The following is a 56,348-nucleotide window of genomic DNA, read 5'->3' as shown; positions in this document are numbered from 1 at the left end:
TCGGGAACGATGCCCTTTCCGAGCGTGGCATAGAGCCCGTCCGGCGCGCGCTGCGCAACGAGTTCGGTCTGGCCGTCCTCGGTGCAATAGGCAAGAAGGGTGACGCCATCGCGCCGGAGGAGATCTCCTGCCGCCGTTGGCGAGGCAAGACCGATGTTCAGTTCCGCCAGCATCCCGGCCGTGTTCCGATGATAGGGTGCCGCGAGCACATGATGCGGCGTGAAGCGCAGGATGGCTGCGCCGAGGTTGGACGGCGCAGCGACAAGGCCCGATGGCTCGCCCACGAGTGGCAGAAGCGCCTCCCGGGTGACGCAGGCGCTCGTCTTGACACCCGTCATGACCGTATCGTCCGTCCCGGCCATGCTCGCGATCGCGGCGGCCGCCAAGGCCCAGACGCTCGGGACCGAGGCCAGCATCAGCCCGGCAAAGGCGAGCTCCGCGCGGGTGCTCCTTGGTTCCCGCTGTGCGCGATGGCGCAGATCGGACACGGCGAGCGCGAGCGGGAAGATCGACAGAAAATTGAGGAAGGTCGTGCCGCGGATCTGAAACAGGCTGATGGCCAGCGTCGGCAGGCAGAGCGCCAGGAAGATGACGTGTATCTCCCGTTTGTCGTTTCGCCAGATCCGGATCAGGCAGGTCAGGACTGCCAGGATACCGGCCGCAAAGCCGAAACCGAGGTAGGACGGCATGGTCTGCGACAGCTGGACGATCGACTGGGCTTCCTCCACCCGATCGAGCCAGAGGGTCTTCAGCAGGGGGTCGAGGGAGGCGAGGGGATTTGCCAGGCACTGCGGTGCCACCACCATGGTGACGATGACGACGGCCGCGGCCGAAACGGCCAGTGCGAGCGCGCGGACCCGGGGAGAACCCTTGCTGGCGGTCAGCGCCGACAGGTAAAGCGTGGTTCCGCCGGATGTCGCTATGGCGAAGAAGCCGAGGGAGAGGTTGTCGCAGGTCACCATCCCATAGAGATGCGGCGGCGTGGTCGCAAGAAAGGCCGCAGCGACGGTGACGGCGAGCGAGAGGCCAAAGGCCTTCGCGGCCCCTTCCATTCTGCTCCCGTGCCACGCCCACCTCAGGGCCACGATGGTTCCGGCGGTGGCGACCAGCGGCGTGGTTTCCACGCCGACGGCGATGGCGATCCCCGCTGCGATCCCGGCAAGGACGTGGCCACCCGTCCGGCCGAGAGGGTCCGTGAGACCGGCTACGAGCAGGGCGATCAGGGCGAGCTGCACATTGTGATGATCGATGTCCCCCGGCTGGAACCGCACATTGCTGATCAGCGAGAGGACGATGAGACCGAGGCCGATCAGCATCGTCTGCCGCCCGCCGATGTTGTTGCAGGCTCGGGCCACGCCGATGACCACGGGGACGATCAGCAGGATGGGCCAGACGAACAGAGCCGCGGCCTCGCTTCTCTCCGGCGGCAGGACGAGACCGAAGACGGCGATCAGGCCGGCGATCGGCAGATCCACGAGGCGTGACCAGTGCATGAGCGTGCCGCCTGCAAGGCCGAGGCGATATTGCATCATATCGAACCAGCCCTGTCCGGCGAGAAAGTCGCGCACCTCGACAAGGCGCATCGCGTCGTCGTTGTCGCCGCCGACATAGTCGGTGGCCCTGATGCCGGCGATGACGGATGCGACGACGACGACGATGATGGCAAGGAGGACGGCGACCCACGGCCTGTCTCCCGATGCCCGGAGCGTTGCCAGCCAACGCGTCGTCGCCGCTCGCGTCGTTGGTTGGGCACTGCGAAAGCTGGTCTGGGGAAGGATCACGGAATCGGTCTCGCAAGCAGCTCCGGAATATCCGGGGGAGCCGGCAGCCTAGGGCAGGAAGGTGAAAAAAGCCTTTGCCGGGCGACGCGGAGCGCGCGGCATGGCCGGCCCGCGCGGCGATCCCGGAGGCGTGGCGGGCCTCTTCAACCGGGCTTTAATGTTTCATCGGCATTGTCATGCGATCGCCACGGATGACATCGATGCAGACGCTTCCGACAGACCTCAGGATTGCCGTACTTCTTCCCTGCTACAATGAGGCGGCGACGATCATCTCCGTCGTCCATGCCTTCCGCACCGCGCTGCCTTCGGCGCGCATTCATGTCTACGACAACAATTCGACCGACGAGACGGCCTTGCGGGCAACCCTTGCCGGGGCCCTGGTCACGCGGGAAACGCGCCAGGGAAAGGGACACGTCGTCCGCCGGATGTTTGCCGATGTCGATGCGGATCTCTACGTGATGGCGGACGGCGACGGCACCTATGCGGCAGCCGACGCACCTGCGCTCATCGCGACACTGATCGCGGAGCGGGCCGACATGGTCGTCGGCACGAGACGGGGTGTGACAGCCGATGCGGGACGGCAGGGGCATGCGTTTGGCAACCGGCTGTTCAACCGGCTCTACCGGGCCCTGTTCGGCAACGACTTTACCGACATCTTCTCCGGCTACCGCGTGTTCTCACGCCGTTTTGCCAAGAGCTTTCCTGCCGTGTCCGGCGGATTCGAAATCGAGACCGAGATGTCGGTGCATGCGTCGCGGCTGAAGCTGCCGGTCTGCGAACTGCCGCTTGATTACGGCCGGCGGCCTGCCGGATCTCATTCCAAGCTCTCCACCTTCCGCGACGGCGGGCGGATCCTGTGGATGTTCGCCATGCTGATGAAGGAAACCCGGCCCTTTACCTTCTTCGGGGCGTTCAGCGGGGCCTTCATGGCTGCGAGCCTGATTTTCATGGCGCCGGTTTTGCTCGAATATTTCGAGACCGGACTCGTCCGGCGCATGCCGACCTGGGTGCTTTCGGTGGCGCTGATGATGATCTCGTTCATGATGTTCACCGCCGGGCTCATCCTCGATTCGCTTGCTCGCGCCAGAGCCGAGCAGTTGCGGCTCCACTACATGGCGCTGCCGTCGAGCCCCTTCCTGGCCGAACCCGGCACCGTTGCGGTCGAGCCGATGCCGCATGAAGCAAGCGTTGCGCGCAGCGCCGCCGCTTAGACCCTGGAGAGCGATCGATGAACCGCGAGACGACAAACCGCATCCGCTTCGTGCTGGAAGACCTGCTGCCGCCGGTCGTCCGGGATTCGCGGCTGTTCCGCGCGGCCGCCAAGCTGGTGTGGGGCGAGCATATCGTGCACCTCGCGGAGTTTCGTGCCCGCGCGCCGTTCCTGTCGGAAGCGGAGTATGAGGCGCTCTACCGCAAGCATCCGCGCGTGCATGCAGGGACGGACAATTCATCGGCCTGCATCCGCCGCATCGCCGGTGCGATCGAGGGCGATAGCGTCTGCGACGTCGGCTGCGGTACCGGCGCGCTGTTGAAACATATCCAGGCTTCCCGTCCCGATCTCACCCGCGTGACCGGCGTGGATTTCGTCGTCGACGATGCCGGGAGCCTTCCGGGTGTCGAATATATCGCGGCTCGCATCGAGGACCTGCCGTTTGCGGATGGCGCGTTCGACACGGTCGTCTGCACGCATGTCATCGAGCATGTCCTCGATTACCGGCAGGCCATCGCCGAGCTGCGCCGGATCGCGCGCCGTCGCCTGATCATCGTCGTGCCGCGCGAGCGGGAGTATCGCTACAGCTTCAACCCGCATTTCAACTTCTTCCCCTACACCCACTCCTTCCTTCGGGCCGTCCATCCGGTTCCCGCAATCCATGTTTGCGAGGACATCGGCCGCGACATCTTCTACTGCGAAACGGTGGAAAACGAGGGTGCGCGTGTGGGCAGCCTCGCGGCGGCCGCGGCATGAGCGGGGGAACCTACAGCCCGGCCCTGTGGCTGGGGCTGTCCGGGACGCCGCTGATGATCGCGATGGGTCAGGTGCTGTTCAAGCTGTCGAGCCGAACGACCGGCGACTTCGGCGTGGCCGGCATCCTGTCGCTTCTGCTCAATCCGCTGATGATCGCCGCCCTTGCCGTCTACGGTGTCGGCACGCTTGTCTGGATCTTCGTGCTGAAGAGCGTGCCGCTGACGATGGCCTACTCGTTCATGGCCCTGACGTTCTGCTTCGTGCCGCTGCTCGCCAGCATCTTCCTCGGGGAAACGCTGACGCTGAAAACAGCCATCGGCGCCATGCTGCTCATCGGCGGCATGATCGTCATCAACAGCTGACATCAAAGGTCGGCCGAAGGGCCGATCTCAATCGAAGAGGCTGGAAACGGACTCTTCCTGGCTCGTGCGATTGATGGCCTCACCGATGAGGCTGGCCGTCGAGATCACGCGGATATTGTGGGCCGACTGCACGGCGGTCGTCGGCTGGATGCTGTCGGTAATGACAAGCTCCTTGAGCTTGGACGAGGTGACACGGGCGACCGCGCCGCCCGAAAGCACGCCGTGGGTGATATAGGCGGTGACGCTCGTCGCGCCGTTCTTGAGAAGCGCCTCGGCCGCGTTGCAGAGCGTGCCGCCGCTGTCCACGATATCGTCGATCAGCAGGCAGTCCTTGCCCGTCACGTCGCCGATCACGTTCATGACCTCGGATTCGCCGGCCCGTTCGCGCCGCTTGTCGACGATGGCCAGCTGACAGTCGAGACGCTTGGCGAGCGCACGGGCGCGCACCACGCCCCCCACGTCGGGGGAGACGACCATGACGTTGCTGAGCGCATAGTGCTCTTTCACGTCGCGCGTCAGGATCGGAACCGAGTAGAGGTTGTCCGTCGGAATGTCGAAGAAGCCCTGGATCTGGCCGGCATGCAGGTCGAGCGTCAACACGCGGTCGGCACCGGCCTCTGTGATGAGATTGGCAACCAGCTTGGCGGAAATTGGCGTGCGTGGCCCGGGTTTGCGGTCCTGGCGGGCATAACCGAAGTAGGGAATGACGGCCGTGATGCGCCGGGCCGACGAGCGACGCATGGCGTCGATCATGATCAGCAGTTCCATCAGGTGGTCGTTCGTCGGGAAGGACGTGGACTGCACGAGGAAGACGTCCTCGCCGCGGACGTTTTCCTGCACCTCGACAAAGATTTCCTGGTCGGCAAAGCGCCGGACAGTCGCCCGTCCGAGCGGAAGATTGAGATAGTTGCAGATCGCTTCGGCCAGGAGCCGGTTCGAATTGCCTGCGAAAACCTTCATCGATGGTCCGCCTGTCGTGCTGTCCGGGATAGGCCCGAACCGGACGGTCCGTTTGCCGTAATCCGCAAGATTCCGTAAACCCGCATCCCAATGCGCAGCGGCGCCGGAGGGCGTGTGCCCGTCGATGCCGATGGGCGCTTCATAGCGGCCTTGTCCCTGAATGCAAGAGGAAGGCCGGAATCGAGGCGGTTTATCCGAAAAAGATTTCGCGGCGCGGCGGAAGACAGGGTTCGACGGCCTCAACCGGCCGAGGAGTCGCGCCATGTCAGGTACTGACCGACGCTCTTCGTGGCGATGTCGCGCATGGTCTGCGGCGGAACGCCCGACCAGAGATCGGCGCCATTGGTGTCGACGCTGTCCTGCCCCTGGATCCGGTGCAGGCGGTTTCCAGCCTGATCGAGCACGTCCCAGACATAGACGATGGTCGTCTTTCGTCCGTCCTTGAACGCAGAGAAATAGCCCTTGAGGATGTGCTGGCTGCCGGGGTCGGCCGCCGTCTTGATGACGAGACCGTGCGAGCGCGCTTCGGAACCGAGCTGCTCGGAGAGCGGACGAATGGCTTCCACGGGCGCACCCATGATGGGAAGAAAGCGGATGCTGCCGGCCGGGCCCGCCTTGGTGTCAGGCGCGATCGCAGCCTCTTCCTGCGGGGAGGTGCCGGCCTCCGCCGGGACATCGTCTTGCGCCGTTTCCACCTGTTCCGCCTGTTCGGCCTGCGGTTCTTCCGAGAGGCGGGCGTGCGGGGCTTCGGGCGTCTGCGCCCGCGCGGCGGCCTCGGTCTCGCTGACCTGATTGCCGCCTGCCGGAAAGCCGACGGCGCTGTCGGAACCGGAGATCTGCGGCGGCGGATTGCTGACAAGGGCCTGGGCCTGCGCCTCGAGGGAGCCGGCCGGATTGCGGTAGTCCTCATTGCCGCGCGCATAGGCCGTGCCGGTGATGTCGGGCTGAGCCTGCTCGCCGGGTTCGGAGAGGCTTGCGGATCGTTGAACGCGCATCTCCTGCACGGCCGTCGCAGCCGCAGGGGCGCTGCCGACGACCGGCTGTTGCGCGGACATGGTGTCGAGATCGGCCTGATTGACAGGTGACGACTGATAGCTGCCGTCGCCGACGTTTTCCGGCGGCGTCAGCGCGTCGATGCTGTTGCAGGCAGACAGCGCAAAAAGGAAAGGCAGGACGCGCAGGGATGTCCTGGCGCGGCTGCGCACGATGTTCGTCGTCGTTGCAAAGAGGATGCGCACGGTCGACCTCCATCCTGGAGAGATGCCGCGTCCGCCGCTTGTCTTCAGCAAGCCGCATGCCTTTCGACATGTCGGAACCGCTGCAGGATGGCACGCCGATACGCTGGCACATTGTGACGCCACCCGAGGGGCGGATCCCCTCGGTCGCGAACGTCAGGCATGCAGATTACGGCGATAATCCTAAGAAGCCGTATTGATCCGGCCTCTGCTTTTGGGTTGTCGAGCTCTCACCCCTACAACGGCGGGAGGCGTTACAGGTCGATGACGTCGAGACCGTAGCGCGAGAGCGCCCGCGGTGCGCCGTCGGTGGTCAGGTAGGTCTGCCCGAGCGTCATGGCGGTCCCGCTGTCGCTGTCCATGATAATCATGTGCACGAAGAGCGACATATTGGGCAGGATCTCCTGCGGATTGCCCGCATGGAACATCTGTTGCTCCATCCAGGAGGGCGAGAATCGTGCGCCGAGCGAGTAGCCGCAGGCATTCAGCCGATGCTTGGCAAGGCCGCGCTCGTCCATGATCTTGGCGTGCACGTCGAAGACGGTGCCGAAGGTGTTGCCCGGCCGAAGCACCATCTCGATGGACTGGATGGTCTCGCGGCAGGCACTGTAGAGCTCGCGGTGGCGATTGGTCGGCTCCCCCACGACGATCGTGCGCATCATCGCTGCGTGATAATGTGCGCTGACACCGGCCCATTCGAGCGTTAGCTGGTCCTGTGCGTCGAGTTTGCGACGGCCGGCCTTGTAGCGGCAGAGGAGGGCATCGGCACCGGAGCCGATGATGAATTCGTTGGCCGGATAGTCGCCGCCACCCGCAAAGACCGCACCCTGCATGGCGGCGAGAATCTTCGCCTCGTCACCACCGGGGCCGATGAGGGGCAGGGCGGCATCCAAGGCATCGTCGGCAAGGCTCGCGGCCTTTTCCACATGGGCGATTTCCGCGGGGCTCTTGATCAGCCGCAACCGCCCGACGAGCATGGAAGCATCGACGATCTGGCCGAAGCTTGCCATCTGATGATCGAGCAGTCTCGCGATGCGCCCCGTCATGCCATGGGTGTCATATTCGATGCCGATGCGGGCGCCGAGAAGATCGAGTTCGCTCAGAAGGTTCTTGAGATCCATCGTCGGGTCGGCATTGACCCTGTCGACCCAGACCTCGATGCGCTCGATGTTGGAGGTATGACGGGCCTGTCGAAGATCGGCGGAGCGGGTGAGCAGCACCATCGAACCGTCCGAGGTCACCACCAGCGTCTGGAAGAAGCAGTAGCCGAACGTATCGTAGCCGGTCAGCCAGTACATGCTTTCCTGGGCGAACAGCAGCAGCGCATCGAGCTTGTCTTCGCGCATCTTCGCCGTGAGGCTCGCGAGGCGTGCGGCATACTCGTCCTGGGTGAAGTGAAGGGCCATGTCATGCCTCCCTGATGCTGATGGCGGAGATCTGCCGGCCGTAATCCGGCTCGCCGCGATGGGTGGTGCGGCGGTAGGAAAAGAAGCGCGCCTCGTCCTCATAGGTGCAGAGGCCGAGCTTTTCCGCCCTCACGCCGGCGGCCGACAGGCGCGCGAGCGTAAAGGCAGGAAGGTCGAACATGGCGTGGTCTGCGCGCCCGGAGGGCGTGAAGAAGCGCTGATAGGCGGCGTCGTGCCCGCAGAAGCGTTCCACGAATTCGGGGCCGACCTCGTAATTATCAGGCCCGATGGAGGGGCCGAGGCAGGCTCGGATGTCCTCGCGCGCCGCGCCCAGCGCCACCATGGCGGCGACGGTGTTTTCCAGAACGCCCGTTAAGGCGCCTTTCCAGCCGGCATGGGCTGCACCGATGACGGCAGCTTGCGTGTCGGCGAAGAGGATCGGGCCGCAATCGGCCGAGAGAACGCCGAGCACGAGGCCGGGCGTTGCCGTGACCAGCGCGTCCGCCTCGGCGCGTGAGCCGTTATAGTCCGTCCCGATGGTCACGACGTCGGGCGAGTGAACCTGGTGGACGGTGGCAAGCCGCTCGACGGGCTGGCCGAACCAGGCCGCGACACGCGAACGATTTTCCGCCACATGCGCACGGTCGTCTTTCGACCCCAATCCGACATTGAGACCCGCATAGAGGCCCTGCGAGACGCCGCCCGCGCGGGTGAAGAATCCATGCGCGATTGCCGCCGGTTCGGAAGCGAGGAGGGGGCTCTGGATAGGGGATGGCAAGGCGTCGTCCGGCATTGGTCTTTCGCCCTTTTCGACTGTGGGTGTTTGCGTGGAAGCCGGGCGATGCCCGAACCGCTCGCCTCTGATTTGCGCGGGATGTTGGCCTTTTGCCGCCCGTCCTGTCAATCGCACCGGCAAAACACCCGGGCGCCTTGGGATCCAAAAGACGGCTTCGCTCGAGCCTCGAGATCGACCATCAGGTCGGTGCTTTCAGGCCTGGAACGGCACCAGCGCGACAGCGGGATGGCTGACGGCGAGCACCTTGAAAAGTTCGCCCATCTTGCCTTCGCCCGAGCCCGAAAGGCGCTCGGCGTCCTGCCGCACGCCCTCCTGGACGATGATGTCCTTGCCGCGTGCAAGCGCCTCGGCACGCTCGCGTATGCCCATGGCGACGAGAAAGTCGCCCTGATAGGTGAGCCCGTTGATGCGGAGACCCTCAGCAACGGCACGGCGGGCGAGCTGCTCGAAATCGACATGGCTGGTGATATCGGCCTCACCCGGATGGGCGAGCGGAGGATCGAACTGATGGTCGCGCACGGCCTGGAGCGTATCGCCATAATTGGTGGCCATATGCCCGTAGTCGATGATGAGGGCCGAGCCGTCGCTGCGCTTCAGCCGTGCCGAGATTGCGGCCATCACGGCGTCGCGGGCTGGGGCGACCTCGAAGATCGTGCCGAGGGGGATCCGGTCTCCGGGCGGAAGCAGATCGGGATCAATCGTGGCAACGCCGGCGGTGAAGCAGAGATTGTCGTTCGCATCGAGACCGACCATGCGTTCTCGAAAGCCCTGCTCGGTCTTGACGAACTGGCGAATGGGAATGGCGTCGAAGAGCTCGTTTGCGACGAGGAGCAGGAAGCCGTCGGGGATCTCCTCGAAGCTCTCGTGCCAAGCGATCTTGAACTTGTGGGCAACCAGGGTCTGGCTCTGGACCTTCTGCAGGCGTTCGCTGGTTTCGACCAGATGGACCTTGGCTTTCTCGTAGAGGTCCGGCGAAAGGCGCGAGAGAACGCGCAGGATGTCCGCCATCATCGTGCCGCGGCCCGGCCCGATTTCCGCGATGACGACGGCATCCGGCTGTCCGTGCCGGCGCCAGGCCTCGAAGAGGAACATCCCGATGAGCTCGCCGAACAGCTGGCTGATCTCGGGGGCGGTGATGAAGTCGCCGCCCTGTCCGAAAGGTTCACGCGTCCGGTAGTAGCCATGTTCGGGATCTGCAAGACAAAGCGCGAAGTAGTCGGTAACGCTGATCGGCCCTGTTGCCAGGATGATCGCCTTGATCTTGTCGCTGAGCGGCGTCGTCATAGGCGGCCTCTCTGCATTGCCCCGGCCCGGCGGGCGCGCAAGATGGCCCAGAGACCCAGGCCCACCATCGGCAGCGACAGGAGCATGCCCATCGTCAGCCAGCCCCCGGCGAGATAACCGATCTGCGCATCGGGCTCGCGGAAGAACTCCACGAAGATGCGGGCAAGGCCGTAACCGGTGATGAAGACGCCGGCGACGAGGCCCGGCGTCCGCAGGGCAAGGCGCTTGTAGATCAGGAGGGCGAGCACGGTGAGCAGGAGAATGCCCTCAAGCCCGGCCTCATAAAGCTGGCTTGGATGGCGAGCAAATGGACCGCCGGTCGGAAATACGATCGCCCAGGGCATCGAGGACAGGCGACCCCAGAGTTCGCCGTTGATGAAGTTGGCCAGACGCCCGAACAGCAGGCCGATCGGCACGACGGCCGCAACAACGTCGAACAGGCTCCAGATCGGAATGGACCGCTTGCGCGCGAAGATCAGCATGGCAAGGATCGTTCCGATGAGGCCGCCGTGGAACGACATGCCGCCGTTCCAGATCTCGAAGGCGCGCAGCGGATTGGCGACGACCGAAGGAAGGTCGTAAAACAGGATGTAGCCGATGCGTCCGCCGCCCACGATCCCGGCCGCGACCCAGAGCAGGAAATCGTCAAGATCGACCTCTGTGATCGGCGCCGTGCCGCCCCAAAGCGTCTCGTTGCGAACGATCCGGCGCGCGTAGAACCAGCCGAGCAGAATGCCCGCGACATAGGCCAGGCCGTACCAGTGGATCTGCAGCGGCCCGATGGCGATCAGGACAGGATCGATCTCCGGAAACGGCAGAATCGAAAGAAGGCTTGCGATGGGTTCCAAACGACGTGCTTCAGCCTCGGTTTACCCGGCCGGTCCTTGGCGACCCGACGTTGGATCAGGACCCGCGGCGGGTCGTTCACTGCGAAGCGACCTTGGTCGCATCCGCTGCCCCGAACCATGGCGGGCGGCATGCATGGGGTCAAGCGACGGCGGAGCGGCAAGCCTCATGATTCACTGGTTTTTCCTTGCAACCGGGTCCCGCCTCTCCTACCTCCATGTCATGGGCGCCGTGCGGCGCTTCAACCGCGATCCCGGAGGGACATGATGACGACGACAGGTGGAAGCCGCATCCTCGACGATCTTGCCAAGCTGATGACGGATGCAGCCGGTGCGGCACAGGGCGTGCGACGCGAGGCGGAGACAATGTTCCGGACGCAGGGCGAGCGCATCCTCAACACGATGGATGTGGTCAAGCGCGAAGAGTTCGACGTGGTGCGGGAGATGGCGCTCCGGGCCCGCGAAGAGAACGATGCACTGCTGGCGCGTGTTGCGCTGCTCGAGGCACGGCTCGCCGAAAAAGACTGATCGACCCGGCGCGTTTCCGGAACGAACACGGCAAAGCGGGGAGGACTTACCCGCTTTTTTCGTCTGCCCGGTCGCCCTGCTGCCGCAGGGGCCATTCTTCGGCCGGAAGAGGGGTCGACACGAGCCGAAATCGAGAAAAAAATCGGCCCTGTGGACATCCCTAAAAAACGCAGTCCGCTGAATCCTTTACTGACTCAGGCTGAATCAGTTTCCAAAGCTCTATCCACAGCTGCGATGCCTTTTTTGGGTGGTCGGGGCTGGTCTGCAGACTCCGGCGTTATACACTGATTTTACAAGATGATTCGAAACGGGTCACACGAGATACGGGCAGGGTCATCGGTTCGGCTTCGTCGTGCGTTCGTCGATCATTCCATGTTGTTTCCGGTGTTGTCGGGCCTGCGGGGCTTCGCGTGAAGACGCGACGGCGCATGCCGCGCTGGAACTTTGAAGGTGAAGCATGAGCCTCGTAGAACTGGAACTGCAGCGTCAATCCAATCCGGTCGACATGATCGAGTTCGTCGCGGCCAACAACGACTGGAGCTTCGAGCGCTCTGGCGAAGATGAAATCGCGATGACGGTCGAAGGCAAGTGGTCCGACTATCATGTCTCCTTCTCCTGGATGGAGGAGTTCGAAGCGCTCCATCTCGCCTGCGCCTTTGACATCAAGGTTCCCGAAAGCCGCGTCAACGAGGTCATCCGGCTTCTCTCCCATATCAATGGTCAGGTGCTGATGGGGCATTTCGATCTGTGGCGGCAGGAAGACGTTGTGATCTTCCGCCAGTCGCTGCTACTGTCCGGCGGCGCCGAGCCGACAAACCGGCAGGTCGAGGTTCTCCTGTCGAGTGCGCTTGACGCTTGCGAAAGCTATTTCCAGGCCTTCCAGTTCGTGGTCTGGTCTGGCGTCGATGCGGAGCGTGCGGTCGAGGCCGTGATGTTCGAAACGGTCGGAGAGGCCTGACGATGGCGGCGAGCGGTGTGGGCCCGATCGTCCTTGTCGGGGCCGGAAACATGGGCGGCGCTATGCTGTCCGGCTGGCTGAAAAGCGGCATTTCGGGTGCCGACGTTCTGGTGCTCGATCCGGGTCCCGCGCCCGCAATGGCCACCCTGATTGCCGAACATGGCGCGCGTCACGCGACCGCCGCGCCGGAGGGTGTCACGGCCTCCGTCCTGTTTCTGGCCGTCAAGCCGCAGGTGATGGAAGCGGTGCTTCCCGCGCTGTCCGGTCTTGTCGGGCCGCAGACGGTCGTCGTTTCGGTCGCCGCCGGCAAGACGCTCGGCTTCCTCCAGTCCCATCTCGGCACAGCCGCCATGGTGCGCGCCATGCCGAACACCCCGGCCATGATCGGTCGCGGCATTACCGGCGCCTTTGCCAATGGGCAGGTCGACAGCGAGCAGCGTGCCCGCGTCAACGATCTTCTGAAGGTTTCCGGCCCCGTCGAATGGGTCGACAGCGAAGCGGATATCGATGCTGTGACCGCACTTTCGGGCAGTGGGCCTGCCTATGTTTTCTATCTCGTCGAATGCATGGCGGAAGCCGGTCGCAAGGCCGGGCTTCGGGCGGACCTTGCCATGCGTCTCGCACGGGAAACCGTCGCGGGGGCTGGAGAATTGCTTCACCAGTCCCCCGATGACGCCTCCAGGCTTCGCCAGAACGTCACCTCGCCGGGAGGCACCACGGCCGCAGCCCTTGCCGTCCTGATGGCCGACGATGGCCTGCAGCCGCTTCTGACCGCTGCCGTCGCCGCGGCGCGGCAACGCGCCGAAGACCTGGCGAATTAAAAAAGACCTTGGCCTGGCTGGAAGGCCAGGCCAGCCAGATTGTCTCAAACGGGCAAACTCCGATGACCGATACCATCAGTTACGCTGACTTCGAACGGGTCGATATCCGCACAGGCACGATCGTCGAGGCATCGGCTTTTCCGCAGGCACGCAAACCTGCGATCAAGCTCGTCATCGATTTCGGTCCCGAGATCGGACGGAGGACATCCTCCGCACAGATCACCGTCCACTACGATCTCGAGACCCTCGTCGGTCGACAGGTTCTCGGCGTCGTGAACTTTCCGCCCCGGCAGATCGGCCCGTTCCGGTCCGAAGTCCTGACCTTGGGATTCGAGGACGCGGATGGCGCCATCGTTCTCGCTGCCGCGGACAAGCCGGTGCCGAATGGCCGAAAGCTTCTTTAGCGCGCGCCGCTGATGACAATGAGGCATCTCTCTGTAGGATAAGCGACGTCGTTCGAGCGGACGCGGCGCGTTGTGCCTTGCTGCTCATGGCTGCGAAAAACTCCGATTGTCGGCACGCGAAGGGTCGTCTCGACAGGCACGGCCAGTCTCCAATTCATAATCTTAGACAATTCTAATTTTGATATTTTCTATTTAGGTGTTCCTTAAATAGTTCGCGATAGCATTTCTGCACAACCGGTTACACCACGCTGTCCTCTTCCCATGGACGATCGTGCGACCGGCGCCCGGCAGGAATGAAGGTTTCCTGCTCCTGTTCATTTTGGGAGTTTTGGATGACAGAGCTTCGTCGTCAACCGCGCATGAAAACCTATAAGTTCGGCCGTGTCATCTTCAACGACGGGCGATCGACCGTTGACTGCATCTTGAGAAACATCTCGGATCACGGGGCGAAACTGTCGTTCAACGTGGTGCCGGCGATCCCGGATCGCTTTCGCCTCACTTTTTCGGACGGCACGACGCGGTCGTGCAGCGTGGCCTGGCGGAAGTCGCTCGACGTCGGCGTGTCGTTCATGTCTGTTGAGGACGCTCCGGTTACGGCGCCGCACGCTGGCGGAACCCCGTGAAACCGTGTCGTTCGGCGGGAGCCATGCGGCTCCGGTCGCCGCGCTTCCGCACGGATCCGGCCCCGGCCGGACGGCTGGTGCGCGACAGCTCGGGCGTCGCGGCTGTCGAGTTCGCGCTCGTCGCGCCCGTTTTCCTCCTGCTTATGGTGGGACTCGTCGACCTCGGCCTTGCCTATCATGCGAAACTGAAGGTCAACGCCGCAATTTCGGCTGCCTCCTATTATGCCTTCCAGACGGGGCAGGCACTCACCGCGGCGTCGGCTGGAGCCTACACGACGCATGTGGCAGACGTTGCGAGCAGCCTTCTGGCCGATCTTGGCAGCGATCTCGCGGTTCACGTGGTCGTCAATGACGACCCCACGGGCGCGAAGGCATCGACCACATTCTGCGTGGCGGGCTATCCCCCCATCTTTACCGCGGCCGGTGCGACGAGCAGCAGCTGTGGCGGCAATCTCACCTCCGGCAAGTTCGTCTCGATCGGCGTCAGCGGAACCATCACCCCGATCTTCCTGTCCGCAAATCTGTTCGGCGGTTTCCTTGCGATCGCCGACGCGTCGCTGGTTCGGGTCCAATGAGGCGCGGCTTCATCGCGCAGCGGGATGGCGCGACGGCCGTGGAATTTGCCCTGATCGCACCGGTGTTTTTCGCCATGATCTTCGGCACGATCGCTCTCGGCATCGCCATCTGGTTCACCGCGGTGCTCAATGACGTCGCGTCCGAGTCCGCGCGCTGCATCGCCGTGCACGCGTCCACCTGCAACACGCCCCCGGCCGGGTGCCCCTCCGACGCGGAAACATGCTTCGTCATCAGCCTTGCCGATGACAGGGGACTGGTCGGGTTGTCGCCGGGAGACGTTCTCATCGACCGGCAGTCCGCGGCGGGAGCCGCCGTGATGACGAACGTCTCCCTGACCTTCAGCTTTGATCTCCTCGGCTATGCCTTCACGCTTCACGGCCGTGCGGCCTATCCGAACAGTTGACGATCTCGAGGGGACGGACATGCACGTGGACGAGCGGCGAAGGGCGAGGGCCTTGAAGACCTTCCGGCGGAACGACGAGGGGTCGGTGGCGGTCCTCTCGGCGTTCACGATCATGGTGTTCCTGATGATCTGCGCCTTGGTGCTCGAGAGTTCCCAGCTCTATGTCGAGAAGCTGCGGGCGCAACGTGCCGCCGATATTGCAAACCTCGCCGCTGTCAACACCAAAACGCCGATCGTCGGCGGCGCGCCGAGCGCCATGGCGGAGGCAACCGCGCGACAGATGGCGGTCGTCAATGGATATCCGGCGGGCGAGGTTCGGACGGCGGTGACGACAGGTTCGAGCGGGACGCCCGAACTGACCAGTCGCATCGCGCACGAGAGTCCGCTCATCTTCGGGCAGGTTCTCACAGCAGACCCGTTCGTCCTGATCGGGGGATCGTCGTCCGCGCAAGTTTCGACAGCCGGGGGCGACTGCCTGAGGTCCACGTTCGGACCCGTCAAGATCTTCGACAGTGCCCGTGTGAAGGGAACCGATTGTCAGGTCGCGTCGGCAGGGGCGTTCGCCGTTTGTATGAACGCGGTTGCAGAGGTGCGCTCCGTCGAGGTCGCTCTCCCGAAAGCGTGGCAGGCGATGTACATCTGTCCGGGCGTAACGCTGACGCCACCGCTGGCGAGCTTCAGCTTCGACACGCCCAGCGTCGATCCGCTGGCGGAGGATGACCGCATCGTGGCGATCCGCAAGCGGCTTGCCGGCATGACGAGGTGGGCATACGGAACGCAGATCCCGGAACGACCGCTCCATCCGGAGACATCGGGCGGCAGCGACGAGGTCTATACACGTCAGACGGTGACGCTTCCGTCGTCGCGCGCCTATCGCAGATTGTCCATTTCCGATTCGGACGTGACGTTCCCCGGCACGGGTTCTGCTGACCCCGGCTGCCTGAAGCCTACGATCATCAGCGGCAACATGATCTTTTCGGGCGTCAATCGCGTGCATCTCGGATCGGGCTGCTACGCCATCGGCGGCGTCATGAGCAACGAGGACGGCGCCGACACGCGTTTCGATCTGCTGCCCGGCGCGGACGTCACCCTTGCGTCGAAGAGTTACCTCCAGAACAAGGCAGCGACCCTGCACTTTGCGGACATGAAGGTTTCGTTTGAGGGAGATGTCGTCAACGGGGACGAGGGAATCCTGACCTTCGGCAACGGACCCTTCCTGTTTGGCGGCGGCATCGTGAACGGGACCGGCAAGCTGACGTTCGGCAGCGGGCCCTTCTACGTCAACGGCGGTTCGATCATCAACGGTTCGGGGACGCTCTCCTTCGGCAACGGAAAGTTCTACCTCTGGGGCGGATCGATGGCGAACGCCGGCACGGGCACGCTGTCGTTCGGCGATGGCGGCTTCATCTTCTTCGGCGGCACGGTCACCAATGTCGCGGGGATGATGCGGTTCGGAGACGGACCTTTCGAGTTCTGGGGCGGATCTCTGGCGCTGGGCGAGCGCTCCCATACCGTCTTCGGAGCGGGCAATATGAACTTCTACGGAGGAACGGCCTATTTTCACGGCGCGAGCACACAGATCGGCGGAACGACCCGTCGCGACGGGAAGGTCGGCTCCAGTTCGCTGTTCTTCTATGGCGGTTCGTTCTCGATGCAGACGCAGAGCCTGACGGCCGTCGGGACGACATTCGCGTTTTACGGGGGCAGCGTCGGTCTGCGGGGGATCGGTGCCATGCACATGACGGCGCCGACGGCCGATGCTCCCACCTTCGGCTATAAGAACGTCTTGTTCTTTCTCGATGGCGGCACGCTCAACCTCTACCAGGGGGATGTCGACGATGTTCTTTCCGGCATCATTTACGTGCCTCGATCCTTCATCGAGATCTACGGCAGCCAGACCGTGACGATCCCGAGCGACGGCTGCCTTCAGCTGGCGGGTGCCGCTATCGACATTTTCCAGAAGGCGTCTCTCGACATGCGTCCCTGCGCGAGCAAGGGAGAATCCGGCGTCAGGGCGACGTTGACGCGCTAAAGCGCGTCGCGCTTCAAGGTCTTGTTTTGTTGCATGTCGTTTCCGAAATCGCTGCGCACGTTCGGGCGACCTGCATGAGCGTGGGTTTCATGCGGGAACGCGGGCGATGGCTCTGAGGCCTCCGAGCGGGCTGTCGGAGAGCGTCACGTTGCCGCCATGGCTTCGGGCGATGTCGCGGGCGATGGCGAGGCCGAGCCCCGTCCCCGTGCTGTCGAGATTGCGCGCTTCGTCCAGCCGGAAGAACGGCTTGAAGACATCCTCGCGGGATCGCTCCGGAATGCCCGGACCGTTGTCGTCGATGGTGATCGACAGCCATCGCTGCCCGTGTCTTGCCTCGATATGGATCGTGTCGGCGTAGCGGTAGGCGTTGGAAGCGAGATTGAGAATGAGGCGCGTGAAGGCGTTGGGACGCACGCGGACCTCGTCGTCGCCTTCGACCAGCGTGGTCAGCGTCTTGCCGTGCAGTTCGGCTTCGGCCGACAGGCGCGTCATGACATCCGTCAGCTTCAGCGTTCCGACATCCTCTTCCGCCTCGCCGCGCACGAAGGCGAGGTATCCCTCGAGCATGCTCTGCATGTCCTCGACGTCCTGGTTGAGCGGCTGGAGATCGGGATTGTCGCCGGCGATGGCCAGTTGCAGCTTGAAGCGCGTGAGAATGGTGCGCAGGTCGTGGCTGACGCCCGACAGCATCGTGGTTCGCTGCTCGATCTGCCGCTCGATCCGTTCGCGCATCTGGATGAAGGCAAGGCCGGCCCGGCGAACCTCCTCGGCGCCGCGGGGCGAGAAATCATCGATCTTCTGGCCCTTGCCGAAGCTCTCGGCTGCACGGGCGAGATGCAGGATGGGTCGGATCTGGCCGCGCAGGAACAGGATGGCGATGAGGAGAAGCACCAGCGATGCGCCGACCATCCAGACAATGAAGATATGCGTGTTGGAGGCATAGGCGGCATTGCGACGCATGGTGACGCGAAGAATCCGGGCACCATCGAGCTTGATCCGGACGTAGACCTCGTCCTCGCTGCTCGAGGTGTCGAGCCAGAAGGGCAGCTTGGTTTCCTGACGGATTTCGTCGGACAGAATGCGGTTGAGAATATCGAAATAGGGCTGGCGGACCGGCATCGGCAATTCGCCCCCGTTTTCCACCGATATGGTGAGACCGAGCTGGCGTCGGGCGATCGTCTCGATGGCCGGATAGGATGTGGGCGGCATCGTGTTGATCAGGTCGATGACCGCCGCAATATCCGAGGTCACGGCCGCAGACAGACGCTGGGTGACGAGCTGCCAGTGGCGTTCCATGAAGACGAAGGCGACCACGGACTGCAGCAGCACCATGGGAATGATGACGATCAGCAGCGAGCGGGCATAGAGCCCCATGGGCAGGTGCCGACGGAGCCAGCGCGCCAGCGAACTGCGCGGCTTCTCACCGCGCTCCGTCTTGGTCTGGCGGATGGCCTCGATCATCAGTGTCCTTTCGGTCGCCGGGAACGGCGGCATCTGTGCAGGCGCAGCCCAACGCTGCCTTTCGGCGGCCCGTCGGCGCGTGCTAAGTCCTTGTTTTGATGCATGTCGTTTCCCGAAACCGCTGGAAACTTTCAGGCGACATGCATCAGTCGATGGCGAGCTTGTAACCGATCCCGCGAACGGTCTGCAGCCAGACGGGGTTGGAGGGATCGTCCTCGATCTTCCGGCGCAGGCGGTTGATCTGGACGTCGATCGTGCGTTCTCCGACCTCGGTATCGTCGCTGACCAGCTCGTGGCGCGGTATGGTCTCTCCGGCGCGCTGGGAGAACAGCATCATGATCTCCTGTTCGCGATCCGTCAGGCGGATATGGTCGGCGCCGCGACGCAGCTCGCGGCGGACGACGGAGAAGGTGAAGGGCCCGAAAATGACCTGCTCTACCTTTGGCGCCTGCACCGGCATGTTGCGCCGCAGGATGTTGTTGATGCGCAGCACGAGCTCGCGCGGATCGAAGGGTTTTGGCAGGTAGTCGTCGGCACCCGCTTCCAGACCTTCGACCCGGGCATTCGTTTCGGCCAAAGCCGTGAGCATGATGATCGGCACGGATTTCAGGCGGCGCAAACTCTGGGTCAGCGAAATTCCGGTCTCGCCCGGCATCATGACATCGACGATGAGGAGGTCGTAATCGATGCCGGTCAGACGGCGGCGCGCCTCGTCCGCATCGGCTGCTGTCGTCACGCGGAACCCCTGTTCGACCAGATAGCGATTGAGGAGGTCGCGAATGCGCCGGTCGTCGTCGACGATCAGGAGATGCGGCGCATCGTCGGGGAGAGAGAAGGGTTTCGTCATCGTGGTCGATCCCTGATGTCGTTCCGGTCACCCCGGTTCAAGGAGAGGTGGCCGTTGTCGTGTCTCGAATGTCGTCCGGACCGGATCCGATCCGGTCTCGCTCCCGATGACGCTAGACCGGTCCGGTCTTCATGCCGGCGAGGAACTGGCGGACGGTGTCGCGTCCTTCGGGCCCGAGCTTTGCCAAAGCATCGGCGATGCGCTTCGACTGTGGCTGCGCCAAGGCCTTGGCCAGCGCTTTGCCGTCCTGCGTCGTGTAGAGCATGCGCTGGCGCCGATCTTCCGGGCCGGCAACCTGATGGATGTAGCCGCCGTCGATCAGCTGCTTGAGAACGCGGGCCAGGCTCTGCTTGGTGATTTTCAGGGTTTCCAGCAGGTCGGCCACGGTCATTCCGGGTTCACGGTCAACGAAGTGGAGAACCCGATGATGCGCCCGCCCGAAACCGCGCTTTTCCAGGATGACGTCGGGATCGGAGGTGAAGTCCCGATACGCGAAGAAGAAGAGCTCGATCAGTTCGTAATCGAGCCCGGCGCGCTCGGAAGAGGTCGGCTTCGCGCTGATATCGCCGGCCGAGGCTTTCGCCTGTGCAGGCGACACCTTGTCCGCGGGGAGATCTCGTTCAGCCAAGGGGGTCTGTTCTGCCAATGCCTATGTCCTGCGGATCTCGTGTCCCTGGGTTGCGTATCGTCCTGCCGTCCTGGGCCATCGCACGCATATACCTGCCTCTTTCTACCGTTTGCGGCAGCGCGCGACCAGCAGGAAAGCGCGTTTGTTGCGGGTTTGCAACAGCCCGTTTTGGCCGCGGCGAAATAGGCCCGCGTCAGGGGCTCCCGGCGGAACCTTTCCCGGAGAAACGCATTCCGGGCTCAGATACAAGGACCCGTACCATGCAGACCGACACACTCTCTCCCGTTTCCTCGACCGCCGAACAGCTCCGCCCGGTCGTGATCACCGTGGTGCTTGCGAAGGTTGCGGTCTTCGCCCTGTTGATGACGACGCTCAACTACCCTGTGCTTCCGAGCCTGAGCGCCGGCGACGCGCTGGAAATGGCCGCAGTCCGTTAATCACCCCCGCGCGACAAGGCGTCGGCACACGACGCTTTTCCCTCTCGTCCGTGCTTCGCCAGCGCGCGACGCTGTTCCGGCGGACGTCGGCGAAATCCCCGCCGCCGGATCGGCGGTTTCCCTCGGCGGGCGTTCCGCCTATACCGGCATCACGTCGCACGCTCCGTCGAGCGCTGCGTCAGATGTAGGTTTCGCCCGCTCCTGGCAGAGCGGTCGCAGATGAGGGTCCCCATGCTTCAGGCAGGCATCATTCCGGTCACGCATTTTCAGCAGAACTGCACCATCCTTTTCGACAGCGAAACCAAGGAAGGCGTTGTCGTCGATCCGGGCGGAGACGTCGATGTGATTCTGCAGACGGTGCGGGAGAACGGTATCGCGCTTCAGGCGATCTGGCTCACCCATGGGCATATCGACCATGCCGGTGGCGCCAAGGAGCTGAAAGAGGCGACCGGTCTTACGATTGTCGGCCCGCACGAAGACGATCGCCCGCTTCTCGAGAACCTCGAAGCGCAGGCCGAGCGCTTCGGCCTGACCATGAAGGTCGAAAACGTTCTGCCGGATCGCTGGCTGGTGGATGGGGACACAGTCTCGTTCGGCGGCCATGTCTTCGACGTCCTGCACTGCCCCGGTCACGCGCCCGGCCATGTCGTCTACGTCAACCAGACCCAGCGGTTTGCCCATGTCGGCGACGTTCTGTTTCACGGATCCATCGGCCGCACGGACCTGCCGGGCGGCAATCACGAGCAGCTGCTTCATTCCATCCGGACGAAAATCCTGCCGCTCGGCGACGATTTCGGATTTATCTGCGGTCACGGCCCGGGCGGGCAGATCGGCGAGGAACGCCGGACGAACCCGTATCTGCGCGGTCTCTGACTCAGAGACCCGATCCTCTTGCAAAGAAAAAGGCCACGCTTCGCGAGAAGCGTGGCCTTTTCCGTATGGCGACCGTGTCGGTCAGCCGGCGTTGCAGAAGTAGGAGCGGCCGTCATAGCCAATGAAGGTGCCCGTGCGCGAATCGAACGAACGGTAGCGGTTCGAGCAGTAGCGGTACCAGGACGGCGACCAGGGCTCGAGCGAACCGTAATTGTTGACGACGACCGGACGCGGGCGACGATAAACCGGTGCCGGTTCGTAGTATTCGTCCGCAGGCGGGTCGATGTAGACGCGCTCTTCACTGCGGTAACGCGGCTGGCTGGCAATGGCGCCACCGACGATCAGCCCTGTTGCGAGGCCAACGGCGCCAAGAGCGAGACCGTCATTGTCCCGATGGTGATGACGGCGATACCGCCAATCGTCCGCATGCGCCGGCGTCATGCTCGGCAGCACTGCAGACAAGGAGGCGATGGTAAGAACTGCAGCTTTGACCAAGGTCTTCATAGCGTTGATCCTGTCTCCCGGGGCGAAACGGCTCGCCCCTTACGATGAACCCACATTAGGTGAGTCAAACTGAATGCAGGGTGAACGGTACGTTTTCGTGGCGACAGCGGCCGAGATGCCGTCCTTTTTTGTCAGGCAGGGGTGACATACCGCAGGCGAAGGGGAGGTGGCGGTTCTACGATGCAGACCACGTCCGACCGTCGCCACGCCAGACCTGCAGATGTGCGAGGCGCACGTCGCCGATACCGCACCTTCGCTTTACGTGCTTGTTTTGATGCATGTCGTTTCCCGAAACCGCTGCACATTTACGGGCGACATGCATTCGGGGACGCTTCCTCTAAAAGCCCGGCGCCACCGTCCCGTCCGTCAACCGCGAAGGGCGTGTCATCGCCGGCGGACGCCCGGCATGCAGGCCGTGCGGAACAACAGGCCGACGCCACGACAGGCCGGGATAACACGCCGCTTGCCGCATACCGCGCACGTCGGCAAGCTGTCGCTCGACCGCACGCCACGCCTTGTCCCGGTAGTGCGGAGCAACGAAAACCCGGCGCGGACGCCAGGTTTCCGCTCTGTCGTCAGAGGGGTTGCTGTGGTCAGCCCGAGACGTTCAGGTTGACGGCCTTGGGGCCCTTGCCACGGCGGTCCGGCTCTGTGTCGTAGCTGACCTTCTGGTTTTCGGTCAGTCCGTTGAGACCGGATGCCTGGACAGCGGAGATGTGGACGAAGATGTCCGCGCCGCCATTATCGGGCTTGATGAAGCCAAAGCCCTTGTCGGTGTTGAAGAATTTTACAATGCCGGTTTCGGCCATGCGTCAGGTCCTTTTTCCTCTGCCCGGATGCGGCGAGCAGCATTACGACTGTGCCCAAAGGGGCGATTTGCAGGCATGTCTCGACTGTGAGGAAAGGTCCTGTCATTCATGTCCCGTGCCAGATCTACCGCCCCGACACGGACCACCCGGAGAATTCTTGCGTCTCCAGTGCGCACTTATTCTTAAGGTCTTCCCGTGTTCGCAGATTGCCCGAACACAGTAAACTTGATGCGTTTGTTTTCAATTGGCAAGCAAAAGTTTATTGAAAGAAGTCAGGCGGTTGCGTTTGTCTAATTTCAACGCACCTGCCGATAATCCTCGCTTTTACCTCTGAGATTGCAAGCTATTGAAACTATTTTAGTTTGAGAACGGCGTGGTGAAAATTTAGGCTGAAAACGACATTCGATGTCGTGATCGCGGGGGGTGCAGCATGACCATCCAGATCGTGCGCCAGGAGCGGGAAAAGCCGTAAGACTAGGCTAACCTACTGATGCGACAGTGTTCTCTCCGCCCGCTTGCGGCCGAGCTCAGGCACGATCTCAACCATCAACATGGCGGCAAAAATGATGAGTCCGCCGAGATAGCCGATGGGTGCGATGGTTTCGCCCAGAAGCAACACGCCGAAGAATGCTGCAAACAATGCTTCACTCGAAAGGAAGATCGCCGCCTGCGGCGCCGTGGTGTAGCGCTGTCCCACCACTTGCAGGGTAAAGGCGACCCCGCTCGAGAAGATGCCGGAATAGAGAAGCTCCGGTATCGTCGCCCTGATGGCATCGAACGACAGCGGTTCCAGCACCAGCGCCAACCCGCCGGCGAGAACCGCGCATGTCGCGAACTGCACCAGGGAGAGGGCGAAAGGCCGGCCGCTGGAGTGCGCGAAGACGGTGATGAGGATGACCTGGACCGCGCAGAAGAGCGCGGCGAGGAGGGTGAGGAGATCGCCGCGTGTCAGCTGCGACAGCGCGCCGCCCGAAAGCAGGAAAATGCCGAGAAACGACAGGCCGGCTGCCGGCCAGATGATCCAGTGCGGCCGCCGGCGCAGGAAGAGAACCGTGAGAATGGGAACGAGCACGACATAGAGGCCGGTGAGGAAACCGGAATTGGCAACGGTGGTCGTCATGATGCCAATTTGCTGCGCGAGGACGGCGAGGCACAGGGAAAGGCCGATGGCAACGAACCCGCGCAGGTCGCGGGCGGCCAGCGGAACGGGCGCCTTCTGACGCTCCCGCACCGCGAAGGGGGCGAGCACGAGGGCGGCAATCGAAAAGCGCAGGCACGTGAACCAGAGAGGGCCGATCGTTTCCATGGCGGTGGACTGCGCCACAAAGCCGGCGCCCCAGATGGCACCGGCGAGAAGAAGAATGAGATTGGCCTGAATGCGTGTCACCCGCTGCTCCTCCACGGCTTGGTAGCGTTTCGGCTAGCAGCCAGAGGGGGGCATGACAAGATCGTCAGTTGAGCGAGACTTACAGTGCCGCGACGAAAACCGCGTTGGGGCCGGCGACGATGCGGCTCTGCAGGAAGAGGCCTTTGCCGACCAGCATCATGCCGGCGAGCGCGACGATGACGATGGCGGCGACCACGATGGTCTCCAACGCGTTGAGCCCCGTGAAGAGGCCGAGGCGGTTCTGTTTGCGGTCGGGTTCGGACGCCATGGCGATCACGCTTCCCACGACAGGCCGCGCACCTGCCAGCGCCACAGGCCGAAACTGACCGCCGCCATCGCCGCGCCAGCGAGCAGCATGAGCCCGATCGCGATGTGTCGTTCCGCCGGCAAGATGCGGCCGGGGAGGGCGAAGGCGCCGAGGCTGGCGAGCTGACGAGCAGACAGGATCGCACCCGTCGACATCTGGTCCGGCGCGCCGAGCGGTGCATTGTCGAGCCACAGCATCGGGCTGTTGGCTGCCGAGCCCGTTGCCTCGATCAAGGCCGGCGGCTTGCCGAGCGGAAACAGGGCATCGTCCGTCTGTTCCAGCGCAAGCCCCGTCTGCTCGAGCGAGACGCCTGTCGGCCCGCCCATTTCGACCGCCTCACCGGCCGTCGCACTTCCGGCCATCGCACTGCCGGCCGAAACGAGGATGGCCGCGATCGTCAGGCCGAAACCCGCGCGACGCAGGAACGACAGGGGAGGTGGTGCGGATACGGGCATGTCGAACCTCGAGGGCAGGCGGCGGAAGGGCGTGAGCGGATAGAATGTAAAAAGCGCTCCGATATCGGCCTCATCTCGACCGAATTGCGGCATGCTCCGGCAAATGTCATGGCAAAAACAAGGCGTTTGGATAACGCGGAAATAACTGTTTTCATTAAGGAAAAATAAACCGGTGCCGCAGGCTCCGCGCAAGCTTTCGTGGTGGCGAAAACGCGCGCCGGCGCCGTGATTCGCAGGCCACTGCCGATCCATCGGCGTGCGAGATGGAATCCATCAAACCTCGTCATGCCAGCCGGTCTTGCGGCCTTTCCGCTTGAATTGACCGGCCATATTCGACATACAGCTAGCGCTCCGGGCCGTTTTCCTGCCGAGCATCCTTGTCGTAACCATCAGGACCGTCCCATCATGGCCTTTCTCGCCGACGCTCTTTCCCGTGTGAAGCCCTCCGCCACCATCGCCGTCTCGCAAAAGGCGCGCGAACTCAAGGCCAAGGGCCGGGACGTCATCGGGCTTGGTGCCGGTGAGCCGGATTTCGATACGCCCGACAACATCAAAAAGGCCGCCATCGACGCGATCAACCGTGGCGAGACGAAATACACGCCCGTCTCCGGCATTCCGGAACTGCGCGAAGCGATCGCCAAGAAGTTCAAGCGCGAAAACAATCTCGATTACACCGCGGCGCAGACGATCGTCGGCACGGGTGGCAAGCAGATCCTGTTCAATGCCTTCATGGCCACGATGAACCCGGGCGACGAGGTTGTCATTCCCGCGCCCTACTGGGTATCCTATCCGGAAATGGTTTCGATCTGCGGCGGGACGCCGGTCTTCGTCGAGGCGACGCAGGCCAACAATTTCAAGCTGACGGCGGACGATCTCGACAAGGCGATCACGGCGAAGACGAAGTGGTTCATCTTCAACTCGCCGTCGAACCCATCCGGTGCCGCCTATTCGCATGACGAGTTGAAGGCGCTGACGGACGTCCTCCTGAAGCACCCGCATGTCTGGGTCCTGACGGACGATATGTACGAGCATCTGACCTATGGCGACTTCAAGTTTGCGACACCTGTCGAAGTCGAGCCCAAGCTCTACGAGCGCACGCTGACGATGAACGGCGTGTCCAAGGCCTATGCAATGACGGGATGGCGCATCGGGTATGCTGCTGGTCCGTTGCCGCTCATCAAGGCCATGGACATGATCCAGGGCCAGCAGACGTCCGGCGCGTGCTCGATTGCCCAGTGGGCCGCCGTCGAGGCCCTCAACGGGACGCAGGACTTCATTCCGGAAAACAAGAAGATCTTCGAAGGTCGTCGCGATCTGGTCGTGTCGATGCTCAACCAGGCAACCGGCATCGAGTGCCCGTCGCCGGAGGGCGCGTTCTATGTCTACCCGTCGTGCAAGGGGCTGATCGGCAAGACGGCCCCGTCGGGCAAGGTGATCGAGACGGACGAGGACTTCGTGTCTGAGCTTCTCGAGTCCGAGGGCGTCGCGGTGGTCCACGGGTCGGCGTTCGGTCTCGGTCCCAACTTCCGCATCTCCTATGCGACGTCGGAAACGCTGCTCGAGGAAGCCTGCAAGCGCATCCAGCGCTTCTGCGCCGCCTGCAAGTAACGATAAAGAGGCGCATTTCTTGACGCTATCCGGTCATCACAGGATCTACATCTGCTTTTTCCTGTTTGCCGTGGCGTTGGGCGCGTTGCTTGCGCGCATGCCCGACCTGCAGGTTGCCCTGCAGGTCGACAAGTCCGAACTCGGCCTGACGCTCATCGGCATGGCGATCGGTGCGTTGATTTCGCTCACAGTATCCTCGCCGCTGATCGAGCGGCTCGGACCCAAGGTCACAGCCTATGTCACCGTGATCGGCACGGCGACATGCTACGCGCTCGTGCCGTGGATGCCGGGGGCTGCCGGTGTCTTTGCCGTTCTGCTCGTGGCAGGCATGCTGGCGGGCGCGCTGGAAATCAATCTCAACGTCGAACTCGGACGCATCGAGGCTGCCACCGGCCGCAGCGTGATGAACCGGGCGCATGGGTGCTGGAGCGCCGGCTTCTTCGTCACGGCCCTTGCGGCCTCGTTCATTCGCCAGTCCGGCATGACCATGGAAGCGCATCTCGGCGTCGTCCTGCTGCTGGTCATCGTCCTTGCCTGGGTCGCGATCCGTGGGCTCGAGGCCGCGCCGATCGATGCCGGGCATCTGCCGGAGGAAAAGGCGCCTGCTTTCGCCTTCCCGACCGTGGGGCTGCTGCCGCTCTGCCTCATCGGTATCGCCGCGTTCCTGGTCGAAGGTGCGGGCATCGACTGGTCGGCGATCTACATGCGGGACGTGTTCCAGTCCGAGCCTTTCGTCGGCGGGTTGGGCCTGACGCTTTTCACCTTCTTCATGGCCCTGGTGCGTCTGGTGGCCGACCCGATCGTCGAGCGTTTCGGCAGTCGCGCGGTCGCTGCCGCGCTCCTTGTGCTGTCGATCATCGGCATCCTCGCCGTCGGCCTGTCGCCGCATCCTGTCGTGGCGTTGGTCGGCTTTGCCCTGATGGGCGCCGGCTGCAGCGCCGTCTATCCGCTCGCCGTTTCCGCCGCTGCCCAGCGGCGTGACCGCGCACCGCATGTCAACGTCGCCTCGCTCGGGCAGGTGACCTTCATCATCTTCTTTTTTGCGCCGCCGCTCCTCGGCTTCGTCGCCGAGCATGCCGGAATCCGCGCCTCGTACTTCCTCTGCCTGCCGCTGGTCATAGGGGCGCTGTTCTGCGTGCCGACTCTGAAAGGCGTCGCCACGCGCGCTGCCTGAGACGGCGCATCCCACCGCTCGCCGCCGCAACGCAAAAGGCCTGCATCGCTGCAGGCCTTTCGTATTTTTCGACGATGGCGATAGGCGCGGCGCTTATTCCGCTGCCTGCTGCGTCAGCACCGGGTAATCCGTGTAGCCCTTGGCACCGCCGCCATACAGCGTGTCGCCATCCAGCGCGTTCAACGGGGCATCCTGTTTCAGGCGCTCGACGAGATCCGGGTTCGCGATGAACGGCTTGCCGAAGGCGACGAGATCGACACGGCCGCTTTCGACCGACTCGATTGCCAGCTTGCGGTCATAGCCATTGTTGGCCATCCAGGCCGCCTTGCCGCCAGCAGCTTCGTAGCGCGCACGGAGGGCTGCAAAATCGAACGGCGTGTCGCCCTGCTGGAAGTCGCGATCGCCGCCCGTTGCGCCCTCGATCACGTGGATATAGGCCAGCGCGTGCTTGGCGAGACCCTCGACGACATGGTCGAAGAGCGGCTGAGGCTCGGGATCGAAGGCATCATTTGCCGGCGTGACCGGGGACAGGCGGATGCCCGTGCGGCCGGCACCGATCTCGGCAACGATCGCGTCGGTGACTTCGAAGAGGAAGCGCGTGCGATTCTCGATCGAGCCGCCATATTGGTCGGTGCGTGTGTTGGTGCCGGAGCGCAGGAACTGGTCGACGAGGTAGCCGTTCGCAGCGTGGATCTCGACGCCATCGAAGCCTGCATCCATGGCTGCGCGGGCTGCCTTGCGGAAATCCTGGACAATGCCGGCGATTTCGGACGTTTCGAGCGCACGCGGCTCTGATGTCGGGACGAACTCCCCCGTGCCGTCGGGATGGCGGATATAGGTCTTCGACTGTGCCGTGATCGCCGATGCCGACACAGGCTTGCCTTCGCCCGGCTGCAGCGATGTGTGGGAGATACGGCCGACATGCCACAGCTGCACGACGATCTTGCCGCCGGCGGCGTGGACGGCGCTCGTCACCCTTTTCCAGCCTTCCAGCGCTTCAGCCGTGTAGAGGCCGGGCACGTCGGCATAGCCCTGGCCCTGATGGGTGATCGCCGTGGCTTCGGTGATGATGAGGCCGGCGGTGGCGCGCTGTTCATAATAGGTGACGTTCAGAGTGTTCGGAACTGCGCCCGGCGAGCGATTGCGCGTCAGCGGCGCCATGACAATGCGATTGGCAAGCGCGATATCGCCGGCGGTTGTGGGTTCGAAGAGAGACGTCATGGAATGTCCTTTCCAGTCGGGTCGGGGGAGGGCGAGGTTCAGAGAGCCGTGCCGATTGCGGCAAGGAACGCCTGAATGGTGTCTTCGTTACGCTTGTAGAAGATCCACTGGCCGACACGTCGAGTGGTCACCAGGTCTGCGCGCTGAAGAATGGCGAGATGCGCCGATATCGTGGATTGCGAAAGTCCGACCGTTTCGAACTGGCTGGCACAGACGCCCATCTCGACAGGATGGGCCTGCGACGAGAAGTGGGCGTCGGGATCCTTGAGCTTGGTCAGGATCTCGACCCGCTTGGGATGCGCCAGTGCCTTGAGAATTTCGTTCAGGTCCATGCTGTCCGTCGCAATGCTACGATCTTTAAATCGGCTCACATCGATACATGGATCGTCGATTGACGATTTACAAGACGGGCTGGGGGGAAAGATTAGCGGACCGCAAAAAAAAGGACCTGCGGCGAAACCGAGGTCCTTGAGATGTGAAGGTCATGAAACCTCCAGAGGGGAACAGCTGATGCGGTGATACTGGGAGGGATTAGACCACCGGTGCAACAGCTGAAACAGATATGGGAAAGCATTGTGACGAAATCAACGCTCGCCCAGCGATTTCGTTGAATTTTTGCGAAGCGCAGATGCAGCGCAGAGATGGTCGCGACCGGCTTGTCAGCCGCAGTCCAAAATCCGGGCAAAAAAAGAGGGCCGCAAGTAAACTTGGGCCCTTTAGAATTATGAAGGTTATTCAACCTCCAGAGGGGAACAGCTGCTGCGGTGGCACTGGGAGGAAAATCGCCACCAAGATGCATCAGCTGTGGTTGATATGATCGTTTCTTAGGCGGCCAGCAATCCATATAACTGCACGGCAGCCATGCGATACCTGCACCTCTGGCTAATTTTCAGGCAAAATTTGCTTTTCGCTCCAACGAGCTTCGAAGGTACTTTGAAGAAGATCAGCCTTAACAACAGATTGAGGAGCGGCTAGCCACTGGCTGAAATTTCGGCACGGCCTTGGTGCCGGTCTAGAAGTTCCAGTTTCGTGCCTTGGAGACGATGAAGTCCCGGAAGACCTTCAGCTTGGCTGCGTTTTTCAGCTCGTCGGGATAGCAGAAATAGGTATCGAACGAGGGTATGTCGGCGCCGATGGGCAGCTGGATGAGGCCGGGATCGCGGCCGACGATATAGTCGGGCATCATCGCGATACCGATCCCAAGCAGGCAGGCGCGCTTGATCGAGGTCTGGCTGTTGATCTGGAGATGCGAATTGCGCGGATTGTCGCTGTCGCGCCCGGCGATCGCAAGCCAGTTGACGTCGAGCAGATAGTTGGGGGCGGGCTCGCCGAAGGTGATGATGCGGTGGTTGTCGAGATCCTCGATCGACTGCGGCTCGCCGTGCTTGTTGATATAGGACGGCGCTGCGTAGAGGTGCATGTGCACCGTGAACAATTTGCGCTGGATGAGGTCCGATTGCTGCGGCTGGCGGAGCCGGATGGCGCAATCGGCATGGCGCATGTTCACGTCAAGCTCCTCGTTGTCGAGGATCAGCTGTACCGACATGTCGGGATAGAGCGCCAGAAACTCCTGCACCTTGTCGGTCAGCCAACCCTGGCCAAGGCCGACGGTGGTGGTGATGCGCAGCTTGCCGGAGGGCTTGTCGGTCGTCTCCGTAAGGAGAACCTTGACGCTTTCCAGCTTCATCAGCACTTCGTGCGCCGTGCGATAGAGGATTTCGCCCTGTTCCGTCAGGATCAGGCCGCGGGCATGACGATGGAAGAGCTTGATGCCGACGTCCTGCTCGAGCGACGACACCTGGCGGCTGATGGCGGATTGCGACAGATGAAGCTTCTCGGCCGCATGGGTGAAAGAACCTGCCTCCGCCGCAGCATGGAAGATGCGCAGTTTATCCCAGTCAAGCGGCATTCGGTCCCCCACTCAACGCCCTCGGGCGAAAGCCGTATTGCTTCCTCCGTCCGGCGCTTCTTCGTTCCCAGAGGGCACCATCATCGATGATGCCACTTTCTCTCGCAGCGTCTACTCGGCTGCAATTGCGACGGGCATATGACCCGCCAGAAACTTCTCGGCTTCCAGGGCGGCCATGCAGCCCATCCCGGCGGCGGTGATCGCCTGCCGATAGACATCGTCGGTCACGTCGCCGGCGGCGTAGACCCCTTCGACGTCCGTCGCCGTCGAGTCCGGCGCGGTCCAGAGATACCCATTCGGCTTCAGGCGCAGCTTGCCCTTGAAGAGCTCCGTTGCCGGCGCGTGACCGATGGCCACGAAGACGCCGTCGATCGGCATGTCCGAGATCTCGCCGGTGCGCGTGTTGCGCAGCGATACGCCGGTGACGGAGGCCGGCATCGGCGGCTTGGGCGGCGTTCCCGTATAGGCGGCGATCTCGTGATCCCAGACGATCTTGACATTGGCCTTGGCAAACAGGCGTTCCTGCAGGATACGCTCGGCCCGGAAGTGATCGCGGCGGTGGACGACCGTGACCGTCCTTGCGAGGTTCGACAGATAGAGCGCTTCCTCGACGGCCGAATTGCCGCCGCCGACGACGATGACATCTTTGTTGCGATAGAAGAACCCATCGCAGGTCGCGCAGGCCGACACGCCGAAGCCCTTGAAGGTCTCCTCCGTCTCGATGCCCAGCCACTTCGCCTTGGCGCCGGTGGCGATAACGAGCGTATCCGCCGTCCAGACCGTGCCGCTATCGGTCGTGAGGCGGAACGGGCGGACCGACACGTCTACCGAGGTCACGAGATCGTTGACGATCTCGGTCCCGACATGCACGGCCTGCTTCAACATCTGCTCCATGAGCCAGGGTCCCTGGATCGGATCGCCGAAGCCCGGATAGTTCTCGACATCCGTGGTGATCATCAACTGGCCGCCTTGCTCCATGCCGGCGATGAGAACCGGGTTGAGCATGGCGCGTGCCGCATAGATGGCAGCGGTATAGCCGGCCGGGCCGGAGCCGATGATGAGAAGCTTGGTGTGGCGGGCGGTCATGGCGTTTCCTTGGGCGCGACGGGAGCCTCGGTTTTCAGGCCCAGTGCGCAAAACGGGCGAGGTGGATAAGGGCAGGAGTGCTCAGTGTAGGGATGAGGGTCAAGCGGTTTCAAGTGCGCAGAACAGGATTACCACATTTGATTGACGGCGGAACGGCCTTTTGCGCGGCTTGGCGACCGTCCGCACGCCCGGTTCGCCGAGAAATGGCGACAATCATGCAGCCGAGCCGCATCTCTCTCCACTCCCATTTCCCACCATAGAATTAAACATTAGTAATTTAGGTGATTTTCTTTTAGCGTGACATCTTGGTCGACGTCGATGCTGCGGTGCGCACGCGACAGCGAGAAAAGCCCATGGTCGAGACATGATGCACAGCCGAATAGATCCCGCAAGAACGACGTCGCCCCTGGCGCTCTCCGTCTTCATCATCTGCAAGAATGAGGAGGCTTATCTCAGCAACTGCATCGAGAGCCTTGCCGGATGCGCCGAGATCGTCATCGTGGATTCCGGCTCGACCGACGGGACCGTGCCGCTCATCCGCCGCTATATCGCCGCAGGCTGGCCGATCCGGTTTTTCGAGGAAGCGTGGCGGGGCTATGCAGGGCAGAAACAGTTCGCGCTCGATCAATGCACGCAGGGCTGGTGCCTGAACGTGGATTCCGACGAGCGGCTGGATGGCCCGCTGCGAGATGCCTTGCCGCGACTGATGGCCGTCGGGGCCGACGTGGTCGGCTGGAAGATCGCGCGGCGTCCTTATCTCATCGGCTACGGATACACCCCCCTGCATGTCCGCGAGCGCAAGAATCTCAGGCTCGTGCGACGGGGCGCAGGGGCCTATGACCTGAGCCAGGCGGTCCACGAAGGCATCGTGACCCACGGGATCGTGCGCAAGGCATCGACGGGAAGCCTGCTGCACTACCGGCCGCTGCGGATGGACGAGCAGATCCTGAAGGAGAACCACTATTCCACGCTGAAAGCGGACCAGGCCTACAATACCGGCCGACGCCCGAACGCCTGGAGCCTCGTGTTCTCGTCGCCGATCTACTTTCTCCGGCTCTACTTCCTGACAGGTCTCTGGCGGTGCGGCACGTCCGGCTTCATCGAGGCGATGACCGGCGCGGTCTACGCCTTCCTCACCCAGTCGAAGCTTCACCAGCGGCACGCGCTGCGCTACCGCGCCAATGACGACGATTCGCAGAGCAGGTAAGTCCGAGACATGAAAGTTTTCCACCTCCACTTCGGCAAGGATGGCGGCGCCGAGAAATTCTTCGTGCATCTTGTCCGGGCCCTTGCACACCAAGGGGTCGAACAGACGGCCGTCATCCGCAGGTCCCGCGCGTGGCGTCCGCAGATCGAGCCCTATGCGCGCATCATCGAGAGCAATTTCCGCAATCTTTCCCTCGACAGGCTGACCTTGCCCATCCGGATCCGAAACCTGGCCGAGCGCGAGAGACCAGACGCCATCATGTCCTGGGTCATGCGCGCCGGACGGCTGACGCCGCGCTACAGGCATGGACTGACGGTCTCGCGCCTGGGCGACTACCCTTCGCATCTCGACTACTTCAAGACGACGGAGATGCTGGTTTGCAATACGCCGGATATTGCCGATCATGTGCGTCGGATCGGCTGGACACGCGGCGTCGAGGTCATCTCGAACTTTACCCAGACCGACCTCGTGCCGCCGGTGCCGCGCAAGACCGTCGATACACCCGACAACGCGCCTGTCGTGATGACCATGGGACGCTTCGTCAAGCGCAAGGGTTTCGACACGCTGATCGAAGCGGTGGCGAAGCTTCCCGGTGTGTTTCTCTGGATCGCAGGCGACGGTGCCGAGCGCGCGGCTCTCGAGACGCTCGTCCGGGAGCGGGACATGGAGGGGCGCACCCGTTTCCTCGGCTGGCAGGCGGATACGCGTCCTTTCGTTGCGGCGGCGGATGTCTTCGTCATGCCGTCGACCCACGAGCCGCTGGGCAACGTCATTCTGGAAGCCTGGGCGCAGAAGCGGCCCGTGGTGACCTCCCGGGCGGAGGGACCGTCCTGGTTCGTCAAGGAAGGCGAGAACGGCCTGTTTGCGGATATCGGCAATGCGGACCAGTTTGCCGGCGCGATTTCCCGCATCCTTTCCGATCCGGTTCTGGCAGGCGACCTCAGCGAGGGCGGTCATGCAACGCTGATGCGGCAGTTTTCCGAAGAGGCGACGGCCGCCGCCTACATCGACCTCTTCCGTCGTCGTCCTTAGATGCAAGGCAAGCGTGGCTCCTGGCACCCGGGATCGCGTGGCCTCGACAGCCGTCTTTTCTGCCGGCCAAAAGCATGCCCGTTAAACCACTTGCTCCCGGCTTTGTGATGATGCAGAAACCGAATGGGTCGTCGTGCATGACTGTCTCGGGTCGAGCGGGCCCGGGCGTGTCGTGCGTGTCAGCCAGAACCGCTGCCTCCCCCAAGCGCGCCAGAGATGCTGCCGCGTTGTCGAGGCGAACAAGAGGTGGTGAACCCCGTGCTGCGCGCTGATCTCGATCAGATCGACATTAAGATCCTTCGCGAACTTCAGGCCGACGGGCGGATCACGAATGTGGAGCTTGCGGCCCGGGTCGGCATTTCCGCGCCCCCGTGTCTGCGTCGCGTGCGGCGGCTCGAAGAAACCGGAATCATCGAAGGCTATCGCACGGTGCTGAACGGCCCGATGCTTGGGCTCGATCTCGTCGCGTTCTGCATGGTGGGCCTCAAGCACCAGTCCGACGCCAACCTGAAGGCGTTTTCGGCCGCGACCACGGCTTGGCCGCTCGTCCGGCAGGCCTGGCTCGTCAATGGCGACAGTGATTTCCTTCTCCATTGCGTGGCGGAAAATCTGACCACGTTCCAGGATTTCGTGATCGAGGAACTGACCGCCAACGAGCAGGTGGATACCGTCCGCACCATGCTGACCATCCGGCAGGTCAAAAAGGTCGGGCTGGTGGATATCTGAATGGCATCCGATCGACCGCTGCACCGGCGCCTCTGGAAGCTGGCCGCCACGCTTGCCTACGGTCGACGCCGCGCCCATGCCTATGACTGGGCGCCGTCCCTGCGCATCGAACCTGCGCCCTACGGGCCCGAAAAGACGATCCTCTTCAAGGGGCGACCGGTGGGCACCCTGTTGCCGCCGTCTGCGCTATCAGACCTTGCCGGCAGCGATATCACTATCGTCGGCTCCGGGCCGTCGGTCCGCGATGCTGATCTGCAGGCGCTTGCCGACCGGAGCACGCTTCTCCTCAACGGCGCCATAGCCCTCGTGCCGGAGCGCATTGCCCGTCCGCTGGCTTTCGTCGCCGAGGACGAGCGCTTCGTCTATCGTCATTTCCCAGCCTTTCTCGCCGGCCTCGACCGGACCATCCTCTGCCTCCTCTCCGTCGCGGTGCTGCGCGCAGTTCTGGAGCAGGATCCGGACTGGCTGACCGACAGGCCCGTCATCCTGATCGACAACCTGTTGAAGCCGTATGGTGAGAACAGGCGCCATCTTGCCGACGTCGCGCGCATGGCGGCCGTGACGGTGGACGCACCGACCCGTTCCGGCGTGTCGCTCGACCCGGGATTGGGCGTCTTCCAGGGCGGCAGCGTCGCGGTGTCGGCGCTCCAGTTTGCGCTTTTCTGTCGCCCGCGCGTGATCGGTTTCATCGGGATCGACATATCCAATGCCGCAGAGCCGCGTTTCTACGAGAAACCCGGTGAACGGGTCTTTTCCGGCGTGTCGGAGGCCGAGGGGCGGATCCTTGCGCATATCCGTCTGGCAAAGAAGGTCGGGGAAGCGAGAGGGTCGCTGTTCGTCAATTACGCGCCAACGTCCGCCCTCCAGAAGATCGGCATTCCCTTGAGCAACCGGCTGGTTGCTCCGGAGCAACCGGCTGGCTGATCCAGAGCAACCGCTTGGTTGCTCCGGGCTGACGCGCGCTTCTCAGGCTGACGGGGCGTTGCGCTCCAGCAGTCGGTCATAGACCGCGGAAAGCGCGCCCGCCTCGCGCTCGATCCCGAACTCCGCGCGGACGTGAGCAAGGCCTGCCTGGCCATGGGCCGTGGCGCGGGCAGGGGCCTGGAGGTACAGCCGAAGCGCGGTGGTCAGGGCATCTCCATCCCCCGCCGGAACGACCGCGCCGGTTTCGCCTGGACGGATCATCTCCGCATAGGCGCCGGCGTCGGACGCGACGACGGCGGCCCCGGACGCCATGGCTTCCAGCGGTGTCAGGCCGAATCCCTCGTTGCGGGAAGGGGCGACCAGCAGCGAGACGCGGCGGTACCAGGGCTTGATGTCGTCGACCTCTCCCAGAAACCGGACGCGATCCGACAAGCCCGCCTCGGCGATCGATGTCTTCAGGCCGGCCGCAAACGCCTCGTGCTCGGCCGTCACGCGTCCGCACACGATCGCTGTCCATTCCGGGTGATGGGGCAGGAGCGCGATCATCGCCTCGACGAAGAGGTCCGTGCCTTTCTGTGGCCTGACGCGCCCGAAGCAGCCGAGAAGCCTGCGGCCGGCGAGATCGTCCGGCGCGGGTTCGCGACCCCCTGCAGCAGGGGGATGAAAGAGCTCGAGGTCGATCCCGTGGCGGATCACCGTGTGCGGGACGTCGAGAAAGCTCCCCGAACGGGCGGAGGTGGCCACGACCGCGTCCATTCGCCGGATCAATCCCTTGGTCCAGCGCGAGTGCTTGCGTTGCGCAGCGGAGGTGAACAGGAGCTTGAGCGGCATGCGCAGCACGTCGCGCAGGAGGATGCCGGGGAGCATTTCGAGGTTGCGGCGGGCGTGCCAAATGCGGACGGCTCGGCCCTCGGGCGGGCGGCGGAGACGCAGGAGGTCGCGATAGCGGATGGCGGGAAGGTCTTGTGGCAGGCCCGGACCGAGCGTCGCGATCCGCTCGCCCCTGCGTGTCTGCACCGGCACGAGTTGCACGATCGTCGAGGTGACGCCGGAAAGCCGCTTCTTGAAATTCGGAGCGATGATGTCGACGGTGCGGATGTCCAGAAGCCTGCTCATGATGGAACAAGGATAGAGGAATCGCGGCGATCCGTCACCCGCGCCTGTGCGTCATCCACCGCGCAATCGAGCCGATACCGCGGCGCACGGCGCAGGTCAGCGCCAGCCTTGCAGGAGAGCGGCGAAGGCAACGCGCCCCAGGCACGGCCCGAGGTGTGGTGCCGAAACCAACACGGCTCCCGATACAGGATCGGGAGCCGCAAACATTCATGGGTGATCGACCCCGTTTCCGGGTATCAACCCCAGTTGATGGCGAGGATCTCGTAGGCCTTCGATCCGCCCGGGGCGACGACTTCGATCGAATCGCCCACTTCCTTGCCGATCAGCGCGCGCGCGATGGGCGAGGAGATCGAGATGCGGCCCTGCTTCACGTCGGCTTCCTGGTCGCCGACGATCTGGTAGGTCTTGTTCTCTTCGGTGTCTTCGTCGATCAGCTTGACGGTCGCGCCGAACTTGATCTTGGAACCGGACATCTTGGAGAGGTCGATCACCTCGGCGCGCGCCGTGAAATCCTCGAGCTCGCCGATGCGGCCCTCATTGTGGCTCTGCGCTTCCTTGGCGGCATGATATTCGGCATTTTCCGAAAGGTCGCCATGGGCGCGCGCTTCGGCAATCGCCTCGATGATCCGCGGCCGCTCTTCCTGCTGGCGCCAGCGCAGCTCTTCCTGCAGCTTGGCAAAACCGCTCTGCGTCATCGGTACTTTTTCGACCATTTCAACGTCCTTCATGGTGCGCGCCGGGCCCGCGCAGGCAGGCCCGAAGCAAAATAAAACGGCATCCGGAGCGTCAACTCCGGAACCGTTCGAAACATCAAGGCATCAACTATAGCAGAAAGGCCCTGTGGGAAGCCAGATAATTTGAAGATTGTGCAAGGTCGGACGGGGGCTTGCGGCGCCCTGAGGAACCAACCGGGGTATGCGACCGTTGGGTCTGGCAACATGGAGCGTGCCGATGAACCCTGCCTTTCCCGAGCAGTCCCCCGAGCAGATCGACGGACGCCTGAACGCCTATCGTCGGCTTCTGATCTGCCTCATGACCTATGTCGCGCGCGATCCCGAAGGACGCGACATGCTGCAGGCAATGGCGCGTGACACCGAGGTCGTGGCCGACCACGAGGAGGATCCAGGGGTCATGCCGGACGAGGGTTTTGCCGGTCAGAATCACGCCGATGCCGAAATCCGCGTCCTCATCGCCGCCGCACTGACCCGCGCCGAGGCACTGGCAGCGACCCGAGCGCCTGCACCCTGACACGCGAGCCTTGATTCTGCGCTTCAGACAAACGGAGGAAAACCCATGACATCGAATGACATACAGCAGCTTCGGCTTTATCGCCTCGTGCCTTCGGCGCGACCGGACGATCCAGGCTATGGTAACGCGCCGAGCCAGGGCGAGATCGTCGTTCGCGCCCTGTCACCGGCCGATGCCCGCATCGTCGCTGCGGAGGCTGAACTCGACTTTACCGAGATCGACGCCAAGCCGGCCGAAGGCACGGACACCCGCATGGCCAGCGTCTTTCGGAACGAGAAGCTCTACACGGTGATCGAGGAAGCGATCAGCCCGGCGCTGCGAAACGAAGGCGAGCGGGGCGTCGTCCAGGGCACCGTCTCGGTGGGAACCATCCGCCCGACACAGGTCTGACGGCGGGCGCCGCGATCCCGTATACATTTCATTAGAAATACACGATACTCGCTCTGGTTTCCTGGGGGGAGTATCGCCATGTCCGACACCTATGTCATCAGTGCCCGAAAACGAAACGGAGACGTCTTCACGAGCGAACCGGGTCCGGTCCGGTTCCTCAAGGTGCCGTCCACGGTCGAGCTTTCCTACGACAGCTCGCATGTGGTCGCGAACCCCAAGATCTGGGCAGGCGAGGTCCAGAGCCTTGCCGATGGCGACGAGAATCCGAATTCGATCGCGCCCTTGGGCGACGTTCTCATCTTCATCCATGGCTACAACAACAGAATGCAGGACGTCCTTCGCCGGACACGGCAGCTCAGCGCCGATCTGCACGCGGAGGGCTGGCATGGTCAGGTCGTCGCGTTCGACTGGCCGAGCGCCAATCAGACTCTCAACTATCTCGAGGATCGATGGGATGGATCACAGGTCGCCATGTCCCTGGTCAGCAAGGCGATCCGCCTTCTGAGCGACGGCCAGAAGGCGGGATGCCAAACGAACGTCCACCTGCTTGCTCACTCGACGGGCGCTTATGTCGCCATGGAAGCTTTCCTGCAGGCGGAAAAGGACGGCGCCTTGCGGAACACGCCGTGGCGCATCGGGCAGGTCGCCTTCATTGCGGGAGACGTGTCGCGGGACAGTCTTTCCGGCAGGAGCGACTGGTCACGCCCGATGTTCGCGCGCATCATGCGGCTGACCAACTACTACAATCCGTTCGATGCGGCGCTTGCCGTGTCGACGGCCAAGCGCCTCGGCGTCTCGCCGCGGGCCGGTCGGCGCGGGCTGCCGGACGATGCTCCGGAAAAGGCCGTCGCGGTGAACTGCGGACCGTATTTCGAGAAGCTGAAGCCGGACACGGGCCTTGGCCACGTCTCGTGGACCCACTCCTGGTACATTGGTAACCGGGTGTTTGCGCGTGATCTCGCCATGACGCTGGAAGGCGCGATCGACCGGGACTTCATTCCGACGCGCGACAGGATCGGCGGAGAGCTGTGCCTCAGCGATCATCCTCGACCCGTTTTCCAGAACCGATGGGATATCAAGTCGACAGCGCAGATGGACGAACGCCATATCCGCTAATGCATGTGGCTCAAACGTGTGCAGCGGTTTCGGGAAACGGCATGCATTAGGCAAGCGCAATCACGGGGACTGTTGCGCGGCGGAACCGGGAACCGCGAACAAAGGCGGTCGGATCGGCGGCTGCGAAATCTGCGCCGATCCGAGGATGCGTTTCTAGAAGTAGCTCTGCAGCGGGCGGACTTCGAGGTTCCCGGCTTTCAGCGCCTTGATGGCGGCGGCGGCCGCTTCGGCCCCGGACATCGTCGTATAGTAGGGCACCTTCTGCATCAGGGTTGCGCGGCGGAGCGACTTGGAGTCCGAGATCGCCTTGTTGCTGTCGGTCGTGTTGATGACGAGCTGGACCTGCCGGTTGCGGATCGCGTCCTCGATGTGCGGACGTCCTTCCTGGACCTTGTTGATCTTCGTCGTCGCGATGCCATTGGCTTCGAGAAAGCGGGCCGTGCCGCCGGTTGCCAGAACCTTGAAGCCGATGTCTGTCAGGATCCGGATAGCCGGAAGCACGCCGTCCTTGTCGCCGTCGCGCACGGAAACGAAGACGGTGCCCTCGCGCGGCAGATCGACGCCGGCGCCGAGCTGCGCCTTTGCAAAGGCCAGCGCGAAATCCGTATCAAGGCCGATCACCTCGCCCGTCGAGCGCATTTCCGGGCCGAGCAGGATGTCGACGCCGGGGAAGCGGGCGAAGGGGAACACGGCCTCCTTGACGGCGATATGCTTCAGGGCGCGCGGATCCGGCTTGCCGCCGTAGGCAGCAAAGCACTGCTCGAGCGTTTCGCCGGCCATGACGCGGGCTGCGATCTTGGCAATCGGGGCCCCGATCGTCTTGGCGACGAAGGGCACGGTCCGCGAGGCGCGGGGATTGACCTCGAGCACATAGACGGTTCCGTCCTTGATCGCGAACTGCACGTTCATCAGGCCGCCGACGTTCAGCGCCTTGGCCATGGCTTTCGCCTGGCGCTCCAGCTCGTCGAGCATGTCGCCCGAAAGCGTGCGCGGCGGCAGGGAGCAGGCGCTGTCGCCCGAGTGGATGCCGGCTTCCTCGATATGCTCCATGATGCCCGCGACATAGACGTCCTTGCCGTCGGAAATGCAGTCGACGTCGACTTCAATGGCGTTTGCGAGGTAGCTGTCGAAGAGCAGCGGGTTCTTGCCGAGCAGCGTGTTGATCTGCCCGGTCTTGTCGTTCGGATAGCGCTGCTTGATGTCTTCCGGCACGAGCTCGGGAACGGTGTCGAGCAGGTAGGTCTGCAGCATGCTTTCCGAGTGGATGATCTGCATGGCACGGCCACCCAGGACATAGGACGGGCGCACGACGAGCGGGAAACCGATCTCTGAGGCTACGAGACGGGCCTGCTCGACCGAATAGGCAATGCCGTTGTTCGGCTGGTTGAGATCGAGCTTCATCAAAAGCTTCTGGAACCGGTCGCGGTCCTCGGCCAGGTCGATCATATCGGGTGCAGTGCCGAGAATCGGGATGCCGTTCTTTTCCAGCGCTTCCGCAAGCTTCAGGGGCGTCTGGCCGCCGAACTGCACAATCACCCCAACCAGCTCACCCTTTTCCTGCTCCATCTTGAGGATCTCGATGACATCCTCTGCCGTGAGCGGCTCGAAATACAGCCGGTCGGACGTGTCATAGTCCGTGGAGACGGTTTCCGGATTGCAGTTGATCATGATGGCTTCGAAGCCGGCATCCTTCAGCGCGAAGGCGGCATGGCAGCAGCAATAGTCGAATTCGATCCCCTGGCCGATCCGGTTCGGGCCACCCCCGAGAATGACGACCTTCTTGCGATCGGAGATTCCGGCCTCGCTGCGCGTCTGGCCGACAAACGGCGTCTCGTAGGTCGAATACATATAGGCGGTGGGCGAGGCGAACTCGGCCGCGCAGGTGTCGATGCGCTTGTAGACCGGGCGCACGTCGAGCGCATTGCGCTTCTCGGCGACCTCCTTCGGGCGCTTGCCCGAAAGCGTGGCGAGACGCGCGTCCGAGAAGCCCATTGCCTTCAGCATGCGCAGGTTTCCGGCGTCGTTCGGCAGGCCATGCTCGCGGATGCGGGCCTCCATGTCGACGATGGCTTTCAACTGGGCGATGAACCAGGGATCGATCTTGGAGCCGTCATGCACATCGGCTTCCGACATGCCGAGACGCAGTGCCTGGGCAACCATGCGCAGGCGGTCGGGAGTCGGCGTGCCGATGGCGGCGCGGATGGCATTGCGCCCGTCGCTTCCGTCATCAAGGCCGGGGATCTCGATCTCGTCGAGACCAGTCAGGCCAGTTTCCATGCCGCGCAGGGCCTTCTGCAGCGATTCGGCAAAGGTGCGGCCGATGGCCATGACTTCGCCGACCGACTTCATCGCCGTCGTCAGGACGGGGGAGGCGCCGGGAAACTTCTCGAAGGCGAAGCGCGGAATCTTGGTGACGACATAGTCGATCGACGGCTCGAACGAGGCCGGCGTTGCGCCGCCCGTGATGTCGTTTTCGAGTTCGTCCAGGGTGTAGCCGACCGCAAGCTTGGCGGCGATCTTGGCGATCGGGAAACCGGTGGCCTTGGATGCGAGCGCCGAAGAGCGGGACACACGCGGGTTCATCTCGATGACGACGAGACGACCATCTTTCGGGTTCACGGCGAACTGCACGTTCGATCCCCCGGTCTCCACGCCGATCTCGCGCAGGACCGCGATCGAGGCGTTGCGCATGATCTGGTATTCCTTGTCGGTCAAGGTCAGCGCCGGGGCGACGGTGATGCTGTCGCCGGTATGGACGCCCATCGGATCGATGTTCTCGATCGAGCAGATGATGATGCAGTTGTCCGCCGTGTCGCGGACGACCTCCATCTCATATTCCTTCCAGCCGAGCACCGACTCTTCGATCAGCACTTCGGTGGTGGGCGAGGCGTCGAGGCCCGAGGACACGATTTCGAAGAATTCCGAGCGGTTATAGGCGATGCCGCCGCCGGTGCCGCCGAGCGTGAAGGACGGGCGGATGATGGTGGGCAGGCCGACATGGTCGATCGCCTGGGCGGCAATCGCCATGGCATGGCTCATGTAGCGCTGCTTGCGATCGGTTTCGCCAAGGTTCCACTGGTTCTCGAGCGCGTCGAGCGCGGTGTCGAGGTCGGCGCCCGACAGCGTTTCCCGCAGCTTGTTGCGTTCCGCCTCGTGCGTCTTGCGGTCGGCTTCCTTGATGTCGGTGGCGTTCGCCAGCATCGACTTGGGGGTTTCCAGGCCGATGCGGGCCATGGCTTCGCGGAACAGGGCACGATCCTCGGCCATGTCGATGGCCGCGGGCTTTGCGCCGATCATCTCGACATTGTAGCGGTCGAGGACGCCCATCCGCTTCAGGGACAGGGCCGTGTTCAGCGCCGTCTGGCCGCCCATGGTGGGCAGCAAGGCGTCCGGGCGCTCCTTCGCGATGATCTTCGCCACGACTTCCGGGGTGATCGGCTCGACATAGGTCGCATCCGCAAGGCCCGGATCGGTCATGATGGTGGCGGGATTGGAGTTGACCAGGATGACCCGGAACCCTTCTTCCTTGAGTGCCTTGCAGGCCTGCGTCCCGGAATAGTCGAACTCGCATGCCTGGCCGATGACGATCGGTCCAGCGCCGATGATGAGGATGGACTTGATGTCTTGGCGCTTTGGCATGATGTCGGTTCCGCTTTTGCAGGCTGCGCGAAAAGCCGGCTCCGATGGCGGGTGTCCATCGGCCGGTCGTGCAGTCTCACGTCTTTAAGGCTAGAAGGGGCTTATAGGGAAATGGGCGCCCGTGCGAAACCCCGAAATCGCGATCACAACAGGAAAATCGACGGAAAGACGGCGCCTGGAAAGCCGTTGCGAACCTGGACACCGGCCCCAAGCCCGGCTTGCCGGAGTGACCGTATCCCGACCGGCGGACGGCTGCCGGAGGTTCGATCCGTATCCACACGCGCAATTTGCAGAAAACAGACGTAGGCTTTCGCGGGAAGCGCTCTATATGCCGGTTACCAAAAGCGCATATCCAACGGAGTGAACCGCCATGGAATGGAAGGGCCGTCGCCAATCGAGCAACGTCGAAGATCAGAGCGGCTCCGGCCCGGTGCGGGGCGGTTTCGGCCGCGGCGGACCGATTCGCATCCCCATGGGCGGCGGACGTGGGGGCGGACTGAGCATCGGCACCATCATCTTCCTCGTGGTGATCTACTTCATCTTCAAGGCCATGGGCATCGATCTGCTGCAGGTTCTCGACGGCGGCCAGATGGGCCAGTCCGGCTACGAACAGAGCCAGGGCAGCACCCAGGGCACAGCCGAGCAGGAAGAGACGAAGGCCTTCATCAAGACCGTTCTCGCCGAGACCGAGGACACGTGGAACGGCATCTTCCAGGCGAACGGCCAGTCCTATCGCGAGCCGACGCTGGTCTTCTTCACCGGTGCCGTCCAGTCGGCCTGCGGGCAGGCGTCGTCGGCCTCGGGTCCCTTCTACTGCCCGGGCGATCAGAAGGTCTATCTCGATACGTCCTTCTTCGATGAGCTTTCCCAGCGCTTCCAGGCCTCGGGCGATTTCGCACAGGCCTATGTGGTGGCGCATGAAGTCGGCCACCATGTGCAGAACCTGCTCGGCACGCTGCCGAAGGTGAACGAACAGCGACAGGGCATGGACGAGGCTTCGTCCAACGAGCTCTCCGTCCGCACCGAACTGCAGGCCGACTGCTATGCCGGCATCTGGGGCAAGTACACGCAGCAGAAGGGCCTGCTGGAACAAGGCGACCTCGAAGAGGCGCTGAACGCTGCAACGCAGATCGGCGACGACACGCTGCAAAAGCGGACGCAGGGCTATGTCGTTCCGGAAAGCTTCAATCACGGCACGTCCAAGCAGCGGGCGACCTGGTTCAAGCGCGGCTTCGACAGTGGGCAGCTGCAGGCCTGCGATACCTTCAACAATCCGGTCTAACGAACGCTTCTTTCTGGACGGCCCGCGGCGGAACAGCGCCTCCGCGGGCCGTTCGGCGTTCTGGGGTCAGGAGCGGCTCGAAGGGTGACCGGCTGCGTCACACCTGATGGGCCTGTTCTCCGTCGATCCAGCGCGTCGGCCCGTCATTAGGTTTCGCGCGTTGCCGCCGCTGTGGATGTCTGGTTTCTACGCGATCATTGCCTCCACGCCTTTCTGGTTCTACAGCAGCCATCACAGGGCCCGTGGGTCCGCGGGAGGCGCCGGCGGGGATGCGGCGGGCTGCGGGATGGCGTCGTCCGGCCGGCGGCAGGCAGCAGGCATCAGGCAGCAGGGGGGACTTCGCGATGATAGATCCGGCATCGGCGCGACGAGGGCTCTTCCTTGTCTTCATGATCCTCTTTCTCGACATCATCGGCATTGCGATCATCATGCCGGTTCTTCCCGCCTTTCTATCGGAGCTGACGGGCGATACGATCAGCGATGCGGCCATCGACGGCGGGTGGCTTCTGCTTGTCTATTCCGCCATGCAGTTTCTCTTCGCGCCGCTGATCGGCAATCTCTCCGACAGGTTCGGGCGCCGGCCCGTGCTGCTCGCATCGGTGCTGACATTTGCGATCGACAATCTGATCTGCGCGCTGGCGACGAGTTTCGGGATGCTGTTCGTCGGGCGCATTCTTGCCGGCATCTCCGGCGCCAGTTTTTCCACGGCGTCCGCCTTCATCGCCGACGTCTCCGACGACACCAATCGCGCCAAGAATTTCGGCCTGATCGGTATCGCTTTCGGCACGGGGTTCGCGCTTGGCCCGGTCATCGGCGGCGCGCTCGGCGAGTTCGGGCCGCGCGTGCCATTCTATGGTGCGGCATTGCTCTCGTTCCTCAACTTCGTCATCGCGTTCTTCCTGTTGCCGGAAACGCTCGAGCGCAAGCATCGTCGGCGCTTCGACTGGCGCCGGGCCAATCCGCTCGGCGCGCTTCGCCAGATGCGGACCTATCCCGGGATCGGCTGGGTGCTGCTGGTGTTCTTCCTCTATTGGCAGGCCCATGCGGTCTATCCCGCGGTCTGGTCCTTCGTGGCGGCCTATCGCTACGGCTGGAGCGAGGGACAGATCGGTCTGTCGCTCGGCGTCTTTGGCATCTGCAGCGCGATCGTCATGGCGTTCGTCCTGCCACGCGTCGTGTCGCTCATCGGCGAGTGGCGTTCCGGGGCTTTGGGGCTCGTCTTCTGCTGCATCGGTCTCATCGGCTACGCATTCGCGTTCCAGGGCTGGATGGTCTATGCGGTGATCGCGGCCACCTGTCTCGAGGCCCTTGCCGATCCGCCGCTTCGCTCGATTGCGGCGGCAAAGGTCCCACCCTCGGCCCAGGGCGAGCTGCAGGGCGCGCTGTCCAGCATCTCCTCCTTCACGACGATTCTCGGGCCGCTGATGTTCGCGCATATCTTCAGCAGCTTCACGACACCCAACGCGCCCATCCGCTTTGCCGGCGCGCCCTATCTCCTTTCCGCGGCTCTCATCGCCGGTGCCGTCCTTCTCTACGTCACGCGGTTGAAACCGGTCGATGTTTCCAGGAAGGTTACTGGTGCCTCCGGTCAGGATTGCCTCAATCCCGATCAATCTTCGTGATGATTTGATGAAATTCTCAGCATAGCCTGGCGATCTCTGGAGGTTTTCTCCTGTTCGCGCTATGAGCGACGCGTCGCGTGTGCCCATTCCGGCCGCGACGGACCAGAGGCTTTTCGATCATGCTGACGTCAACGCACCCCGCTGCGGGCGATATCCGTTGGGACAATTCCTGGGCAGCGCATTTCCGCGGAAGCGTCGTTCTCGGCGTGCCCTTCGTCGCCGCGCAGATCGCTCAGCTTGCCATCAACACCACGGACGTGGTGATGGTCGGCAAGCTTGGTGCGACCGAGCTTGCCTCGATCATCATCGCGACGCAGATGTTCTTCACCGTCTTCGTGTTCGGGTCCGGCTTTTCCAATGCCGTCGTTCCCATGGTGGCTCAGGCCGTCGGGCGCGGCGACGTGGTTTCCACGCGGCGTTCGGTGCGCATGGGCATGTGGGCCGTGCTGATCTACGGGGTGCTGACGGCGCCGTTCCTGTGGCTGGCGGAGCCCATCCTCCTGTTTGCCGGCCAGCAGCCCGAGGTTGCGGCGAAGGCGGCGGGCTATCTGCACGTGGCGCAATGGGCGATCTTTCCGAGCCTCGTCTTCATGGTCCTGCGGGCTTTCCTCAGCGGGCTGGAGCGGGCAGGGATCATTCTCTACATCACCTTGATCACGCTCGTCCTCAATGCCGGCTTCTGCTACCTCCTGATCTACGGTCATTTCGGTTTTCCCGCGCTCGGCATGGTCGGTGCGGCCTGGGCGGCACTCGCGGTCGCGATTCTTGGCCTCGTGCTGGCCATCGTCTACATCCAGCGGCATGAGACGCTGCGCCGCTTCGAGCTGTTCGTGCGGTTCTGGAACCCGGACTGGCATGCGCTGAAGGAAGTGGTGCTGCTCGGACTGCCGATTGCCCTGACGATCCTCGCCGAAGTCAGCTTGTTCACGGTCGCATCGCTGCTGATGGGTACGATCGGGACGGTGGAGCTGGCCGCACACGGCATCGCCCTGCAGTTTGCGTCCATCGCCTTCATGATTCCGCTCGGGCTTGCCCAGGCGGCGACCGTGCGCGTCGGATTGGCCTACGGCCGGGGCGACATGGAGGGCGTGCGACGCGCGGGTATCTCCGCCCTGGCGCTCGGCATGATCTGCGCGGCGCTCGGCTCCACCCTGTTTGCCACCATCCCCTATGTTCTGGCTGCGCTCTATCTCGACACGAACCGGGCGGATGCGGCCATGGTGCTGGCCTATGCCGGACCCCTGATCGTGATTGCCGGTGCCTTCCAGCTCGTCGACGGGCTGCAGGCGATCGCGGCGGGCATGCTGCGCGGATTGAAAGACACGACGGTGCCGATGCTGCTGGCGCTCATCTCCTACTGGCCGATCGGCTTTTTCTCGGCCTGGCTCTTTGCGTTTCCGCTGAGATTTGGCGGGCAGGGCGTCTGGTACGGCTTTTCGCTCGGCCTGCTGGCTGCGGCCTGCCTCCTGAACGCCCGGTTCTTCCGGATCGTGCGAAAGGTCAGCTAATGCATGTCGCCCGAAGGTGTGCGGCGGTTTCGGGAAACGACATGCATCAAGACAACACCTTAAACTGCGTTGCGTGAATCCTGTTTCACGCTACGCAGTTTAAGCCTCAACCTGCCCGGTGCGCGTGGCAAACCGGACAGGCTGAGGATGACCTCGTTTGCTTGTCGGACGGCGCGCCTGTCTCAGGCGCGCTCGGCCAGAGAGTCCTCGCCCTTCTTCTCCCGCAGCAGATTCACGAACCGCCGGAAGAGGTAGTGGCTGTCCTGCGGGCCGGGAGAGGCCTCGGGGTGGTGCTGAACCGAGAAAACCGGCTTGCCGGAGAGGCGCAGGCCGCAATTGGTGCCGTCGAACAGCGAGACGTGGGTCTCCTCGACGCCCGACGGCAGCGAGGCGGAGTCGACCGCAAATCCATGGTTCATGGAAACGATCTCGACCTTGCCGGTCGTATGGTCCTTGACCGGATGGTTTGCGCCGTGGTGGCCCTGGTGCATTTTCTCGGTCTTGCCCCCGAGTGCGAGGCCCAACATCTGGTGGCCAAGGCAGATGCCGAACATCGGAATGTCGGTCTCGATCAGGTCGCGGATGACGGGTACCGCATATTCGCCTGTTGCGGCCGGATCTCCCGGACCGTTCGAGAGAAACACGCCGTCCGGGGCAAGCGCCAGCACGTCGTCCTTGCTCGCCGTCGCCGGCACGACGGTGACCTTGCAGTCGAGACCGGTGAAGAGACGGAGAATGTTACGCTTGACGCCGTAGTCGATGCAGACGACGTGATATTTCGCTGCGTCGGCCGCAAGCGCGCCGGTGCCCTCGTTCCAGACCCAGGGCTTCTCGCTCCAGACGGAAGACTGGCCGGAGGTAGCGACCTTGGCGAGGTCGAGGCCCTCGAGGCCGCTCCAATCCTGCGCCATCGTCTTCAGCGCGTCGAGATCGAACTGTCCGTTGGCATCATGGGCGATGACGGCGTTCGGCGCGCCGTTTTCGCGGATCCACGCGGTCAGCGCACGCGTGTCGACACCGCACATGCCGATGATCCCGCGCGCCTTCAGCCACGCATCGAGATGGCGCGCGGCACGATAGTTGGAGGGGTCGGTGATGTCGGCCTTGAAAATCACGCCGACCGCGCCGTGGCGGGCTGCGGGCGTCAGATCCTCGACGTCCTCATCGTTGGCGCCGACATTGCCGATATGCGGAAAGGTGAAGGTGACGATCTGGCCGAGATAGGACGGATCGGTGAGGATTTCCTGATAGCCCGTCAGAGCCGTGTTGAAGCAGACTTCGGCGGGTACGGCGCCCGTCGCCCCGATGCCCTTGCCCTCGATCACGGTTCCATCCGCCAGAACGAGGACGGCGGTTGCGATTTCGGTGGTCCATGGAGCTGTCATCGGCGTCATCCTCTTTCGGCGAGGCAGCGGACGATCGGGCCACCGGGTCGCCAAGCTTCTCAGCATCCGGGTGCCGCCCGGCGCAGGCGGGCGCGGGTCGCAATTCCGGTTCTCTTGGTGCAGGTCCTCGACATAAGCGCGCGGTCGCGCGGGGTCAACCGTCGCCGCCGCGAATCCGCCGAATAATGCACATGCCCGGCCGCCACCGCCTGGACGCCGCTCGTCGATCTCCCAGGCGGATCATTCGCGCACGAAGCTGTTTGTTGCCGACGGGCCGATGGTCTAAGAGAGCCGGCAGACGACGAGACCGACATGAGATCGACACGACATTAGGGAGACACGCATGCTGCGCGACACGATCAACGATGCCTTGAAGACGGCGATGAAGGCCAAGGACGCACGACGGGTATCGACCTTGCGGCTGGTGCAGGCGGCGCTCAAGGACCGCGACATCGCCAACCGCGGCGTCGGCAAGCCCGAGACGACCGACGACGAGCTGCTGCAGATCCTGGCCAAGATGGTCAAGCAGCGCGAAGAATCCGCCAAAGTCTACGAGGATGCCGGTCGGCCGGAACTCGCCACCCATGAGCGCGAGGAAATCGCCATCATCGCCGATTTCCAACCGGTCCAGTTTTCCGACGCGCAGGTGAAGGAGGTCGTCGCGTCCGCGATCGCGGAGGCACAGGCGACGGGTCCGAAGGACATGGGGAAGGTGATGGCGATTCTGAAGGAACGCTATGCAGGCCAGATGGATTTCGCCAAGGCGTCGGGCGTGCTGAAGGGGCTTCTCTCGGGCGCCTGATATCGGCGGAGGGTCGCCTCTGTCGCGGGCCGACGGTGCGACGGCAAGACGTTCGGCCCGCCGCTCGCCTATGAATAGCGGGTGGCTCTGTATAGGGGGTGCCTGTGGATAGCGGGAAGGGATGTTGCGCGCTGTAGCGATACGGCGCGCAAGCGCCTATATCGGGATCATGCGCTTTTCCCCGACCTTTCTCGAAGAAATCAAAGATCGTATTCCGATATCGGACGTGATCGGCAAGCGCGTGACGTGGGACAGGAAGAAGACCAACGCGTCCAAGGGTGATTACTGGGCCTGTTGCCCCTTCCACGGGGAGAAATCCCCGAGTTTCCACTGCGAAGATCGCAAGGGCCATTACCACTGCTTCGGCTGCGGGGTTTCGGGAGATCACTTCCGCTTCCTGAACGAACTCGACGGAATGAGCTTTCCCGAGGCCGTGCAGCAGATTGCCGATCTTGCCGGCGTCGCCATGCCGCAGCCGGACGTGGAAGCGGAAAAGCGCGACCGGCAACGCTCCACGCTGCAGGACGTCATGGAGATGGCGACGCAGTTCTTCCAGGACCAGCTGCAAACGGCAAACGGCGCGCGGGCGCGTGCCTATCTGCGCGACCGCGGACTGACGGGGCGGACGATCGAGACCTTTCGGCTCGGCTACGCGCCCGAAAGCCGCAACGCCCTGAAGGAACATCTCGCCAACAAGGGGATCCCGCGCGAACAGATCGAGGCCTGCGGCCTCGTGGTGCATGGCCCCGATATCGCCGTCTCCTACGATCGGTTTCGCGACCGCATCATGTTCCCCATCCTGTCGTCCCGCGAGAAGGTGATCGCGTTCGGCGGGCGCGCGATGTCGCCGGACGCACCGGCGAAATATCTGAACTCCAACGAGACCGAGCTCTTTCACAAGGGCAACGTGCTCTACAATTTTGCCCGGGCGCGCCGCACGCTCGGAGGTGCCGAGGGCAATGAGACGATCATCGCCGTCGAAGGCTACATGGACGTCATTGCCCTCCACCAGGCTGGTGTCGAAAACGCCGTCGCGCCTCTCGGCACCGCGTTGACGGAAAACCAGCTGGAACTTCTCTGGAAACTGACGCCCGAGCCGATCCTCTGCTTCGATGGGGACGGTGCCGGTATTCGTGCCGCCAATCGTGCGGTCGATCTTGCGCTGCCGCATCTCAAGCCCGGCCGATCCGTCCGGTTCGCGCTTCTGCCGGATGGAAAGGATCCCGACGATCTCGTGCGGGAGGAGGGCCGGGCGCCGTTCGACCGCGTCCTCGCGGCATCCCGTTCGCTTTCGGAAATGGTGTGGACCCGTGAAGTCCAGGCCGGCAGCTTCGAGACGCCGGAGAAACGGGCGGAGCTCGAGGCGAAGTTGAAGCAGATCGTGGGCGTGATCGGCGACGAGAGCGTGCGCCGGCACTATGGACAGGCCATGCGCGACCGGCTCAACACCTATCTCCGCGGGCCTCAGCGTTCCGGCTATCCGGCTGGCGGCTATCCGGGCGGAAACTACGCGCGCGGCGGGGCGGGCGGTTTCTCACCCGGAGGCCAGAAGGGCGGCGGCGGTGGTCGCTCCGGCGGTCGTGGCGCGTTCGGCAAGGAAACGGCGCCGATGCGCAGTCTGGCAGGGATCTCCGACCGGCTTGCACGATCGTCGATCGTATCTGGTGTCCAGGCGCTGCCGCCGCTCAAGGAAAGCGTGCTGGCGCTGACCATCGTCAACCATCCCGATGTTCTGTTTGCCGAATATGACGAGATCTCGGTCATCGACTACGAGAGCAAGGATCTTCAGCGTCTCTGGTCGCAGGTTCTGAATGCGGTGGCGGCCAAAGGCCCGCGGCTGACACGCGAGATGCTCGTGGAAAACCTCGAAGCGGCCGGCTTTGCCGGGCTTCTGGCCATCCTCGATCAGCAGGTGCGCTTTGCACGCCTCTGGATCGCGACCCAGGCTGCCGATCCTGCCGATGCGCTGGAGGGCTACCGACAGGCTCTGGCCCTGCACAAGCGAACGAAGGCGCTCCAGCGCCAGATCCGCGAGCTTCAGCGGGACCTGGCGCGTGCGACCGAGGATGGCGACGACGAGCTCGGAAGTCTTGTGCTCCGGAACCTCGAAGAGGTGCAGCGCGAGGTCGAACGCCTGGAAAACCAGGAAGCGATCATCGAGGGGTTCGGCGTGCTGTCTGGCCGGGTCAAAGGTCCGGGGGCGAAGTGACACGGGTGGCGAAGTGACACTGGGGGCGACGAGAGCATCTCCTCGTTTTGTCGCCAGACTTTGATGGATGTCGTTTCCCAAAACCGCTGCACACGTTCGGGCGACATGCATGAGGCTTTCGTCCCGGCGGTTGATCCGGCCGTCGTCCATCGGGTTGACATGCGACCCCCAATGTCCCGATCCCGAGGGTTCACGAACATAGAGAGAACAAATCGCTTCCCTTTCTGCGCATTGTCTGCAAGGTGGAAGCGCAAACGCAGGGCCCAGGGCAGCTGAGAGCAGCGGTGCTGCGGACATCCAGCCGCTTGCAGCCTCGCGCCGGCTGTCGGAATCATGCAGAATGGCTTTCATGACCTCTTCCTCCGTGCCGTCTTCCCGAATCCGCAATGATCCTCCTTGCGATGCGCCGTCCCCCCAACCCGCAGCCGGGCGGCAGGCGGGTGCGCAGGAAGCCTTCCGCGCTTCCGGCAAGGCGCCGCTCGATGTTCTGAAAGCCGTCTACGGCTACTCCGTTTTTCGCGGCCAGCAGGGAGAGGTGGTCGATCATGTCGTCTCCGGCGGGGATGCCGTCGTGCTCTTCCCGACAGGCGCGGGCAAGTCGCTTTGCTTCCAGGTGCCGGCGCTCTGCCGCCCTGGGTTAGGGATCGTCGTCTCGCCGCTGATCGCGCTGATGCGCGACCAGGTGGAAGCCTTGAAGGCACTGGGTGTTCGCGCGGCAGCGCTCAATTCATCGTTGTCGCGCGAGGATTTTCTCGATGTTCGGCGGTCGGTGCGCGAGGGAACGCTCGATCTTCTCTACGTCACGCCGGAGCGGATCGTAACGGACGGGTTCCGCGAGATGGTGGCGGGGGCGACGATCGCGCTGTTTGCCATCGACGAGGCGCATTGCGTGTCGCAGTGGGGTCATGATTTCCGGCCGGAATATCGCACGCTCGGCCAGTTGGCCACGCTTTACCCGGGCGTGCCGCGCATGGCGCTGACGGCGACGGCGGATCCGCAGACGCGCGGCGACATCATCGAGAGGCTGGCGCTGTCGGATGCCCGCGTGTTCAGCACGAGCTTCGACCGCCCGAACATCGCTTACGAGATCGTGGAGCGCGACCAGCCGCGCCAGCAATTGCTGCGCTTCCTGTCACGCCACAAGGGTGCAAGCGGCATCGTCTACTGCCTCTCGCGCGCGAAGGTCGAGGACACGGCCGAGTGGCTGAACGGGCAGGGGATCCGGGCGCTTGCCTATCACGCCGGGATGGATCGTTCTGTGCGCGATGCAAACCAGGATGCCTTCCTGAAAGAGGAAAACCTTTGCCTCGTGGCAACGGTCGCGTTCGGCATGGGGATCGACAAGCCGGATGTGCGCTATGTCGCCCATCTCGACCTGCCGGGATCCGTCGAGGCCTATTACCAGGAGACCGGGCGTGCCGGGCGGGATGGCCTGCCGTCCCAGGCGTGGATGGCATACGGCATGGCCGATGTCATCCAGCGGCGCAAGATGATCGACGAGGGCGGAGCAGCCGACGACATCAAGCGCATCGAACGCGGCAAGCTCGGATCGCTTCTCGGCATCTGCGAGACGGCATCCTGCCGGCGGCAGGCGATCCTTGCGCATTTCGGCGAGCGGCATCCCGGCGACTGCGGTCATTGCGATACCTGCCTTAACCCCGTCGAGACCTGGGACGGGACCGAAGCGGCGATCAAGGCCCTGGCCGCCGTCTACCGAACGGGCGAGCGTTTCGGTGCCGGGCACGTCATCGACGTGCTCACCGGGGCGGTCAACGAAAAGACGACCCGCTTCGGCCACGCGGATATGCCTGTGTTTGGGGCCGGCAAGGAGATCGCGGCAAAGACCTGGCAGTCGATTCTCCGGCAATTGCTCGCGGCAGGCTTTCTCAGTGTCGATCATGCGGCCTTCGGCGCGCTCAAGCTGGAGCCATCGGCGCGGGCGGTTTTCAAGAAGGAGACGGAGGTTCGGTTCCGGAAGGACCGCCCGACCTCCGCAAAAGCCGCCCGGAACGCCCGATCGCCCGCGGCGCGCGAAAAGGCGGCGCTGGACGGATCGGATCTCGAACTGTTCGAGGCGCTGAGGGCGGCACGCGCGGCGATCGCACGTGGCATGAACGTGCCACCCTATGTCGTCTTTCCCGACACGACGCTGATCGCGCTCGCCAAGATGCGCCCCGACGACGCGGACGAACTCCTCGAAGTTCCCGGGATCGGGCAAAGCAAGAAGGAACGCTTCGGGGATCAGTTCTTGGAAGTCATCCGCACGTTTCGGGGATAGCGGGATGCGCGGGGGATCGCTGCGATGGTTCCGTTTCTGCCGCGAAACGGGCGGTGCAAGGCGAGCGACGGCAGGTTTAGCGAAGCCTGCAGGACAAGCGCGCAGATAAGCGCGTGCAGATATGCGCAGGATGATCCGGAGTTGCGGGCACGGACCATCGGAACATAATCTCGCTCCGCGCCTGGGCAATGCTTGTGATCATAGGCTTACGCTACACGGATACTGAAGGTGTAAAGCGGAAAAGGATGCAGCTTGCTTTGACGAGCGTCTGTCTTGCTCTTGTCTTGCGCCCGAAAAGACCTACATCTGCCTAGCAGATCGGGACAGCGGCAATGCCAAGCCATAATTTCGGCGTTTTTCGCCTTATTGCGCTGTTTTCTGCCGGAAGAGCTTGACGTGGCCGAAGAATCTGGGAATCAACCGTCTTTGGCTTGGAAGGTTTATTGGATACGGCGGAAACGATCATCATGCAAGTGATGTTTGGAACGTGCTGCTGTCGCAGCCGACCGGAAGGATCACGGCGGTGCCGTGGTTAATCGGGAATTAATATCAGCCCGTTAGGTCAGGGGTAATGTTCGCGGTGTTGCGCCCCTGAGGCGCCCGGGCCACACGGCTCGTCACCGCTCCAACGTGGAATGCTGGTCCAAAGAAAGCGACGAAGAATGGCAACCAAAGTCAAAGAGAACGAAGAAGCCGAATCTGAACGCGACGGCGCAACGGACGGCCCGCTTCTCGATCTCTCGGACGACGCGGTCAAGAAGATGATCAAGGCCGCGAAGAAACGCGGCTACGTCACGATGGACGAGCTGAATTCCGTTCTTCCGTCCGAAGAGGTGACCTCCGAGCAGATCGAAGACACGATGGCCATGTTGTCCGACATGGGGATCAACGTCGTCGAGGACGAAGAGGTCGACGAAAACGCGTCCGGCAGCGAGGAAGAGGCGAGCGACGACGAGCCCGACAGCGAGGGCGGCGAGATCGCGACCTCCAGCGGCACCGCGCTCGCAACCGCCAAGAAAAAAGAGCCGACGGACCGGACCGATGATCCGGTGCGGATGTATTTGCGCGAGATGGGCTCGGTCGAGCTCCTGTCGCGCGAGGGCGAAATTGCGATCGCCAAGCGGATCGAGGCCGGCCGCGAGACGATGATTGCGGGTCTCTGCGAAAGCCCGCTGACGTTTCAGGCCATCATCATCTGGCGCGACGAACTGAACGAAGGCCAGACGCTGCTGCGCGAGATCATCGATCTCGAAACGACCTATTCCGGGCCTGAAGCCAAGGCTGCGCCGCAGTTCCAGTCGCCGGAGAAAATCGAAGCGGACCGCAAGGCCGCCGAGGAAAAGGAAAAGACCCGCCGTTCGCGCACCAGCGAAGACGACATCACCAATGTCGGTGGCGAAGGCCTGCCGCCGGAGGAAGAGGAAGAGGACGACGACGAGTCGAACCTGTCTCTCGCCGCGATGGAAGCCGAGCTGCGTCCGCAGGTCATGGAAACGCTCGACATCATTGCCGAGACCTACAAGAAGCTGCGCAAGCTGCAGGACCAGCAGGTCGAGTTGCGGATGAACGCGGTTTCGGGCTCGCTGACCTCGGCGCAGGAAAAGAAGTACAAGGAGCTCAAGGACGAGCTCATCACGGCCGTGAAGTCGCTGTCGCTCAACCAGAATCGCGTCGATAACCTGGTGGAGCAGCTCTACGACATCAACAAGCGGCTGGTGCAGAACGAAGGCAAGCTGCTGCGTCTTGCCGAAAGCTACGGCGTGAAGCGCGATTCGTTCCTGGAACAGTATTCCGGAAGCGAACTCGTGACCAACTGGATGGAAACGGTCAGCAACCTGACCGCCCGCGGCTGGGCGCCGTTCGTGAAGAACGAAGAGCGCATGATCAGCACGATCCGCGGCGAGATCCACAATCTCGCAACGGAAACCGGTATCTCGATTTCGGAGTTCCGCCGGATCGTTCACATGGTCCAGAAGGGCGAGCGGGAAGCCCGGATCGCCAAGAAGGAGATGGTGGAAGCCAACCTGCGTCTCGTGATCTCGATCGCCAAGAAGTACACCAACCGTGGTCTTCAGTTCCTGGATCTCATCCAGGAAGGCAATATCGGTCTCATGAAGGCGGTGGACAAGTTCGAGTATCGGCGCGGCTACAAGTTCTCCACCTATGCGACGTGGTGGA

At 63.2% G+C, this 56,348-nt stretch carries 52 protein-coding genes (2 of these 52 running past the window's edge); 29 read left to right on the top strand and 23 right to left on the bottom strand.

Features of this window, described 5'->3' with window-relative positions:
- A protein-coding gene (locus ASG03_RS17630) for a hypothetical protein (protein ID WP_082475831.1) crosses the window boundary here: on the bottom strand, positions 1-1,781 show its 5' portion. It extends 64 nt beyond the left edge of the window; 1,781 of the gene's 1,845 nt are visible here — the first part of the coding sequence; its start codon is at positions 1,779-1,781; the stop codon falls past the left edge of the window.
- Between the two features lie 200 nt (positions 1,782-1,981).
- Here ASG03_RS17630 and ASG03_RS17625 point away from each other — a divergent pair, with 200 nt between their 5' ends.
- Genes ASG03_RS17625 through ASG03_RS17615 form a run of 3 tightly spaced genes read left to right on the top strand, consistent with a single transcriptional unit; the run spans position 1,982 to position 4,109 of the window.
- Positions 1,982-2,992, top strand: a complete 1,011-nt coding sequence (locus ASG03_RS17625) for a glycosyltransferase (RefSeq protein WP_062476152.1) — start codon at positions 1,982-1,984, stop codon at positions 2,990-2,992.
- 17 nt (positions 2,993-3,009) lie between these two features.
- Positions 3,010-3,747 carry a class I SAM-dependent methyltransferase gene (locus tag ASG03_RS17620; protein ID WP_062694830.1) on the top strand — a complete coding sequence of 246 codons (738 nt, stop codon included), beginning with the start codon at positions 3,010-3,012 and terminating at the stop codon, positions 3,745-3,747.
- Positions 3,744-4,109 carry an EamA family transporter gene (locus ASG03_RS17615; protein ID WP_062694828.1) on the top strand — a complete coding sequence of 122 codons (366 nt, stop codon included), beginning with the start codon at positions 3,744-3,746 and terminating at the stop codon, positions 4,107-4,109. Before ASG03_RS17620 ends, ASG03_RS17615 begins: the two co-directional genes overlap by 4 nt.
- Before the next feature lie 27 nt (positions 4,110-4,136).
- Here ASG03_RS17615 and ASG03_RS17610 read toward each other — a convergent pair whose 3' ends face one another.
- The 6 genes from ASG03_RS17610 to lgt all read right to left on the bottom strand — a co-directional run bounded on the left by ASG03_RS17610 (position 4,137) and on the right by lgt (position 10,638).
- Complete coding sequence (locus ASG03_RS17610; RefSeq protein WP_062476144.1) at positions 4,137-5,069, bottom strand: ribose-phosphate pyrophosphokinase; 933 nt, start codon at positions 5,067-5,069, stop codon at positions 4,137-4,139.
- Positions 5,070-5,308: 239 nt separating this feature from the next.
- The gene (locus ASG03_RS17605; protein WP_062694826.1) at positions 5,309-6,307 is read right to left on the bottom strand and encodes a hypothetical protein; all 999 of its coding nucleotides are present in this window, start codon (positions 6,305-6,307) and stop codon (positions 5,309-5,311) included.
- Positions 6,308-6,558: 251 nt separating this feature from the next.
- Positions 6,559-7,710 (bottom strand): M24 family metallopeptidase, encoded by a 1,152-nt coding sequence (locus ASG03_RS17600; protein ID WP_062476137.1) that lies wholly within the window; start codon positions 7,708-7,710, stop codon positions 6,559-6,561.
- 1 nt (position 7,711) lies between these two features.
- A complete protein-coding gene (gene pgeF, locus ASG03_RS17595) occupies positions 7,712-8,503 on the bottom strand; it encodes a peptidoglycan editing factor PgeF (protein ID WP_062476135.1) in 792 nt (263 codons plus the stop codon).
- Between the two features lie 195 nt (positions 8,504-8,698).
- A complete protein-coding gene (locus ASG03_RS17590) occupies positions 8,699-9,790 on the bottom strand; it encodes a class I SAM-dependent methyltransferase (protein WP_062476132.1) in 1,092 nt (363 codons plus the stop codon).
- Positions 9,787-10,638, bottom strand: a complete 852-nt coding sequence (gene lgt / locus ASG03_RS17585) for a prolipoprotein diacylglyceryl transferase (RefSeq protein ID WP_062694824.1) — start codon at positions 10,636-10,638, stop codon at positions 9,787-9,789. Before lgt ends, ASG03_RS17590 begins: the two co-directional genes overlap by 4 nt.
- A 264-nt stretch (positions 10,639-10,902) precedes the next feature.
- Here lgt and ASG03_RS17580 point away from each other — a divergent pair, with 264 nt between their 5' ends.
- The 8 genes from ASG03_RS17580 to ASG03_RS17545 all read left to right on the top strand — a co-directional run bounded on the left by ASG03_RS17580 (position 10,903) and on the right by ASG03_RS17545 (position 16,980).
- Positions 10,903-11,163 carry an accessory factor UbiK family protein gene (locus ASG03_RS17580; protein WP_156379808.1) on the top strand — a complete coding sequence of 87 codons (261 nt, stop codon included), beginning with the start codon at positions 10,903-10,905 and terminating at the stop codon, positions 11,161-11,163.
- A 457-nt stretch (positions 11,164-11,620) separates the two neighbouring features.
- A complete protein-coding gene (locus tag ASG03_RS17575; RefSeq protein WP_062476123.1) occupies positions 11,621-12,121 on the top strand; it encodes a YbjN domain-containing protein in 501 nt (166 codons plus the stop codon).
- Between the two features lie 2 nt (positions 12,122-12,123).
- Entirely contained in the window at positions 12,124-12,942 is an 819-nt protein-coding gene (gene proC, locus ASG03_RS17570; protein WP_062694822.1) for a pyrroline-5-carboxylate reductase, read from the top strand.
- Positions 12,943-13,004: 62 nt separating this feature from the next.
- Positions 13,005-13,346, top strand: a complete 342-nt coding sequence (locus tag ASG03_RS17565) for a tRNA-binding protein (RefSeq protein ID WP_062476117.1) — start codon at positions 13,005-13,007, stop codon at positions 13,344-13,346.
- A 293-nt stretch (positions 13,347-13,639) separates the two neighbouring features.
- Positions 13,640-13,969 carry a PilZ domain-containing protein gene (locus ASG03_RS17560; RefSeq protein WP_082475830.1) on the top strand — a complete coding sequence of 110 codons (330 nt, stop codon included), beginning with the start codon at positions 13,640-13,642 and terminating at the stop codon, positions 13,967-13,969.
- Positions 13,970-13,992: 23 nt separating this feature from the next.
- Entirely contained in the window at positions 13,993-14,544 is a 552-nt protein-coding gene (locus ASG03_RS17555; RefSeq protein ID WP_062694818.1) for a TadE/TadG family type IV pilus assembly protein, read from the top strand.
- Positions 14,541-14,948, top strand: a complete 408-nt coding sequence (locus ASG03_RS17550; RefSeq protein WP_062694816.1) for a TadE family protein — start codon at positions 14,541-14,543, stop codon at positions 14,946-14,948. Before ASG03_RS17555 ends, ASG03_RS17550 begins: the two co-directional genes overlap by 4 nt.
- Before the next feature lie 52 nt (positions 14,949-15,000).
- Positions 15,001-16,980, top strand: coding sequence for a TadE/TadG family type IV pilus assembly protein (locus ASG03_RS17545; protein ID WP_062694814.1), 1,980 nt, complete (start codon positions 15,001-15,003; stop codon positions 16,978-16,980).
- Positions 16,981-17,067: 87 nt separating this feature from the next.
- On the opposite strand, the gene ASG03_RS17540 is transcribed toward ASG03_RS17545, so the two are convergent.
- From ASG03_RS17540 to ASG03_RS17530, 3 genes are all read right to left on the bottom strand, one after another.
- On the bottom strand, positions 17,068-18,441 hold the full coding sequence (locus ASG03_RS17540; protein WP_062476103.1) for an ATP-binding protein: 1,374 nt from the start codon (positions 18,439-18,441) through the stop codon (positions 17,068-17,070).
- Positions 18,442-18,586: 145 nt separating this feature from the next.
- A complete protein-coding gene (locus ASG03_RS17535) occupies positions 18,587-19,288 on the bottom strand; it encodes a response regulator (RefSeq protein ID WP_062476100.1) in 702 nt (233 codons plus the stop codon).
- Positions 19,289-19,400: 112 nt separating this feature from the next.
- Positions 19,401-19,850, bottom strand: a complete 450-nt coding sequence (locus tag ASG03_RS17530; RefSeq protein ID WP_062695295.1) for a MarR family winged helix-turn-helix transcriptional regulator — start codon at positions 19,848-19,850, stop codon at positions 19,401-19,403.
- A 326-nt stretch (positions 19,851-20,176) separates the two neighbouring features.
- Between ASG03_RS17530 and ASG03_RS21565 the strand changes: the two genes are divergently transcribed.
- Together ASG03_RS21565 and ASG03_RS17525 are read left to right on the top strand one after the other, a co-directional pair.
- Positions 20,177-20,353 carry a hypothetical protein gene (locus tag ASG03_RS21565; RefSeq protein ID WP_156379784.1) on the top strand — a complete coding sequence of 59 codons (177 nt, stop codon included), beginning with the start codon at positions 20,177-20,179 and terminating at the stop codon, positions 20,351-20,353.
- Between the two features lie 231 nt (positions 20,354-20,584).
- Entirely contained in the window at positions 20,585-21,226 is a 642-nt protein-coding gene (locus ASG03_RS17525) for an MBL fold metallo-hydrolase (RefSeq protein WP_062694812.1), read from the top strand.
- A gap of 81 nt (positions 21,227-21,307) precedes the next feature.
- Here ASG03_RS17525 and ASG03_RS17520 read toward each other — a convergent pair whose 3' ends face one another.
- From ASG03_RS17520 to ASG03_RS17500, 5 genes are all read right to left on the bottom strand, one after another.
- Complete coding sequence (locus ASG03_RS17520) at positions 21,308-21,730, bottom strand: BA14K family protein (RefSeq protein WP_062476093.1); 423 nt, start codon at positions 21,728-21,730, stop codon at positions 21,308-21,310.
- A 593-nt stretch (positions 21,731-22,323) separates the two neighbouring features.
- Positions 22,324-22,539, bottom strand: a complete 216-nt coding sequence (locus ASG03_RS17515) for a cold-shock protein (protein WP_062476090.1) — start codon at positions 22,537-22,539, stop codon at positions 22,324-22,326.
- A gap of 484 nt (positions 22,540-23,023) precedes the next feature.
- Entirely contained in the window at positions 23,024-23,926 is a 903-nt protein-coding gene (locus ASG03_RS17510; protein WP_062695293.1) for a DMT family transporter, read from the bottom strand.
- A 79-nt stretch (positions 23,927-24,005) separates the two neighbouring features.
- Positions 24,006-24,194, bottom strand: coding sequence for a hypothetical protein (locus ASG03_RS17505; RefSeq protein WP_062476086.1), 189 nt, complete (start codon positions 24,192-24,194; stop codon positions 24,006-24,008).
- Between the two features lie 5 nt (positions 24,195-24,199).
- Positions 24,200-24,688: a hypothetical protein gene (locus ASG03_RS17500; RefSeq protein ID WP_156381861.1), complete on the bottom strand. Its 489-nt coding sequence runs from the start codon at positions 24,686-24,688 to the stop codon at positions 24,200-24,202.
- Positions 24,689-25,093: 405 nt separating this feature from the next.
- Here ASG03_RS17500 and ASG03_RS17495 point away from each other — a divergent pair, with 405 nt between their 5' ends.
- Both ASG03_RS17495 and ASG03_RS17490 read left to right on the top strand, forming a co-directional pair.
- Positions 25,094-26,296, top strand: coding sequence for a pyridoxal phosphate-dependent aminotransferase (locus ASG03_RS17495; protein ID WP_062694808.1), 1,203 nt, complete (start codon positions 25,094-25,096; stop codon positions 26,294-26,296).
- A gap of 19 nt (positions 26,297-26,315) precedes the next feature.
- A complete protein-coding gene (locus ASG03_RS17490) occupies positions 26,316-27,470 on the top strand; it encodes an MFS transporter (RefSeq protein WP_062694805.1) in 1,155 nt (384 codons plus the stop codon).
- A gap of 93 nt (positions 27,471-27,563) precedes the next feature.
- On the opposite strand, the gene ASG03_RS17485 is transcribed toward ASG03_RS17490, so the two are convergent.
- The 4 genes from ASG03_RS17485 to trxB form a co-directional block, all read right to left on the bottom strand.
- Positions 27,564-28,691 (bottom strand): alkene reductase, encoded by a 1,128-nt coding sequence (locus ASG03_RS17485; protein WP_062694803.1) that lies wholly within the window; start codon positions 28,689-28,691, stop codon positions 27,564-27,566.
- A gap of 38 nt (positions 28,692-28,729) precedes the next feature.
- Positions 28,730-29,023, bottom strand: a complete 294-nt coding sequence (locus ASG03_RS17480; protein WP_062476066.1) for an ArsR/SmtB family transcription factor — start codon at positions 29,021-29,023, stop codon at positions 28,730-28,732.
- A 680-nt stretch (positions 29,024-29,703) separates the two neighbouring features.
- Complete coding sequence (locus tag ASG03_RS17475) at positions 29,704-30,600, bottom strand: LysR family transcriptional regulator VtlR (RefSeq protein WP_062476063.1); 897 nt, start codon at positions 30,598-30,600, stop codon at positions 29,704-29,706.
- Positions 30,601-30,711: 111 nt separating this feature from the next.
- Complete coding sequence (gene trxB / locus ASG03_RS17470; RefSeq protein WP_062694801.1) at positions 30,712-31,686, bottom strand: thioredoxin-disulfide reductase; 975 nt, start codon at positions 31,684-31,686, stop codon at positions 30,712-30,714.
- Between the two features lie 364 nt (positions 31,687-32,050).
- Between trxB and ASG03_RS17465 the strand changes: the two genes are divergently transcribed.
- The 4 genes from ASG03_RS17465 (at position 32,051) to ASG03_RS17450 (ending at position 35,575) form a co-directional block, all read left to right on the top strand.
- Positions 32,051-32,893: a glycosyltransferase family 2 protein gene (locus tag ASG03_RS17465; protein ID WP_244475300.1), complete on the top strand. Its 843-nt coding sequence runs from the start codon at positions 32,051-32,053 to the stop codon at positions 32,891-32,893.
- A 9-nt stretch (positions 32,894-32,902) separates the two neighbouring features.
- Positions 32,903-33,925 carry a glycosyltransferase gene (locus ASG03_RS17460; protein WP_062694797.1) on the top strand — a complete coding sequence of 341 codons (1,023 nt, stop codon included), beginning with the start codon at positions 32,903-32,905 and terminating at the stop codon, positions 33,923-33,925.
- A gap of 258 nt (positions 33,926-34,183) precedes the next feature.
- Positions 34,184-34,651 (top strand): Lrp/AsnC family transcriptional regulator, encoded by a 468-nt coding sequence (locus ASG03_RS17455; protein ID WP_062477034.1) that lies wholly within the window; start codon positions 34,184-34,186, stop codon positions 34,649-34,651.
- On the top strand, positions 34,652-35,575 hold the full coding sequence (locus ASG03_RS17450; protein WP_062694794.1) for a hypothetical protein: 924 nt from the start codon (positions 34,652-34,654) through the stop codon (positions 35,573-35,575). It begins immediately after the preceding gene.
- Positions 35,576-35,617: 42 nt separating this feature from the next.
- Here ASG03_RS17450 and ASG03_RS17445 read toward each other — a convergent pair whose 3' ends face one another.
- Positions 35,618-36,691, bottom strand: coding sequence for a glycosyltransferase family 4 protein (locus tag ASG03_RS17445; protein WP_062476048.1), 1,074 nt, complete (start codon positions 36,689-36,691; stop codon positions 35,618-35,620).
- A gap of 236 nt (positions 36,692-36,927) precedes the next feature.
- Positions 36,928-37,404 (bottom strand): transcription elongation factor GreA, encoded by a 477-nt coding sequence (gene greA / locus ASG03_RS17440; RefSeq protein WP_062476046.1) that lies wholly within the window; start codon positions 37,402-37,404, stop codon positions 36,928-36,930.
- A gap of 238 nt (positions 37,405-37,642) precedes the next feature.
- Here greA and ASG03_RS17435 point away from each other — a divergent pair, with 238 nt between their 5' ends.
- From ASG03_RS17435 to ASG03_RS17425, 3 genes are all read left to right on the top strand, one after another.
- Entirely contained in the window at positions 37,643-37,939 is a 297-nt protein-coding gene (locus tag ASG03_RS17435; RefSeq protein ID WP_062694793.1) for a hypothetical protein, read from the top strand.
- Between the two features lie 45 nt (positions 37,940-37,984).
- Positions 37,985-38,329, top strand: a complete 345-nt coding sequence (locus ASG03_RS17430) for a hypothetical protein (RefSeq protein WP_062476040.1) — start codon at positions 37,985-37,987, stop codon at positions 38,327-38,329.
- Between the two features lie 78 nt (positions 38,330-38,407).
- Positions 38,408-39,445: an alpha/beta fold hydrolase gene (locus tag ASG03_RS17425; RefSeq protein ID WP_062694791.1), complete on the top strand. Its 1,038-nt coding sequence runs from the start codon at positions 38,408-38,410 to the stop codon at positions 39,443-39,445.
- A 153-nt stretch (positions 39,446-39,598) separates the two neighbouring features.
- Here the strand turns inward: ASG03_RS17425 and carB are convergent, their stop codons facing one another.
- Complete coding sequence (carB, locus tag ASG03_RS17420; protein WP_062694789.1) at positions 39,599-43,084, bottom strand: carbamoyl-phosphate synthase large subunit; 3,486 nt, start codon at positions 43,082-43,084, stop codon at positions 39,599-39,601.
- Between the two features lie 370 nt (positions 43,085-43,454).
- Here carB and ypfJ point away from each other — a divergent pair, with 370 nt between their 5' ends.
- The 3 genes from ypfJ to ASG03_RS17405 all read left to right on the top strand — a co-directional run bounded on the left by ypfJ (position 43,455) and on the right by ASG03_RS17405 (position 47,496).
- On the top strand, positions 43,455-44,366 hold the full coding sequence (ypfJ, locus tag ASG03_RS17415; RefSeq protein WP_062476031.1) for a KPN_02809 family neutral zinc metallopeptidase: 912 nt from the start codon (positions 43,455-43,457) through the stop codon (positions 44,364-44,366).
- 344 nt (positions 44,367-44,710) lie between these two features.
- Positions 44,711-45,988 carry a TCR/Tet family MFS transporter gene (locus tag ASG03_RS17410; protein WP_082475827.1) on the top strand — a complete coding sequence of 426 codons (1,278 nt, stop codon included), beginning with the start codon at positions 44,711-44,713 and terminating at the stop codon, positions 45,986-45,988.
- Positions 45,989-46,107: 119 nt separating this feature from the next.
- Positions 46,108-47,496: an MATE family efflux transporter gene (locus ASG03_RS17405; protein WP_062694788.1), complete on the top strand. Its 1,389-nt coding sequence runs from the start codon at positions 46,108-46,110 to the stop codon at positions 47,494-47,496.
- Positions 47,497-47,678: 182 nt separating this feature from the next.
- Here ASG03_RS17405 and carA read toward each other — a convergent pair whose 3' ends face one another.
- Entirely contained in the window at positions 47,679-48,890 is a 1,212-nt protein-coding gene (gene carA, locus ASG03_RS17400; protein WP_062694786.1) for a glutamine-hydrolyzing carbamoyl-phosphate synthase small subunit, read from the bottom strand.
- A 334-nt stretch (positions 48,891-49,224) separates the two neighbouring features.
- Here carA and ASG03_RS17395 point away from each other — a divergent pair, with 334 nt between their 5' ends.
- From ASG03_RS17395 to rpoD, 4 genes are all read left to right on the top strand, one after another.
- On the top strand, positions 49,225-49,683 hold the full coding sequence (locus ASG03_RS17395; protein ID WP_062476023.1) for a GatB/YqeY domain-containing protein: 459 nt from the start codon (positions 49,225-49,227) through the stop codon (positions 49,681-49,683).
- Between the two features lie 169 nt (positions 49,684-49,852).
- Positions 49,853-51,892 carry a DNA primase gene (gene dnaG, locus ASG03_RS17390; RefSeq protein WP_062695291.1) on the top strand — a complete coding sequence of 680 codons (2,040 nt, stop codon included), beginning with the start codon at positions 49,853-49,855 and terminating at the stop codon, positions 51,890-51,892.
- A gap of 349 nt (positions 51,893-52,241) precedes the next feature.
- A complete protein-coding gene (gene recQ / locus ASG03_RS17385) occupies positions 52,242-54,170 on the top strand; it encodes a DNA helicase RecQ (RefSeq protein ID WP_082475863.1) in 1,929 nt (642 codons plus the stop codon).
- 662 nt (positions 54,171-54,832) lie between these two features.
- Positions 54,833-56,348: the 5' portion of an RNA polymerase sigma factor RpoD gene (rpoD, locus tag ASG03_RS17380; protein ID WP_062694784.1), read on the top strand. 539 nt of this gene lie beyond the right edge of the window; only the first 1,516 of its 2,055 coding nucleotides appear in the window; the start codon lies at positions 54,833-54,835; the stop codon falls past the right edge of the window.

This window comes from Rhizobium sp. Leaf341, assembly GCF_001424325.1.
GTDB lineage: Bacteria > Pseudomonadota > Alphaproteobacteria > Rhizobiales > Rhizobiaceae > Ferranicluibacter.
Note: the sequence above shows the minus strand (reverse complement) of the source record. Positions and strands in the feature narration are given on the sequence as shown.

Excerpts from the sequence above, each read along its gene's own strand:
- ASG03_RS17625 (WP_062476152.1), top strand. The coding sequence starts at position 1,982 with ATGCAGACGCTTCCGACAGACCTCAGGATTGCCGTACTTCTTCCCTGC.
- ASG03_RS17620 (WP_062694830.1), top strand. The coding sequence starts at position 3,010 with ATGAACCGCGAGACGACAAACCGCATCCGCTTCGTGCTGGAAGACCTG.
- ASG03_RS17615 (WP_062694828.1), top strand. The coding sequence starts at position 3,744 with ATGAGCGGGGGAACCTACAGCCCGGCCCTGTGGCTGGGGCTGTCCGGG.
- ASG03_RS17610 (WP_062476144.1), bottom strand. The coding sequence starts at position 5,069 with ATGAAGGTTTTCGCAGGCAATTCGAACCGGCTCCTGGCCGAAGCGATC.
- ASG03_RS17600 (WP_062476137.1), bottom strand. The coding sequence starts at position 7,710 with ATGGCCCTTCACTTCACCCAGGACGAGTATGCCGCACGCCTCGCGAGC.
- pgeF (WP_062476135.1), bottom strand. The coding sequence starts at position 8,503 with ATGCCGGACGACGCCTTGCCATCCCCTATCCAGAGCCCCCTCCTCGCT.
- ASG03_RS17590 (WP_062476132.1), bottom strand. The coding sequence starts at position 9,790 with ATGACGACGCCGCTCAGCGACAAGATCAAGGCGATCATCCTGGCAACA.
- ASG03_RS17580 (WP_156379808.1), top strand. The coding sequence starts at position 10,903 with ATGACGACGACAGGTGGAAGCCGCATCCTCGACGATCTTGCCAAGCTG.
- ASG03_RS17575 (WP_062476123.1), top strand. The coding sequence starts at position 11,621 with ATGAGCCTCGTAGAACTGGAACTGCAGCGTCAATCCAATCCGGTCGAC.
- proC (WP_062694822.1), top strand. The coding sequence starts at position 12,124 with ATGGCGGCGAGCGGTGTGGGCCCGATCGTCCTTGTCGGGGCCGGAAAC.
- ASG03_RS17565 (WP_062476117.1), top strand. The coding sequence starts at position 13,005 with ATGACCGATACCATCAGTTACGCTGACTTCGAACGGGTCGATATCCGC.
- ASG03_RS17560 (WP_082475830.1), top strand. The coding sequence starts at position 13,640 with ATGAAGGTTTCCTGCTCCTGTTCATTTTGGGAGTTTTGGATGACAGAG.
- ASG03_RS17555 (WP_062694818.1), top strand. The coding sequence starts at position 13,993 with ATGCGGCTCCGGTCGCCGCGCTTCCGCACGGATCCGGCCCCGGCCGGA.
- ASG03_RS17550 (WP_062694816.1), top strand. The coding sequence starts at position 14,541 with ATGAGGCGCGGCTTCATCGCGCAGCGGGATGGCGCGACGGCCGTGGAA.
- ASG03_RS17540 (WP_062476103.1), bottom strand. The coding sequence starts at position 18,441 with ATGATCGAGGCCATCCGCCAGACCAAGACGGAGCGCGGTGAGAAGCCG.
- ASG03_RS17535 (WP_062476100.1), bottom strand. The coding sequence starts at position 19,288 with ATGACGAAACCCTTCTCTCTCCCCGACGATGCGCCGCATCTCCTGATC.
- ASG03_RS21565 (WP_156379784.1), top strand. The coding sequence starts at position 20,177 with ATGCAGACCGACACACTCTCTCCCGTTTCCTCGACCGCCGAACAGCTC.
- ASG03_RS17525 (WP_062694812.1), top strand. The coding sequence starts at position 20,585 with ATGCTTCAGGCAGGCATCATTCCGGTCACGCATTTTCAGCAGAACTGC.
- ASG03_RS17520 (WP_062476093.1), bottom strand. The coding sequence starts at position 21,730 with ATGAAGACCTTGGTCAAAGCTGCAGTTCTTACCATCGCCTCCTTGTCT.
- ASG03_RS17515 (WP_062476090.1), bottom strand. The coding sequence starts at position 22,539 with ATGGCCGAAACCGGCATTGTAAAATTCTTCAACACCGACAAGGGCTTT.
- ASG03_RS17505 (WP_062476086.1), bottom strand. The coding sequence starts at position 24,194 with ATGGCGTCCGAACCCGACCGCAAACAGAACCGCCTCGGCCTCTTCACG.
- ASG03_RS17500 (WP_156381861.1), bottom strand. The coding sequence starts at position 24,688 with ATGCCCGTATCCGCACCACCTCCCCTGTCGTTCCTGCGTCGCGCGGGT.
- ASG03_RS17495 (WP_062694808.1), top strand. The coding sequence starts at position 25,094 with ATGGCCTTTCTCGCCGACGCTCTTTCCCGTGTGAAGCCCTCCGCCACC.
- ASG03_RS17485 (WP_062694803.1), bottom strand. The coding sequence starts at position 28,691 with ATGACGTCTCTCTTCGAACCCACAACCGCCGGCGATATCGCGCTTGCC.
- ASG03_RS17480 (WP_062476066.1), bottom strand. The coding sequence starts at position 29,023 with ATGGACCTGAACGAAATTCTCAAGGCACTGGCGCATCCCAAGCGGGTC.
- ASG03_RS17475 (WP_062476063.1), bottom strand. The coding sequence starts at position 30,600 with ATGCCGCTTGACTGGGATAAACTGCGCATCTTCCATGCTGCGGCGGAG.
- trxB (WP_062694801.1), bottom strand. The coding sequence starts at position 31,686 with ATGACCGCCCGCCACACCAAGCTTCTCATCATCGGCTCCGGCCCGGCC.
- ASG03_RS17465 (WP_244475300.1), top strand. The coding sequence starts at position 32,051 with ATGATGCACAGCCGAATAGATCCCGCAAGAACGACGTCGCCCCTGGCG.
- ASG03_RS17460 (WP_062694797.1), top strand. The coding sequence starts at position 32,903 with ATGAAAGTTTTCCACCTCCACTTCGGCAAGGATGGCGGCGCCGAGAAA.
- ASG03_RS17450 (WP_062694794.1), top strand. The coding sequence starts at position 34,652 with ATGGCATCCGATCGACCGCTGCACCGGCGCCTCTGGAAGCTGGCCGCC.
- ASG03_RS17445 (WP_062476048.1), bottom strand. The coding sequence starts at position 36,691 with ATGAGCAGGCTTCTGGACATCCGCACCGTCGACATCATCGCTCCGAAT.
- greA (WP_062476046.1), bottom strand. The coding sequence starts at position 37,404 with ATGGTCGAAAAAGTACCGATGACGCAGAGCGGTTTTGCCAAGCTGCAG.
- ASG03_RS17435 (WP_062694793.1), top strand. The coding sequence starts at position 37,643 with ATGAACCCTGCCTTTCCCGAGCAGTCCCCCGAGCAGATCGACGGACGC.
- ASG03_RS17430 (WP_062476040.1), top strand. The coding sequence starts at position 37,985 with ATGACATCGAATGACATACAGCAGCTTCGGCTTTATCGCCTCGTGCCT.
- ASG03_RS17425 (WP_062694791.1), top strand. The coding sequence starts at position 38,408 with ATGTCCGACACCTATGTCATCAGTGCCCGAAAACGAAACGGAGACGTC.
- carB (WP_062694789.1), bottom strand. The coding sequence starts at position 43,084 with ATGCCAAAGCGCCAAGACATCAAGTCCATCCTCATCATCGGCGCTGGA.
- ypfJ (WP_062476031.1), top strand. The coding sequence starts at position 43,455 with ATGGAATGGAAGGGCCGTCGCCAATCGAGCAACGTCGAAGATCAGAGC.
- ASG03_RS17410 (WP_082475827.1), top strand. The coding sequence starts at position 44,711 with ATGATAGATCCGGCATCGGCGCGACGAGGGCTCTTCCTTGTCTTCATG.
- ASG03_RS17405 (WP_062694788.1), top strand. The coding sequence starts at position 46,108 with ATGCTGACGTCAACGCACCCCGCTGCGGGCGATATCCGTTGGGACAAT.
- carA (WP_062694786.1), bottom strand. The coding sequence starts at position 48,890 with ATGACGCCGATGACAGCTCCATGGACCACCGAAATCGCAACCGCCGTC.
- ASG03_RS17395 (WP_062476023.1), top strand. The coding sequence starts at position 49,225 with ATGCTGCGCGACACGATCAACGATGCCTTGAAGACGGCGATGAAGGCC.
- dnaG (WP_062695291.1), top strand. The coding sequence starts at position 49,853 with ATGCGCTTTTCCCCGACCTTTCTCGAAGAAATCAAAGATCGTATTCCG.
- recQ (WP_082475863.1), top strand. The coding sequence starts at position 52,242 with ATGACCTCTTCCTCCGTGCCGTCTTCCCGAATCCGCAATGATCCTCCT.